The following is a 48,652-nucleotide window of genomic DNA, read 5'->3' on the forward strand; positions in this document are numbered from 1 at the left end:
GCATTGTTGTGGCGCGGGATATAAGCAGGATCCCCGGAAATAAGATAGCCCACCATTTGATTAATGGGGTTGTAATCTTTTTCTTGAAGGGAGTCATACACTTTAAGAAGAATCTCTTGTGCAGAAGCCTCTTCCACATCGCCTTTCACATTAAATTTAACTGTCTTATCCATGGAGTCCATAACGACACCTCGCTTCTGCATAAATCAAAATTATTCATTTTGGTATGCCGAATTGATTTCTTCTTTATAATAACATATTCTGTCCTCTGTAAGTATAGCAGGAAAGTGAGAATATTTTGTTTTTTGTAAACGTTATAAAACCTTATCCCGCAATAATTTGTTCAGCAAGACGAAGTGCTTCATCCAGCTTAGCCGCATCTTTACCGCCAGCTTGAGCCATATCAGGGCGTCCACCGCCACCGCCGCCGCATACTGCAGCGACTTCTTTCACAATTTTACCGGCATGCAGACCTTTTTTCACTTGATCTTGAGGGACAATGACAACGAAGTTAACTTTCTCCTCTGCTGCAGCACCAAGAACAATCACCGTATCAGGCAATTTCACTTTAAGCTCATCTGCAAGTGTACGAAGTGTATCCATTCCCGCTGCTTCAACGCGAGCCGTAAGAACTTTGGTATCTCCATGCTGCACTACTTTATCCGTAAGTTGTCCTGCTTCGATGGAGCTAAGTTTTCCTTGCAAGGATTCATTCTCACGAGTGAGTTCCTTGACCTGGGCATGCAATGCATCAATCCGTTTTGGAACATCATTTAGATTTGATTTGAGCGAAGCTGCTGCTTGTTTTAAAAGATCTAACTGACTTTCCATGTATTCATATGCTCCGCGTCCTGTCAAAGCTTCGATCCGTCTTACGCCAGACCCAATTCCGCTTTCACTCACAAGTTTAAACAAACCGATCTCGGACGTATTATTTACATGACAACCTCCGCACAGTTCTAGGCTGTAATCACCCACCTGTACCACGCGAACAATATCACCATACTTTTCACCGAATAGAGCCATAGCCCCCATTGCTTTTGCTTCATCAATGGATTTATATTCGATCACAACCGGAATTTGTCTCCAGATTTGTTCATTTACTTTGCGTTCAATAACAGCCAGTTCTTCTGGTGAAATGCCGCCAAAGTGAGAGAAGTCAAACCGCAAGCGTCCTGGTTCTACAAGAGAACCTGCTTGATTCACATGGTCTCCTAACACTTCTTTTAGTGCCTTATGCAGCAAATGTGTTGCTGTATGGTTTTTTACAATCGCTTCACGACTGGTTTTATCTACTTCAGCCTTGATCGTATCTCCAACACGAAGTTCCCCGGAATCGATGGTTACCATATGAACATGTTGTCCAAGAGGCGCTTTGAAGAGACCTTTTACTGTAGCAAGAACACTCTCACCGCGCAAAATACCTTCGTCACTCACTTGTCCGCCGCTTTCCGCATAGAAGGAAGTACGGTCTAGAACGATCTGACAAGTATCGCCTTCACTTACGGAATCCACCATCTGCTCGTCACGAATAATCGCTACGACTTTCGCTTCAGTCACGAGGTCATTATATCCAACAAATTCACTTTTAACCGTAAGCTCCGAGATCGCTCCGCCTTGAACTTTCATACTAGCGTTATCTTGGCGTGCTGAACGTGCACGATTCCGTTGTTCTTCCATTGCTTTATCAAAGCCTTCGCGGTCAACCGTCAGCCCATGTTCTGCTGCATAATCTTCGGTAAGATCAAACGGGAAACCATAAGTATCATACAATTTAAAAGCATCGCTGCCGCTGATCACAGTTTGTCCGTTTGCTTTTGCTTGTCCGCTGATATCAGCAAGAATAGCAAGACCGTCGCTTAGCGTTTCATGGAAGCGTTCTTCTTCTGTTTTAATTACCTTCGCAATGAATTCGCGTTTTTCTACGACCTCTGGGTAGTATACGCCCATTACATCAGCAACCTGCTGTGTCAGCTCATACATAAATGGACGATCGAGTCCAAGTACTTTTCCATAACGAACGGCGCGGCGCAGCAATCTGCGGATGACATATCCACGGCCTTCATTAGAAGGAAGTACCCCATCACCTACTGCAAAAGCTACCGTACGAACATGGTCAGCGATTACTTTCAGTGCTACATCAATTTCTACGCTGTCGTTATATTTCACACCAGCCATTTCTGCCGTACGCTGAATGGTAGGCTGAAATAGATCGGTATCAAAGTTAGAGTCTACGTTCTGCAAAATGGATGCAAAACGCTCAAGTCCAGCACCTGTATCAATGTTCTTGTTCGGAAGCGGCGTGTAGCTGCCATCTTTGTTATGGTTGAACTGGGAGAATACGAGGTTCCATACTTCAAGATAACGTTCATTTTCTCCGCCAGGATACAGTTCTGGATCCTCCGGATCATTGCCGTACGCTTCTCCGCGGTCGTAGAAAATTTCTGTACATGGGCCGCAAGGACCTTCACCGATATCCCAGAAATTCTCTTCTAATTTAATGATGCGCTCTGCAGGCAGGCCAATTTTTTCATTCCATAGTTTGAAAGCTTCTTCATCTTCTGGGTACACCGTAACGGACAAGCGCTCCGGATCAAAACCAATCCATTTTTTATCAGTTAAGAATTCCCATGCCCACGTTACTGCTTCTTCTTTAAAATAGTCGCCGATGGAGAAGTTCCCCAGCATCTCAAAGAACGTATGGTGTCTGCGTGTTTTCCCTACATTCTCAATATCGTTGGTACGAATACATTTCTGAGAGTTCGCAATACGCGGGTTCTCCGGTTTTACACGGCCGTCAAAGTAAGGTTTAAGCGGCGCCATACCTGCATTGATCCATAATAGAGAGGGATCGTTATGAGGTACAAGCGATGCACTCGGTTCAATTTTATGATTTTTGGTTTTAAAAAACTCGATCCATTTGGAACGGATTTCACTTGCCTTCATGGTCATAACCTCCGGTTTAAATTGTATATTGGATTAGCTCCGGTATGATTGCTCAAACTTTCGCTGCTCCATAAACGATTTGTCTCTCGGTCGTCGTTGGTTTGAACACTTGGCTGGAGAATAATTCTCCCTCCCCTGTATTTCAAACCAAATACGATCGCTTCGCTCCTATGAGCCAAATTCGTTTATTACGCTAAGTTCATGCCCAAATCTACCGGGCTAAAAAATATAAAGATTGAAAAGGTTACTCCCTATACTAAAAAACAGGAGTAACAGACACAAAAACGAGCGGAACTTCTCTTGTGAAAAACATATCTTCTGAAAAACAAAAAAACGCCCCTGAATAATTCAGGGACGAGAAGTTCGCGGTACCACCCTGGTTATCGCCATTACATTCTAATGCAAGCTATGCAATAAGCATATCTTGAGCAAAAGAGTAAAACGGGCGATCGCCTTGTTAGAACCCGATAACGGAGGTCATCCGGCGGCTTTTAACCGCACTCCGAAATTAGCTTTCCGCCGCTTCATTTCAGGACTCTTCCAGCCTGCTATCCAAGGTAACACTTCGTACCTTAAATAGTAGGAGTCCCTTCTCTGTAGAAACACCCTGACGTACTTGATTTCATCACTGTATTTTACGATATACATATATATCCGATTATATCTTTAGAGCAGAATGGTGTCAATGCAAGCAGGCCGAGCTCATCAGGTTCTTTACTGCGTCTTTACTGAGACTTCACTGGTCCATTAAAGAGCGTTTGCAGAGGCATATCTGAGAATAAACAAGTTTTATTTTTAGTCCCCTGATTTTCTCGTTACTCAATAGTTTTACGCTTGATATAGTACAAGAAGAAATGCTGGCAGACCACCTTTAACACCGCAAAGACCGGAACAGCCAGAATTAACCCCACAATGCCTGCCAGTTCTCCCCCAACGAGGAGGGCAAAAATAATGGTCAATGGATGTAAATGAAGCGTTCTCCCCACAACCTGAGGCGAGATGACATTACTTTCGAGAATTTGGCATAGTGTATTTACGACAATGACAAAGATCAACATTTTCACTGATATGGTGGAAGCCATCACTACGGCAGGTGCTGCCCCAAGAAATGGTCCCAAATAGGGGACGATGTTAAACACACTCACCATACTTGCTAGAATAAGTGCGTAAGGCATTCCGATCACCATATAACCAATATAGGCAAACACACCCACAATAATACACACCAGAAATTGTCCTCTTATATAATTACCAAGGGCAGTATCAATCTCTTTAAGAAGCATGACAATCGATTTTCGCTGCGTACGGGGTAAATAGGAAACAACGGCTTTTTCCATCACATCAAAATCTTTAAGCATATAAAAGATTAAGAAAGGTACGATGAAAATATTGAAAATGGTGCTGATGGTAGCCCCGATATTATCCATAAAAACAGAAATCCCGGAAGCCAGCTTATTCTCCATCTGATACATCCAGCCATTAATCCCTACACGAACGCCTGGTGGAATAAGATTACTGTTCATATTATTCAGCAAGCTTTGAGCATGCATATTCAGCTCAGGCAAATGTTCATTCAGTTGCTCCAATTGTTCAATAAACATCGGTATGACATTCATCAAAATGACAGCCAGAGATGTCAGAAATACAGCGTAGATGAGCAGAACGGCGATGGTACGCGGAACTTTACGTCCTCCAAGCATAGAAACAATCGGATTAAGTACATATGAAATGATTAATGCCACTAGAAAAGGGGCAAATATGGCTTTTAAAAAACCGTAAATTCCTAGCAGCATGGGACGCAGCAGCCACACAAAATACAGAATGACGAGGGCCAGCAGCACGAGCAGTCCGTAACGGAACAGCTTGTTTTTTGATAGTTGTTCCACAGTAAGTTTCCTCCTCGGACAGGCTTATCCTTGTAAGTATATGTAATGAGTGGATAAATTAATCCTGAAGATCGAGGTGAAATCCGCTTGCCTCCTCTGTAAAAATACAAAAACACTTGTACAGCTCGAAAAAATGATCTCAAGCTGCGCAAGTGTTTCTATATAGAAAAGCATTCTATTATATTGAAGTCTTCGTCCCCTATGTACCTTCCCCTGCCTCTAATCAGAAGTACTAAACTACAATCAAGTCCAACTTGCGACAAAAGTGTGCCAGACCGTTTATAGAGGAAGTTATTAACAAAGGTTAAGGAGCAAGGTGAATTCCTGGGTATTCTTGAACGATCTCTTCTCCAAAGAAAAGATCGTCAAGAGAACTCAGTGTACCGTCTTCTTCTACTTGATACACCGACATTTTTTCACCGTTCACATTTAATTCTATAAAACATCCCCAACAATAGAATTGATGAGAACCAATTTTACCTATATCTTTTGAGTTACAATTTGGACATTTCATTACATTTCCACCTATCCGTTAACAGAATGAATAGCATCTACTAAATGCTGCTCGCTTGCCGTAGGAACTACGACTGTATGTTCACCTATCTTCATTTCATCCGTGCGAGGCAACCATTTACGACCTTCCATCAGATCCATTACAAAACCATCACTGATTTCAAGTCCTAATATATTCTTCCCCATTTTTTGGTCAAAATAAACATCGGTGATCCGTCCGAGCTGCAGACCTTCCTGCGTCATCACGGTCATATCCCTGAGTTTATGATGTCCTTTTAAATAACTATATTTTATGTTGTCAGCTTCCGTTTTACGGACAGCCTGTTTGTTTCGAATCATTACAGCATCGTTGCCATAAGCAAGGATGTCTTCCCAAGACACCGTTTTGACTTGTTTAGAAAAAAGAGATCTTCCATCCAATTCAATTCCGGCAAGCTGCCAATCAGTTGTTAAAATAAAATCGCAAATTTTGCCGATCTTCTTGCCTTCTTCAATATCGAATACAGCAAGTCCAATCATTTCTTGAAATTTCATGACAGGATTATCCCTTTCATCACCTAGAGTCAATTATGAAATCGTATACTGATCTTAGTATGCACAAGAAAACATATTAAGATTAGATACCTTTCCATTTAGGCTGGCGACAACAGACGTAATAATCCCTCCTTTGTCCTTATACAAGGAAACCCTTACGCTCTATTACGCAGGCGTTTCAGGATGGTTCCAACTTTTTTTGCTGTATATTCCAAATCTTTTTTACTATTACCCAAACCAAAGCTAAATCGAATCGCTGAATCCATAATTTCTTTTGGCAAATTCATAGCTTCAAGGACATGAGAACGTTCAAGAGAACCCGATGTACAAGCCGAGCCGCTTGCCGCAGCAATCCCTTCTACATCCAAATTCATCAGCATCGTTTCTGTTTTCACTTCTGGGAAACTGACATTCACAATGTGGGGTACCGTTTGATGCGGATGTCCGTTGACAACGATTGCCTTTTCTCCTGCTTCTTTTTGCAGCTCTTCAATAAAAAATTGACGCAGAGCCGTATCCTGTGACATCCGCTGCTCCATCGTCTTCTGCAAGAGTTCCAGTGCTTTAGCAAAACCTACGATTCCCGCCAGATTCTCTGTTCCCGCACGGCGTTTTCTCTCCTGCAGCCCGCCATAGTTCATCGGCTCAAGCTTTATTCCTTTGCGCACATATAGCAGTCCGATTCCTTGAGGTCCATTAATTTTGTGAGCGGAAAAACTCATCAGATCTACAGGCAACTGGTGTAGGTGTATTGGAATAGAACCGAGTGCTTGCACGGCATCCACGTGAAGAGGAATGTCATGAGCTTTTGCAATCCGGCCAATCTCTTCTATATTTTGGACTGTGCCTACTTCATTATTGACATACATAATGCTAATCAAAATCGTGTCTGGTCTAATCGCTGCCTCTACATCAGCTGTGTCGATCATTCCATAGGAATCAACTGGGAGGTACGTAACTTCATACCCTTGCTTCTCCAGTGACTTACAAGCATGAAGCACTGCATGGTGCTCAATTTGACTAGTGATGATATGTTTTCCTTTATGCTGCGCAGCAGCTACTGTGCCAAAGATGGCCAAGTTATCACTCTCAGTTCCGCCCGAAGTAAAAACAAGCTCGTCCGGAGAAGAGCCCAAATAAGCCGCCATCTTATCCCTAGCTTCACTTACGGAACGCTTTGCGGCACGCCCGAAAGCGTGCACGCTTGATGCGTTACCGAACTGGCCAGTCATTACCTCAAACATTGCAGTGGCAACTTCTGGATGTACAGGAGTAGATGCAGCATGATCCAAGTAGATATTCACTTTCTTTTCACCCCGCATTAAATATAGAACATATAGTTATCCGCGTCGGATTTTTCTTTATAAGAGATAAGATCTTGTAATGTCGTCGAATCAAGCACATCCGCAATACTGTTTCGGATACGGATCCATAAATCACGTTTTGCCGGATCATCTTCTTCTGTAAAGTCAACCGGCGAAATCGGTCCTTCAAGTACACGTATTACGTCTCCTGCTGTAATCGTGTGAGGCTCACGAGCTAAAATATATCCGCCGTACGCACCGCGAATACTTTTTACAAGTCCCGCATTACGAAGCGGAGCGATGAGTTGCTCTAGATAATGTTCCGAAAGTTGATTTTTCTCTGCAATACTTTTCAGTGAAGTCGGTCCTTCGCCAAAACGACCAGAGAGTTCCATCATAATTGTTAATCCATAACGGCCTTTGGTTGATATTTTCAAAGTAGGTACACCTCATTAATTTATAGTCATTTGTTTGTTATATCAGTAAAAGTCTCTTTGTCTATTTCTATATTTCACCAATCCACTCTATTCCGATCATAACCCTGTGATAATGGTAACATAAGAACAGTGAATATGGAAAATAAACCTTGACGATAATAGTAAAAATGTCCGTCCTGGAAGGACATAAACACAGCTTTTCCATTCTATCGTAAGTTAACCACGAATGTGTTACAATAAAACGCGTAAAAACATTCTAATTAAAGATGGTGATGACGATGTCTAACGACAACAAAAACACCCGCGTCATCGTCGGCATGTCGGGAGGCGTTGATTCCTCCGTCACAGCACTGCTACTCAAAGAGCAGGGTTACGACGTCATCGGTATTTTCATGAAAAACTGGGACGACACCGATGAATTCGGACACTGCACGGCAGAAGATGATGCGGAAGATGTCCGCCGCGTCTGTGAACAACTGGATATCCCTTATTATACAGTTAACTTCGAGAAAGAATATTTTGATAAAGTATTCTCCTATTTCCTCGATGAATATAAGTCCGGACGGACACCGAATCCTGATGTCATGTGTAACCGCGAGATCAAGTTCGGAGAATTTCTCAACAAAGCGCTTGATCTTGGCGCAGATTATGTCGCAACAGGACATTATGCAAGACTCGTTCAAGAAGATGGAAAATACACACTTCTTCGCGGCGTAGACAATAACAAGGATCAAACTTACTTCCTAAATGCCCTCAGTCAAGAACAACTTTCTAAAGCGATGTTCCCGATCGGGCACCTTCCTAAACCGGAAGTTCGTCGCTTAGCGGAGGAGGCAGGTCTATATACTGCCAAGAAAAAAGACAGTACTGGCGTATGTTTTATAGGTGAACGTAATTTCAAAGAATTCCTCTCTGGTTATTTGCCAGCTAAATCCGGAGACATGGTGGACATCGAGACGGGTGAAGTAAAAGGCCGTCACGATGGACTCATGTACTACACCCTCGGTCAGCGTCAAGGTCTGGGAATCGGTGGTTCAGGTAACGGACAACCTTGGTTTGTAGCTGACAAAGATCTGGAGAAGAACATTCTTTACGTCGTTCAAGGTGATCAGCATCCAAGCCTGTATTCAACAGGACTTATTGCGACAAGTGTGAACTGGATTGCGGGCAGCGATCAAACACCGAAGGAACCATTCCATTGCACTGCCAAGTTCAGATATCGCCAGCCTGATCAAGGTGTTACTTTGACATGGCGTGAAGACGGTACGGTTCATGTTGCTTTTGATCAACAGCAAAAGGCAATCACCCCGGGACAAGCCGTTGTATTCTATGATGGTGATGTATGTCTTGGAGGCGGAACGATTGATCAAGTTGAAAAAGTGCCGTATGAGTCTAACATCCTGGTATAAAATAGAATCCTAAAATATAAGCCATCCCTCATGTATTGAAGTGCACCCTGTCAAGTAGACAGATAAAAAAACAAAATTATAAATGTTCAATCCCCTCGGTTATCAAAGCTGAGGGGATTATTTTTTCTTAGTTATGCTGCTTGCCGATATTCGTTAGGGGATAAGCCGTTAAGTCGTTCGGTGTATCGAAAATTATTGTAATAATGGATATAAGTTCTTACACTACGAAGGAGATTGTCGTATGTATCGTATTTCTCCAGATAAAAGCTTTCTGTTTTAAAGGTACCCCAGAATCGCTCAATAGGTTGGTTGTCCAAACACCGACTTACACGAGACATACTTGTTCTAAACTTGTATTTCTTTTGAAGTCGTTGGTATTCATGTGAGGTGTATTGAAAACCTCTATCACTGTGCAAGAGTGGCTTAGCACCTGGGTTCCTTTTGTAAGCTTTCTTTACTGTATTCATAACGAGTTCATTGTTATTGGAATGGCTGAGTACCCATGACACCACGGAGTTGTCATATCCGTCAATAATGGCACTCAAATAGGCCTTACGGCCATTTCCGTACTTTAATTCTGTTACATCGGTGCACCACTTTTGGTTAGGGGCATCCGCTTGGAATTTTCGGTTCATGACATTCTCTGCAATATGAAGGGCTGGAGCTTTCACGTAATTTGGCCGCTTTTTGCGAATCACTGCCCTTAGTTCAAGGGCGCGCATGATACGGTAATAGCGTTTACGGTTGTAGCCTTTTTTTAGTTTGCGATTTAACTGAATACGCATTTGGCGATAACCGAGTATCCCTTTTCGTTTGTCATAGCGACACTTGACTTCCTTGGCGAGTTTAAGATTTTCGAGTTCCCTGGTGGATGGCGTCCATTTCAGCCACTTATAATAGGCAGATCGGGCGATTCCTGCGAGCTCACAGAGCTTGGTGAGTGCATATCCCTTTTCGCCATGCAGTTCCTTAATCGCTTGATAGATGTCTGCATGCCGAACGTAGGTTAGTGTGTATTTCTTCGCCGGATCTCTGCCAACTTTTTTGCGAGTGCATTCTCCATTTCAAGGTACTCATTACGCGCTTCGAGTTCCTTAATCCGAAGCTTTAATCTTTCCTGTTCATCTAGCTCCTCTAGCGGTTTTTTACGACCTCGGAGGTCTTTTAACCCTTCGTGACCATTCGTTTGATATTTACGAACCCAGGCGTAGACTTGCTGATAAGAGACATCGTACTTGTCGATGGCTTTCTGGTAATCTAAATCATGGGCGATGGTGAATTGTGCAATTTCAATACGTTCTTCGTAAGTCGTTTTCCGTCCTTTATTCATATGAGGGGATCCCATCCTTTTCGGAGTTGGTTTCATTTTCGCCCCTTCAGTATACTTGGAAATCCAGCTCTCTAACACAGATTTACTCGAAATATGGTACTTTTTCACCACTGATCGTACAGAGTGTTCACCAGAAAGTGCATCTTGTATCGCCGCCAGTCGTAACTCTTTGGAGTAAGCTTTCCAACCTTTCGATTTTTTTAAACCTTCCACTCCACCTGCTTGATATTTTCTTATCCATTCGGTAACCGTGCTTTTATGGATCCCCAGTTGTTTTGCCTCGTAGTTGGGATTGGATTCATGCTGCAGGCAACGTCTTACAACCTGAATCTTAATTTCATATGGAATTGGGCTTCTTTTAGACATTACAAAAACTCCCATCATGATAGAGGTAGAAGTTTTGTTTTTTCTACTGTCTACTATGATGGGAGCGTATCATATTACCATGAAGGATGGCTTTTTTCCTGCCTATAAGCAAAATCTTCTCCATCCTATCCCTTAATGAATGAAGAGGCTGACACCCCAGATTCCGATCCAAGCAGCGATAAGCCCTAACGTAACGGAACTGATCACATACATGCAGGCTTTGCGTATTTTATTAGCAGTAATTAGCTGCATCGTCTCATATCCGAATGTGGAAAACGTGGTATACGCTCCGCAAAATCCAGTGCCAAGCAGTGCCCACCCTACAGAAGATAACAACCCTTCTTTCGATAAAGCGAACAATACACCGAGCAAAAGCGATCCGCTGATATTAATAACCCATGTCCCCAAAGGAAATGGGTGCGGTGAATCATCGTTTACTCTTTTCATGATGTAACGTCCTAACGAAAATCTCATCATAGCTCCGGCAATTCCGCCCAATCCTGCTAACCAAATCATCGTTTACTCTCCCCTGGATAGCGGGAGGAAGTCATCCGTTCCCCTGCTTTTATACCGATAAAGCTCATAAGCAGTCCCATAACCACACTGAGCAAAATATAGCTTACTGCTAGTCCCACTTGACGCCCCTGCAACAGATGAATACTATCTACCGAAAAAGTAGAGAAGGTAGTAAATGCACCCGTAAATCCTGTACCGATAAGCAATCTCCATTCAGCAGAGATCCGCCACTTCGCTGGGGTAACGGTGAAAAACCACCCTAGAAAAAAACATCCCACTAAATTGATCAGCAGCACCGCTAGTGGAAAATTAGAAGATGCAGGCTCCAGCCCTGACTGGACTCCATACCTAAGAATCGTGCCCAGAAAACCGCCTGCTCCTACATATATCAGTTCTCTCATAACTCTGAAATTCTCCTTGTACACATTGCTAGACTAGAACCATTACAAATCTCTCTATGCCCATCCTGATTTAATTCCATTCTACAGTTAGCGTCCTTGATTACGTATACGCCTGCGGTCCTGGTTCACCTTAATTTTTGCTTCATTTCCTTGTTCCGAAGCTTCATAGAAAACGTAATTACTAATTTCTTTAGGCAAGTATTGCTGCTCTACATAATGCCCTGGGAAATGATGCGGATATTGGTAGCCGACATGACCAAGCTGTACAGAACCTTTATAATGACCATCTCTAAGATGTAAAGGAACATCAGCCGACTTTAGTTCCTCAATGGCATTCATCGCGTTTGAAATCGCCGTATATACCCGGTTCGATTTTGGACTTTCCACAGCAAATAATATAGCCTGCGCAATATTCAGCTTTGCTTCCGGCCAGCCGTTATTTCGGTAGGCATCCAGCGCAGCAACAGCCTGTACCATTGCACTCGGACTAGCAAGTCCAATATCTTCACTGCATGCCGCAATCAGTCTGCGGATAAATACCATCGGATCCATACCGAGCTTTTCTACAGCGTATAAAAACCAAAATAAGGCGGCATCACTTGATCCGCGTATACTTTTATGAAAGGCGGATAAAACGTCATACTGGGTTGACTCGTCCGCTTTGACAATAGGCCGGCGTATCGACTCTTCCGCTACCGCAAGCGTAATATGCACCGTTCCATCCTGCCGGGGAGGCGTAGTGAGCGCCGCCAGTTCAAGCGCATTCAGCGCTCTGCGAATATCCCCATTCGCCATCGTGGCAATGTGGAGAAGCGCTTCTTCATCGGCAGCAATATCCATGAATCCAAGCCCTTTTTCTGAGTCCTGCAGTGCTCTTCTCATCGCAGCTAACGAATGTTCCTTCGTTAAAGATTCTAACTGAAACAAAGTTGAACGGCTGAGAAGGGCCCCATTTACATAGTGAAAAGGATTTTCCGTTGTTGCCCCGATAAAAATAATCGTCCCTTTCTCAACAGCAGGAAGAAGCGCATCCTGCCTTGAGCTGTTAAAACGATGAACCTCATCCAGAAATAAGATTGTCTTCGTTCCATACATTGCTTTGTTATTCTGGGCTTGATCTATTACTTCACGAACATCTTTAACCGTCGCATCAACCGCATTAAGACGAACGAAATGTCCCTTTGTATGATGAGAAATAATGTGAGCAAGTGTTGTTTTTCCGCATCCAGGCGGTCCATACAAAAGAATGGAAGATACCTGGTCTGCTTCAATCGCTCGTCTAAGCAGCTTTCCCGGACCTACGATATGTTCCTGACCAATATATTCATCTAGGTTCTGTGGCCGCATCCGGTCAGCAAGAAGCCTTGCTTTTGGCTCTGAATCCTGACTAAACGAGAATAAATCCATGATGCATTCACTTCCTTTACTTACTTAAGACCTTTAATACTCTATCTTCTATGATAACATACTGCCTTCTTGAACTTGTTCTTCTGGCAATACATATACATTCTGAATAGGAACCGAGGGGCCATATTGTTTACGAATCACTTTCCTTGCTTCTATGGCAGTTCTTGCTTTTACAATCGTTTCTTTGGTTTGACCGCCTGCTTCTGTAATCACAACGTAACGTTTGGCGCCACATCTCATGAGAACACCTCCATAACATACTTATTTTTTACATTCCAGTTCAGCTGCTTGAAACCCTCTTTTATATGGTAATATTAGTTAATCGAATCAATTTCATAATACCTTAAGTCGCTTTAATCAGGGGTATATATAGATCAAAATGGTTTTGTTTGTCTATATATAGTTACAAATTCATCATTTTAATAAGTTATGAAATTGATTCAATCTAAGCAAAATAAATGAGGGACTCTTTTATGAAAATTTCAAAATATTATCCGATCACTGCAGTCCTATCCGTTAATATCATTTTATTAGGACGTTTTATTCTGTCTTACCACTATGATAAAGAAATCCTTATGTTACATTACGTTGTTTGCCTTGTCATAACTGTCACACTTTTATCGATCTATTTTAGGAGAGAATATCATGAGCTAAAAAACGCTGTTTTGACAGATCAAACGATTGCCTCCAAGATCAGGAGCTTTTGGGCAAATGTAGTCACTTCAATTCTCGGTATGGCAACAAGTGCTGTACAAATTTATTTTACATTCATCTATCATGACTCGATCCCCTTATTGAGAGAACTCGGATCAGACTCACTAGAACACATTATTACAGATGTCATATTCACCATATTAATCCACTCTTATTTACTTGTCATATGGATCATAAATCTGATTCGGCTTTATTTTAACCACCACGAACTTCAACATAAAAAGAAGCAAGTCATCCTGCTCCCACTCCATGAATCGCGGGTGAATGAGTACAATGACTAAGAAAGCCATTTAGCTCTAAACAAAAAAGCTGAGGGCGATGCATAGCTCTCATCAATGAGAATTATGATCCTCCAGCTTTTTTATTAGTGACATTCAGGCACGAGGCAGCTTATTCGCTTGGCCAGCCGTGTATTACCACTTCTTTTGCTTCTTGCTCCATGTAGACGGGACGCTCACTGCCATTCATAAGCCACAACTCGTGGAGGGCGCGCGTACATCCTACATACAGCAGTTTCGCATCCCAAGAGCTGTTTCCATAATGATCCTGATCAGCGTCAGCTACAATCACTGCGTCGAATTCAAGCCCTTTGGATAAATACACAGGCAATACAGAGTAACCGCCCTCGTACTGTTTTTTCCCATCATCAATTAAATTCACTTCTACTCCAGCGGTTTTCAGCTCCTCGTATAATGCCTTTGCTTCATGAAGGGTACGAGTCACGATGGAAACCGTTCTATAATCCTTATCGATTAGATGCTGCATCGCCCTTTGGAGCGCATTTTTTCTTGAATCCTCTCCATAATCAATAAGCCTAACCCCATCACCGCTCCGGAACACAGGGACCGCTGTAATGCCGCTTTGTACCCCTTTTTCGAGAATCGTATTCGCAAACTCTATAATCTCCATGGTGGATCGGTAACTGCGGGTAAGCGCAAAGTAATCGTTATGTTCTTCGGCAAAAAGCTGGCTCATCTCTTCCCACCGGTGAACTCCCCGGTATGCATGAATACCTTGTGATAAATCACCAAGAATCGTAAACGAGTGACCTTTCACAAACAGATCCAATAAGGCAATCTGAAATGGCGAAAAATCTTGTGCTTCATCAATAACCACATGATCAAAACGCTGTTCACCTGAAATTTCATTGACGAGTACGTGTAAGTAAACCAATGCAGGAAGGTCCTCTTCTCGCACCACGTTTTGCTTGAGATCGGCTGCCGTCGATTTCATTACTGATTGCGGAATCTGCTTTCGTATTTCGTCTGGAATGACGCTTCCGCCTTTAGCTGCCTTAAATATATGTTTGTACAAAGTAAGCGGCTCGTATTTTGGCCATTTATTTGCATATGCTTTTTCTCTTGCTGACGCTTTTTTCTTTCTCTCTTTTTGCACTGCTGCAGAAGGGGCCTTCTTCAGCTCCATCTCAATCCAGCGGTGAATCCGGGCCATTACCCGTTCTTTACGCTTAGCCAGAGGGTAAGGTTTATATTCCTCGTCAAACCATTTCATAATCTCTGCCCGCGGCAGCACCTTCCCATCCCATGGAGAGAAATCCATATCAGGAACTGAGGTCATCTCCATCTGCTCTATACAGCTGCGCAAGATGTCCATGAATCTCATTGAACCCTTAAACCTGCCCGGGACTTCATCCGTTATCTCAGGCAGTTCTCCTTCTCTCTCAAACCAATATTCCAGTGTTTCTGCCGTATCGGCAAGCCGTACATCAAGGTTCAGCATTTGAAGAGCCCAGTCCGAAAATGTACTCTGCTGAATATCTCCTACACCCAGTTCAGGAAGTACATTAGAAATATAATCAAGGAACATATTATTCGGTGCGAATATGATCATTTTATCTGCAGATACTTGTTCCTTATACTGATAGAGTAAAAAAGCAAGTCTATGCAAAGCAACGGTCGTCTTACCACTTCCCGCCACCCCTTGTATGATCAGCGCAGTATTTCGTGCTGCCCGAATGATCCGGTCCTGTTCTGCCTGAATCGTAGATACAATGTCACGCAGTTTATTATCTTTATTCTCACCTAGCCGGTAAACGAGAAACTCATCCGATACAGCCGGCTGGTCACTCCCCCGATTATAGGTATCTGCCACACGTTCTAGAATTTGTTGTCTAATGACAATATTTCGTTTTAGATATACAAGTCCTTCTACGACCCCTTCTGGAGATTCATACTCCGCAGGCCCTTCTCCCCCCGTAAAGGAATAAAAAAGACTTGCTATTGGGGCACGCCAATCGATTACGAGCGGCTGGTCTGTATAATCTTCCCGATCTACACCAACCTTGCCAATGTACAGCGGCTTCATCTGGTTCGTGCCCTGTTCTTCAAAATCAAGACGTCCGAAATAAGGCTCATTTACAATTTTGGAAAGACGCTGACGGCGCTCTTCTCGTCCTGCTTCAAGCACTTGCTCTGTAAAGTCATGCCCTGTATACACAGGTATAGACGTAAACTTAGCGAGCTGACGGTCTACTTCCTTCATTGTGTTTTTTAGCCTCTGTTCTTCTTCTTGATAGGCACTTTGAAACGTTTCCTCCATGTTCAGTTACCTCCTAAGAATGGTTTTTGCATTCGGACGTTTAACGTTTATCCGTACCGCAAAAGGAGTATCAATATAACACAATTGATGGAAAAAAGCTATTCTGTTTACCTGTCTCTACATTGCATAAAGAAAGAAGCCTTGCCACTTAAGGCGAAGCTTCCATTTATAAATTTCACTGCTTATTTATTTTACAAATTCAACTTCACAGCACCTTTAAAGGAGTTATGAAACTCAATCACAAGAGTGCATAAATAATAAAGTTGAGTAAAAACAGAGCCGCAATTCCATACATCACTTTAGGTACTTCTTTTACTTTTCCAGCAGCGATTTTGGCTACGGGATATGCAATAAAGCCGAAAGCCATCCCATCTACAATACTGTATGTGAACGGAATCATCACCATAATTAAAAATGCCGGAAAAGCTTCCGTGTATTCAGAAAAATCCATATCTTTCACGCTCTGTACCATAAGTCCACCGATCACAATGAGAATGGGGGCGATGGCACTATCTGGAATCAGGGTGAGCACAGGAATGAAGAAAAAGGTCGCACAGAAAAGTACAGCAGTCGTAAACGAGGTAAGTCCAGACCTTCCCCCAGCAGCGATCCCTGCCGTTGTTTCCGCAGCAGCTACGACAGGACTGGTTCCGAAGATACCGGCAAACACATTTGTAATGGATAGAGCACGCAGACTCCCAGGGAATGTTTCAGGCCGGCCAATGATACTCGTGTGAGATGCAATGAGTCCAATGTTCTCAAAAACGACAATAAGGAGCAGTAAAAACACAGCAATCCAAAAAGATAACTGTACAAGTCCCCCGAACGACAATTCAGCGAAGAGCTGGCCATATTGCTGAAGAGGCTCTGCTGCCGACATCATATGTGCAGGAAGTTCTGCAGCTCCCAGCAGATAAGCAAGAGCAGTTCCTGATATCATACTGATTAGTAGACCTCCAGGCACATTCCGAACAAATAGAACGAATGCGAGCAGTAATGTTATACAGGCCGTCAGCACTCCTGGGTCATCAAAATGTCCGATCGTAACAAAAGTCGTTTGATGTGCAACCACGATCCCGCTCTTCTGCAGCCCGATAAACGTAAGGAAGAGTCCAATCCCTACTGTAATTCCATGTTGCAGATTGTGCGGTATCGCCTCACTGATCACTTTATATAGACTCGTAAAAGCAACCGCAGCAAATAAGATCCCAGTTACGGTTACTACAGCAAGTGCTTCTTGCCAGCTCAAATTCATAGAGTGAACAAGCGTATACGTAAAAAATGCATTAATTCCCATACCCGGAACGACAATAATAGGTGATTTACCGATAAAAGCCATCAGTAAACATCCTGCAATGGAAGTCAGAAGCGTACCTACCATTGCTGCCTGCAGCGGCATTCCCGCATCCGCCAGAATAGAAGCATTCACCATTACGATATACACAATGGCAAAATACGAGATGATTCCCGCACCTATTTCTTTCTTCACTACATCATCCTGCCTCATTCCGAAAGAACGAGCCCAGCCATTTTGCTTCATGTTTATGTTCCTCTTTCCTTTCCTCACATTCACCCTATAGACATAGAAAAGCGTGAACACCAAGCGTTAAGTGTTCACGCGGATAAATCTAGTTTGTACATAGTCCTCTTACATTACACAGAAATGTCAGCGAGTAGATCACGAATCGCTTCACTGACCATGATAAGTCCAACTACAGGAGGGACATAAGCATTGCTAGCCGGAGGCTGCTTTGCTTTACGAATTTCAGGTGCATTTTCAGGAACAATCTTCTCAGTCACATCTTGACGCGGCTTGATCGGTTGTTCGGTAGAGAAAACGACCTTCACTCCTTTTTTAATCCCTTCTTCTTTACGAAGCTTATTGCGAATCACTCTTGCAATGGGGTCCATTGAGGTTTTGGAAATATCTGCAATCTCGAATTTGGTTGGATCCATTTTATTTGCTGCGCCCATACTAGAGATCATCGGAATGCCTCTCTTACGGCATTCTTTAATCAGATGGATTTTGTAGATAATCGTATCAGATGCATCCAGTACATAATCCAGATCATATTTAAAAAGTTCTTCATAGGTTTCGTCCGTGTAGAACATATTTAGTGCGATAGCATCACATTCTGGATTGATGAGTTTTACCCGATCTACCATAAGATCTGCTTTTTTCTGGCCAATTGTTGTGGTCAGTGCGTGAATTTGACGATTAATATTCGTAATATCCACGACATCTTTATCAATTAGAATAATCCGTCCAACTCCAGATCTCGCCAAGGCTTCAACAGCCATAGAACCTACGCCCCCGATTCCAAGAACAGCTACTGTGCTGTTCTTGAGTTTGTCGAGGCCTTCTGCTCCAATGGCAAGTTCTGTTCTAGAAAATTGATGTAGCATGGTGACTTTTTGTCCCCCTTACTTAATTCTTTTCTGCTTTGACCTTACGTGCCACTCGAATATGAAGTTGTTCGAGTTGTTTCGCATCTACCTCGGAAGGCGCGTTCATCAGCAGATCTGTTGCGCTTGCTGTTTTCGGGAAAGCAATCGTTTCACGCAAGTTTGTGCGGCCTGCAAGAAGCATAACCAGACGGTCAAATCCAAACGCAATCCCGCCGTGTGGTGGTGTACCATATTCAAATGCTTCCATCAGATATCCAAACTTATCATTTGCTTCTTCTGGAGATAAGCCAATTGCATTAAACATTTTCTCTTGAACGTCACGTTTGTAGATACGCATGGAACCGCCGCCTACTTCATAACCGTTAAGTACAAGGTCATAAGCTTGAGCACGAATCTGACCTGGATCTGTATCGAACAGGTGAAGGTCTTCGTCTTTTGGACGTGTGAACGGATGGTGTTCCGCTACATAACGTTTTTCATCCTCATCATAGCCGAGGAGTGGGAAGTCTACGACCCAAGCAAACTTGAATTTGTTGTCATCAATCAGACCCAGATCACGGCCGATTTTCAATCGAAGTGCTCCGAGTACATCCGCTACCACTTTTTTGTTATCCGCGGAGAATAACAGCAAGTCTCCATCTTCTGCACCTGTACGTTCTCTAATTGCTTCAATTTCTTCAGGGGACATGAATTTTACAATAGGTCCTTTGAATTCCCCTTCTTTTACTTGAATCCATGCAAGCCCTTTAGCTCCATAACGAGCTGCATAAGGTCCAAGATCGTCGATCTCTTTACGTGTCCAAGTACCGCAGCCTTTTGCGTTTAAGCATTTTACTTCTCCGCCTTTTTCAATGACAGAAGCAAATACTTTCACTCCGCTTGTGGATACAATATCATTCATTTCTACCAGTTCCAGTCCGAAGCGAAGATCTGGTTTATCTGAACCGTATTTGCCCATCGCGTCAGCATACGTAATACGCTGGAAAGGAGTCTCCAGTTCAATTCCTTTGGTTTCACGGAACAATTGAACCATGAGTTCTTCCATCATCGGAAGCAGATCATCCTGCTGCAAGAAGGAAGTTTCGATATCGACTTGTGTAAATTCAGGTTGACGGTCCGCACGAAGATCTTCGTCACGGAAACAACGAGCGATTTGGTAGTAACGCTCAAGTCCGCTCACCATTAACAGCTGTTTGTAGATTTGTGGAGATTGTGGAAGAGCGAAGAACTCCCCATCATGCACACGGCTTGGTACCAAGTAGTCACGTGCACCTTCTGGTGAACTTTTCGTCAGAATCGGTGTTTCTACTTCAACGAAGTCTTGCCCGTCTAAAAAGTCACGGAATACTTTTGCTGCTTTTGAACGCAGTTTAAGCGTTTTTTGCATTTCAGGACGACGAAGGTCCATATAGCGATATTTGAGTCGCAGAGACTCATCTACTTCAATTCCATCTTCAATGAAAAATGGAGGTGTTTTGGCTGCATTCAGTACTTCAATTTCTGTGATTTGCACTTCAATTTGCCCTGTCGGCAAGTTTGCGTTAACGGTTTCTTCATCCCGTTTCACTACGGTTCCTGATACGGCAATAACATACTCGGAACGAACGCGATCTGCAATATTCAGTGCTTCTCCTGAATATGCCGGGTTAAATACAACCTGTACGATACCACTGCGGTCACGCAGGTCAATAAAAAGGACGCCTCCCAAGTCACGGCGAGTTTGTACCCATCCGTTTAGTGTAACCGTTTGTCCAATATGTTCGGTCGTCAGTGTACCGCAATAATGACTTCTTTTCATTGTGATTGCTCCCTTATAGTTATAATGCACCCACCTAAATCCTCCCTGACAGGGAGGACCCCAGAAGGCGCTGCCCTCTGGACACCCGGAACTAGCGAACTGATCTCAGGTAGTGGATGGTTGAAAAAACTTACGTTTGTGGAAGGAGTCGCTGCTTGTCTTGCGTACTTGCTTTGCAAATACACAAGACGCAGCTTCCATGCGCTGAATACGCCTTCGGCTGGTACACTGCTCAGCTTTGCTCGAGCCGCGGTAAAACTATCTAAAAGAGTTTAAAACCCCTGTAGCCTTCGGCGTGTTCTGCCCTGCTTCGCTTGGGGCAGTTAGGGCAAGTGATTCAAACCTTTTTAGCCTGCGGCGTGTCCTGCTCTGCTTCGCTTAGGGCAGTAAGGGCAAGTGTTTTAGACCTTTAGCCTGCGGCGTGCTCTGCCCTGCTTCGCTTGGAGCAGTTAAGGCAAGTGACTTAGACCTTTAGCCTGCGGCGTGCTCTGCCCCTGCTTCGCTTGAGGCAGTAAAGGCAAGTGACTTAGACCTTTAGCCTGCGGCGTGCTCTGCCCCTGCTTCGCTTGAGGCAGTAAGGGCAAGTGACTTAGACCTTTAGCCTGCGGCGTGTGCTGCCCTGCTTCGCTTGGGGCAGTAAGAGCAAGTGACTTAGACCTTTAGCCTGCGGCGTGCTCTGCCCTGCTTCACTTGGAGCAGTAAGGGCAAGTGATTCAGACCTTTAGCCTGCGGCATGCTCTGCCCTGCTTCGCTTGGGGCAGTGAAGATCAAGTGACTTAGACCTTTAGCCTGCGGCGTGTTCTGCCCTGCTTCGCTTGGGGCAGTAAAGGCAAGTGATTCAGATCTTTAGCCTGCGGCGTGCTCTGCCCTGCATCGCATAGGGCTGTATATAAAGTTGTTGTAACTTCTAACGTAATACGGATTCGATATCTGTTAGTTTTACAACTTGTTGCTCACCGGTTTCCATCGACTTGATCGCAATTTCTCCGCGCTCAAGTTCGTCATCACCAAGAATAGCAGTGTAACGTGCTTTTAAGCGATCGGCAGATTTCATTTGAGCTTTCATTTTACGCCCCAAATAATCTCGTTCTGCACTGAAACCTGCTTGACGCAGTTTGAAGATTTGTTTCCCTACTTCAAGCTCAGCAGCCTCGCCTAAAGCTACAAAATAAACATCAAGTGGTTTAACCGCCTGCAAATCTACTCCCTGTTTATCTAGGATAAGTATGATTCTTTCCAGTCCGATACCAAAACCAATACCTGGCTGATCGGGACCTCCTATACCAGCCACCAGACCGTTATATCTTCCGCCTCCGCCAATGGTATCAATCGCCCCAATTCCTTCGGCTTTCAGTTCAAACGCCGTCATGGTGTAGTAATCTAAACCTCTTACTAAACGGTGATTGAGTGTATATGGAATCTCGATTTCATCCAAGTATTGTTGCACTTTTTTGAAATGAGTCATTTCCTCTTCAGTAAGACTATCTAAAATAGAAGGTGCATCTGTAAATTTATCCTGATCCACTTTGCAATCCAGGACACGAAGCGGGTTACGCTCCATCCGAGATTGACAATCCTTACACAAGGTATCTCTCATTGGATTAAGGAAGCCAAGCAAAGTCTCACGATACGCAGCGCGGCTCTCTGCATTTCCTACAGAGTTTAGCTCTACGCTAACGCCCTGAAGTCCAAGTTCACGGCAGAACTGATATCCAAGCGCAATAACCTCTGCATCAATCGCAGGATCTACCGCTCCGAACACCTCAACACCAAACTGGTGAAATTGACGCTGGCGGCCCGCTTGCGGACGCTCATAACGGAACATAGGTCCGGTGTAATACAATTTGGTTACATCCGGTTCTCCATATAACTTGTTCTCTACATAAGAACGAACGACACCCGCTGTTCCTTCGGGACGAAGTGTCATACTGCGATCCCCTTTATCACGGAACGTGTACATTTCTTTTTCAACAATATCCGTTGTTTCTCCCACTCCACGTTCGAACAAGTTCGTTTGTTCAAAAATCGGAGTACGAATTTCGCGGTAGTTAAACCGTCTGCAGAGATCCCTTGCTTTCTCTTCGACATACTGCCACTTTTCTACGACACCTGGTAACAAATCCTGAGTTCCTGTCGGTTTTTGAAAAGCCATTCTCATCCCTCCACTGCATCCTAATCAATCTTTATACAACAAAAAAATCCCTCGCACTGTTTCATTACTGAAACAGGGACGAGAGATTGCTGAATCGCAAGAATCTACCGTGGTACCACCCACATTTCGAAAGATGACCTATTACATACTCTTTATACAGGCATGAACAAAACCAGCCATTGCTTTCGCTTCAACGTGTAACGCTCGTCAGCGCGTAATGGCTACTCAAACAAAAACCCATCTAGGATTCTTTCTTTCGCCACTCGTTCTCGAGGAAGTCATTCGTCCGGTCATCATGAGAATCCTTCCAGCCAAAGGGATTCATCTCTAGGCATGTGGGGCACGGAGTACTTGGTCCTGTCATCGAATCATTTATATTACCTATTATTGTTCGATTGTAATGAACCCATACCTCAAAGTCAAGCATTTCACATCATAAATTTACACCACAGGTGAGAGATATCCATTTTAAAACTCCTTATGATGTTGATCAATTAAAAATATTGTGTTGATCAATTTTAAAAAAGACAGAAAAAAACCTACAAAAACGGTTTGTAGGTTAAAAGAAAAATATATTAAAAAAGGGGGTCATGCTGTTATTATAAACAGCACATATTAACGAACGATGTTGTTTATATTACAAGTATGTTACAATTGTGAAAGCGCTTCATTTGTTTGTCGATTCCTATACCTATCATAAAGATAACCCATAATAAAAATCATAACAAAACAAGAGCCCTTTCCCCTGGGAAAAAGCTCTTGTTGTCTTAATAAAATTATTGTTATTCAAAAGATTCTACATAACCGCCGTTTTGGCGAATTTTGTTGACTACATCATTATATTCTTCATCGTTCACCTTACAAGAAAGCACATACCGGAGGTCGCCAAGATCTGCTGATGATACATCCTCCGCATTTAGAATACCGCCTTCCCGGTTACCGTTGACGTCTGCAGAAACTACTTCCTTAGGGTCCTCATCTGTAATAACAGGTACGATAGGTAAGCCTTGAGCTGATCCTCCTGTGCCTGTTACCCCAACTCCTCCCGTTCCGCTTGCTGCGCCCGAACCTGCGCTATTCGGTACGAAGGGGAGTAGGATATGCCTTTCCCTTCCTATTGCAGATTCTAGCGCACCAACCTCAAGCTGTTCTGTCGCATAGACCTGCAGAGAAGTTCTTGCCCCTTCTGCTTCATCTTCCGTTCTAAAATACGCTTGTATCCTCTTTGACATGACAAACCCTCCTTTAGAATGATGTTCCCAGGTAAACTGATATTCTTTATTAAATAAAATCATTGAATCAACTTTGTTAGGTATTAAAAATTGATTTGATTAAATCGCTTTTAGAATTTCACGAACAAATGCGGGTTCATCTTCTGGTGTACGGGAAGTAATGAAGTTACCATCCACGACTACTTCTTTATCCACGAATGTAGAGCCTGCATTAACCATGTCATCCTTCAGCGGTGGATAGGAAGTAATGGTCCGACCGGACAACAGATCTGCACTCGCTAAAATTTGTGGACCATGGCAGATCGCTGCGATTGGTTTTTTCGATTGATTAATTTCTTTCACAAAATTCAATATGTTCTCATCACCTCTTAGTCCTTCTGGAGAAGAACCGCCTGGAATGACTACGCCATCAAAGTCACTTGCTTTCACATCCGCAATTGCTTTGTCCACTTTATATTCTGCTTTCTCTTGTTTCCCTTTAACGGTTTTACCTGCTTCAAGTCCGACAATAACGACTTCGTGTCCTGCTTTTTTCACCTCATCGTAAGGTACCTTCATCTCGGAATCTTCAAATTGGTCTGCTAATAAAAATGCGATTTTACTCATCGATATCGTCTCCTTTCTGGCTAATGTGCCTCGAAATGTAATTACCCTGCTATGCCGTTTTTATAACATGTAGGGTAAAAATACTTGGTCGTATTCTCTTCATAACATTGCACCAAAAAAAGCGATCCCCTTGGTTGACTGAGATTTAACAGCCAATCAGGAGGATCGCAATAACTTCTAAGGACGAGGCATATTTTCTCTCGCCGGTTTATCCAATTGTCTTGTTTCAAAAAAAGCCGGTAGATTGCTTGATGCCTGCCTGGCAAGGTGCATCGCTTCCGAAACACTGCTCGGCAGAAGTAAAGAGGAGTAACTCATATTCGCTTGTTTAAAAGATTGACGCATAAGAAAAGCACCTTCTTTTTAGCGGATCATTTCAGGTATATCTCCTAGTATGTCCAGGTCCTTTTCATATTAGTCAGGGTCGTTCTTTAAACAAACTTCCAAAGCATTCTCACACTTTACTTTCTAGTATCAAAGTAACAGGGCCGTCGTTTGTGAGTGACACATCCATCATAGCTCCGAACTTTCCAGTCTCCACTCGCAGCCCTTTTTTTCTTAACTGCTCGTTAAAGTATTCATACAATGGTTCAGCTACATCTGGCTTCGCTGCAGCCATGAAGTTTGGTCGTTTTCCTTTGCGTGTATCTGCGTATAGCGTAAACTGGGAAACTGATAAAATAGCCCCTTGTACATCAAGAACACTGTGATTCATTTTCCCGGATTCGTCTTCAAAAATACGCAGGCCTGCAATCTTTTCAGCCAAATAATCTGCATCTTTCTCCTCGTCTTCATGAGTAACACCCACAAGAAGCATAAGACCTTGATCAATCTTGCCAATAATATCGTCGTCCACCGTAACTTTAGCGCTGCTGCAACGCTGGATAATCACTTTCACTATTTACATACCCCTTACCTTACAGCCTATTGCATAATTCGATGTACGCTATATACGTCCTTCACTCGTTTGATCTTCTCCACAACAGACTGCAGATGATCTGTATTCCGAATGAGAATCGTCATATGCACTTGAGCCAGTTTGTTCTTATCTGTTCTGCCTGTAACCGCAGAAATATTCGTCTTGCTTTCAGAAACAGCTTGAAGCACCTCATTAAGCAAACCATTCCGATCATGTCCCGTTATTTCAATATCGACACTGTAGTTTGCTGTTTCACTTTCGACTTCCCACTCCACTTCAATCACGCGGGCTGCTTCTTCCTCTTGTCCATCGACAGACGGCAGGTTAGGGCAGTCCGTTCTGTGCACCGATACACCGCGTCCGCGTGTAACATAGCCGACGATTTCATCTCCAGGTACAGGATTACAGCATCTGGCGAAGCGTACGAGTAAATTGTCTATTCCCTTCACGCGCACACCGTTGGTATGCTGTACTTTGCGCTCAGGTGCTACTTTGATTTCTTTCCGTTCCGTAGTGAGTTCCAGAAGATTTGTTTCTTCTTGCTCCTTACGAAGTTTCTCAGTAAGTCGTGTGACGATTTGAGATGCGGTAATACCGCTAAATCCAATCGCACATAACATATCATCGATATCATTAAAAGCAAACCGCTTAGCTACTTCTTGAAGTTTGTCGTCTGTCAGCCACTGAGAAGGTTCAAGACTGAGACGTTTCATTTCGCGTTCTAAGCTCTCTCGGCCTTTTTCAACATTTTCTTCGCGTTTTTCTTTCTTGTACCATTGCTTAATTTTGCTGCGTGCATGAGAAGATTGCGCAATTTTCAGCCAATCTCGGCTCGGACCATATGAATGCTTGGAAGTCAAAATCTCTACGATATCCCCGGTTTTCAGCTGATAATCCAGCGGAACAATTCGGCCGTTCACTTTTGCTCCAATGGTGCGATTACCGACCTCTGTATGGATCCGGTAAGCAAAGTCCAGCGGTACCGATCCTGCCGGAAGCTCAATGACCTCACCTTTTGGCGTAAAGACAAACACCAAATCAGAGAAGAAATCCATTTTAAGTGACTCAACGAATTCTGAGGCATCTTTTGCTTCATTCTGCAGTTCAAGAATTTCCCGGAAGAAAGTGATGCTGTCTTCCAGATTATTTGCTCCGCCCTCTTTATAAGCCCAGTGAGCAGCAATACCAAATTCAGCAGTACGGTGCATATCCCAAGTACGAATTTGAACCTCTGTAGGCTCACCATTTGGTCCAACAACCGTCGTATGAAGCGACTGGTACATATTTGCTTTTGGCATCGCAATATAATCTTTAAATCTGCCTGGCATCGGCTTCCATAAGGTATGGATAATACCTAAGGTTGCATAACAGTCCTTAATATTATCGACGATAATACGAATAGCAAGCAGGTCATAAATCTCATTAAACTGCTTGTTTTTTGTCGTCATTTTCTTATAAACACTATAGATATGTTTGGGTCTTCCTGAAAGATCCGCCTGGATCCCCATTTCTCCCAATTTCTCATTTATTCGGTCAATAACGTTATCAATATAAAGCTCACGCTCAGCCCGTTTCTTATGCATCAGGTTCGCAATCCGGTAATATTGCTGCGGGTTCAGATATCGTAAAGCGATATCCTCCATCTCCCATTTAATCGCAGAAATACCTAACCGATTAGCAATAGGACAGAAAATTTCCAAGGTCTCATACGAAATACGACGTTGGCTTTCTTCTGACTGATATTTAAGAGTCCGCATATTATGAAGACGATCCGCAAGTTTAATCACAATGACGCGAATATCTTGTGCCATCGCTATAAACATCTTACGGTAGTTCTCGTTTTGCTGCTCTTCCTTTGAACGGAACTTAATTCGCTCAAGCTTCGTTAATCCATCGACCAGCATGGCACACGTCTCGCCAAATTTCTTTCTGATTTCATCCAGAGGAACTGTAGTATCTTCTACAACATCATGAAGCAGGGCAGCAATAATTGATATGCTGTCCATCTGCATATTCACCACGATGTCTGCCACCGCCAGCGGATGCAATATATACGGTTCACCTGATTTGCGCATCTGTCCGTGATGGGCTTCTTCAGCAAAGTCATAAGCCTCACGGATCAGGGTAAGCTCAGGTTCTTTGATATAGGCTCCAGCCTTCTCCAGTAATTGCTCTATGCCCATCTAGATTTGTCCGATTCCTTTCTATAATAAAATGGAACCCGCCGATCTTACGTCTACACAGGTTCCCCGAAAAAGTGATTTTATAATATTATGACGCTTACCTGCTTCTACGTCAACCATCGCCAGTAGATGACATAATCTGATGTTAATCACCATTTCTCCTTATTCCTCACCTCTGTACTTGATTCCCCATGATCCCTTTTCTGCAAAAATTACATTGAAAAATGATGGGAATCTGTATATCCTAGTAAAGATTGTTTTGCGATGACGTCTTTTACAGCGTGATCAGCATGATATGAAAATTGAATAAGGAGTGAAATCATTTTGCAACGCGAAATACAAGTTAACGAGAAACTACCACTAGGACAAGGCTTTTTACTCAGCATGCAACATCTGTTCGCTATGTTTGGAAGTACTGTTCTCGTTCCTAATCTTTTCGGTGTAGATCCCGGAATGATCCTGTTAATGAATGGTTTAGGAACACTTCTATACATATTTATATGTAAAGGAAAAATTCCTGCCTATCTGGGATCAAGTTTTGCATTTATTGCGCCTGTAAGTATGGTAATAAAAAGCAATCCGGGTAATGGATACTCAATGGCACTGGCTGCTTTTATTATTACCGGTATTATCTTTTGTCTCGTAGCACTTATTGTTAAGTTTGTTGGGACAAGATGGCTGGATGTACTCTTCCCACCCGCTGTAATGGGCGCTGTTGTTGCCCTGATTGGACTAGAGATCGTCCCTGTTGCCGCAGGAATGGCAGGACTGATTAATTCTAACCCGGCAGACAATCCAAATTGGGCTCCTGATGCTACCACAATTACACTCTCTATGATAACTCTGGGTGTAACCGTACTAGGTGCACTCTTGTTCCGCGGGTTTGCTAAAATTATTCATATTTTGATTGGTATCGTTACAGGTTATGTTCTTGCCTTTTTTATGGGCGTGGTAGACATCCATACCATTACCAATGCGAACCTTATAACTGCACCTACTGTTACGACGCCCTCATGGGATATTGGTGTGATTGTAACCATTGTACCTGTAGCACTCGTTGTTATTGTCGAACACATTGGCCATCTACTCGTCACAGGCAGTATTGTTGGAAAAGATTTATCGAAAGACCCCGGGCTTCATCGCTCTCTTTTAGGTAACGGGATCTCAACCATCATTTCCGGTTTTGTCGGATCTACACCGAACACAACCTACGGTGAGAATATTGGGGTTATGGCACTTACCAAAGTGTATTCCATTTTTGTTATTGGCGGTGCAGCGATTATTGCTATCGTGTTGTCATTCTCGGGTACGTTTACCGCTGTAGTCGCTAATATTCCTGATGCAGTCATGGGCGGTGTATCACTTTTACTTTTTGGAATCATTGCGGCATCTGGTTTCCGTATCTTTGTAGAACAAAAAGTAGACTTTTCTAAAACAAGTAATATGATACTTACTACTTTAGTATTTGTAACAGGCCTCAGTGGTGTAACTCTTACCATTGGTACGGTTGAATTAAAAGGAATGGCGCTAGCAACGATCGTAGGTATGATTGCAAGCCTTCTGTTCGGTCTGTTCCATAGACTTGGATGGATTGATGAATCCACCGAGAAAAATAATGACTAAAATCAAAAAAGGTATCCTCCAAGCGGAGGATACCTTTTTTTTAAAGAAAGCTATTTTGCAAAACCTAAAAAGCAGATGACAAGTTTGTGGACTGTTTTCCCAGATCCCTGTCACCATAAATCTTAAGTTCCGCCTGAGAATTATTAGTGCTTACAACTTAGTATTTCATCAAAGAATATACGTTGATATCTATCAGTTTATTTCTGCCTTTAAGTTCTTCAAGCTCGATTAAGAAAGCAGCCCCTACCACGTTGCCTCCAAGCTGTTCTACAAGGCTCACCGAAGTTGCAATCGTGCCGCCTGTTGCGAGCAGGTCATCTGCGATCAGCACATTTTGTCCTTTTTCAATCGCATCGGAATGCATTGCAAGCTTGTCTTTTCCGTACTCTAGGTCATATCCAAGTTCAATGGTCTCACCTGGAAGCTTTCCGCTTTTACGAATTGGGGCAAAACCAACACCCAGTGCATAAGCAAGCGGTGCACCTACGACAAATCCACGTGCTTCTGGACCCGCAATAACATCGATCTTCAGATCAGAAACCATTTGTTTCATTTCATCTATAGCTTTGCGATACATCTCGCCGTCTTTCAACAGGGTTGTAATGTCCTTGAAACTGATTCCCGGTTGTGGAAAGTCAGGTATAACCCGAATGTACTCTTTAAAATCCAAAATAATCTCCTCCTAATTTGAATGAGCTAGGATGCACCCTTTGTCTGAGATTTCATCCATTGCATCAGTTGGGGCGCTGCCAAATCAAACATGGCTTTCTCCATTTCAGCCAGCTGCTCTATGTCCTGGTAGTTCCTGGAATCCGTCAAATTCTGCTTCGGCGGATTTGTCACAAAGGTCAATGTACCTGAATGACGTTTAATAAATGACAACTCTTCAAACACGTCCATGACTTTTGACATCATTCTTACAGAATATCCACATTGTCGGCTTAAAGCCTCGATCATCTCTTTTTCAGGCACAGCTTCCTGTCCCCATTTGGAAACAAGGACATATATACGTTTAAAGTCATCACGACTCGGTCGTTGTAATCTTTGTTTAGGATTCGCCGTATGGTAAAGAAGAATGACATTATTCGCTTTCACAATCATGCTTTGCATGGCTGTCCATTGCTCTGCAGTTTCAGGGATGTCCAGCACAAACAGACTTTCCAGATGCTTTTCGCCAATTTTTTTGGCTGAATCGTTCCACGGAACGATCCCAACCTTCCTATCATATACCCAAATGGCCTTTTCATACAAATGGTTTTCAATAGCAAATAAGTTTTTCTCTTGAACAAGAACTGCAATCTTTCCATCATTAGGAATAATTCTATGCGATAGGTCTTTTATCATGGTATTCATTTCCTCAAGGGGTTCTCTGCATCCACGGTAATCGAACACCTGACGTGTTTTTACCCGGATATCTTCCATCATGAATTGGGGTTTTCTAGACCCATTCCATTCATTAATTTGAAGCGTCCCCATCACATCAATTACCGATCCCTCTGGGATATAGTCAGCAAGTTTACCTTTTCCAAAAGAAATAGCATCCAGCATTTTCCCATCCTGTTCAATCGTTAATTTTAAGTGAGTTAGGTCTTTGCCCATTTTCCGGCTTGCCATCAGTGTTGCATCTCGAATAATAAATTTAGGAGTCGGATTGTTCATACCAAAAGGCTGCATTTGTTCCATCTCTTCAATTACATTCAGCGGTACTTCAGATATACGGCACTCTCCGTCTGTCTCTGTAACAGGAATAAAATGCTCAGGCTTCATTACTTCCCCGGCATACTCATTCAGCTTACACTCGAGCAGCTCCAGTCTATCCCGATGAAGCGTCATTCCTGCCGCAGCCGGGTGTCCCCCATAATGATCCATGATGTCTTTACAAGCGGTCAAGGCCTCATACATATCAAGTCCCGGAGTGGATCTGGCCGATCCTTTGCATTTTCCTGTGGCAGGATCAATCCCCAAAATCAGTGTGGGACGATAATATCTCTCGAGCACTTTTGAGGCAACAATACCCACTACGCCTGGATTCCAACCTTCACCAGCTACAACAATAACATCAGGAACTTTACCATCCACTTTTTTTTGCTCCAGTATTTCAAAAGCTTCTTGCGTCATCTGCTCTACTACCTGCTGCCGCTCTCGGTTAAGCAAATCAAGTTCCTCCGCAAGATGTGCAGCTTCAAGAGGGTCTTCAGTGGTTAACAAGGAAACTGCTCTGCCTGCATGGGCAAGTCTGCCACTGGCATTAATACGTGGGGCAAGAGCAAATGCCACATTCGTTGAGTTAACAGTAGGCATGTCGACTCCGCTGATCTCTAACAGGGCTCGAATTCCGGGAAATGAGGAATCTCTCATCTCTTCGATGCCTCTTTGAACAATAACTCGATTTTCATCAATAAGCGGCATGAGATCAGCGACGGTTCCGATCGTAACAATCTCCATCCAGGCACGAGGTACACTTCCTAGAAGCGCTTCTGCCAACTTCATGGCGACACCAACTCCGGCAAGCCCTTTAAAAGGATAAGGACAATCCTTCTGTTTTGGATTAATTAAGGCATACGCTTCAGGAAGAACTTCAGGCGGCTCATGGTGATCTGTAACAATCACATCCATTCCGAGGGTTTTAGCGTAAGCAATTTGTTCAACAGCACTAATTCCAGTATCTACCGTAATAACTAAGGTAACCCCTTGTTGATGCGCCCAATCCAGTGCATGATTGTGAAGCCCGTACCCTTCATTCGCTCGATGAGGAATATAGATATCGTACGAGGCAGACAGCTCTCTCATGAGATAAATCATTAGCGAAGTACTGGATACTCCATCGGCATCGTAATCACCATAAATCAGGATATGTTCGCCTTGATCCAGAGCTTCGCGAATACGGGGAACAGCTTGCTGCATTCCTTTCATCAAGTACGGATCATGAAGCACTTCATCAGAAGGCCGCAAGAACTGCTCTGCTGTTGATTTACTATCAATACCTCGGTTTAACAATAATCTTGACATCAAATGAGAAACGGATAATTCCTCTGATAACCCTTTTACTTGTTCATCTGTAATCTTGGGCTCGTTCCAATGATATTGAGAATAAAGCACTCATTAATCACCTTTCTTTCTAGCAAAAAAACAAAACTCAGATCATCCTGAGTTTTTATTTTCATTCTTATTGTAGTAACGTGTTCGTCTCTCTCTCGGCAAGATCACAATTACTTTTATATGGGTATTCTGATTGGTAGGGAACGACTTTTAGCTGAACGCTATTTACTTGTTCAAAACGTCCCATTAGTAGTACTTTCGATCTTTCCGCTACTTCTTGTGCTTCTGCTACGGTCATACGCGGATTGACGGTTATTGTTAAATCTATATGAATTCCTTCTTCACGTTCATAGGCACAAATATGCTCCACGGTAACAATACCATGAACACGCTGAACTGTCTGCATGTAATCATAGGTATCTACAAAAGACTCTTCTTTTTGCCCTGGTATGTGACCAGTTATAAGCAAATAGCTCCTCCAAATCACGATTCCTGAAGTTACAAGAGCAGCCATAGGCTCAGCATAAAGGAGATAGAAATAATCAAATGATTTACCAATCATCGATAAAATAATTCCAGTAAGCACCAATAAGGAAGTGTAAAATGCGTATCTATGTTGTTCAAAATATTGTTTCATAATCGAACGTTCAGCGTCTTTATATGTATGCCGCCATTCGTATTGAAACCAAAGTTCAGCAAAAGTGAACGCGATAACTGCTGCAATTAATGCACTGATATGCGGTGGCTCCGGATCTGCCTTCATCATCACTTTAACAGAAGATATGGCAAGTTGGAGCCCGCCCAGTAAAACCAGTAGCGGAACAATGAGTGCTATGAATTGGCCAACTTTCTTCCTTTTCTCTGAAGATTCTGCGGGCGACCCATTACCGCTCCATACCTGATATTTTCGTGTAAAAAGAGAACCTGCTTCGCCTGCCGAATATAGAGCATCGCTTAATAATGCTCTATTTCCCGAAGCAATACCAACGCTTCCTTTTACAATAGTTAGAACCGTATTCTTACATACTTCCATCCAGAACATTACATGTATTGCTCGTTGTTGTTTGGTGGTCATCCGTGTTCCCCCTCTACACGTAAGACAGTTATATTAGAAAACCGCGCCTATAGCTATAAGACGCGGTTTTCGGTAATCCTTAAAGTTATGGAGTCGTCTTAGAAGGATTATTGTGATTTGGTTTTTGTTTGCCTTTAAGTACTGCCCATAATGGACTTGCGATAAAGATGGATGAGTAAGCCCCAAATACAAGGCCGATCACCATGGCAAGTGAGAACATCCGGATGGACTCTCCGCCAAGCAGGAACAGGAACAGTGATGCAATAAATACAGTAACTGTTGTGTACAGAGAACGAGTCATCGTTTGTGAAATACTGCGGTTGACGACTTCGTTTAAATCTGTACGTGTTTTAATTTTAGAGAAACGCAAGTTTTCACGTATACGGTCAAATACAACAATGGTGTCATTAATCGAGAACCCGACAATGGTGAGTACTGCTGTTATAAACGTTAAATCTACTTCCAATCGGAATATAGAGAAAATACTAATGACAACAAACGCATCATGCAGTAATGCCACAATGGCAGCAACCGCAAATCTCCATTCAAAACGGATCGTTACATAAATCATGATACCCAAGCTTGCAAGGAGAACAGCATAAATGGCATTTCTACCCAGTTCTTTTGCCATTTCTGGATCAACTGTATTCACTTCAAAGGAAGCTTCAGGATCGATTTTCTCGTTAAAAGATGCTTTTAAGCTGCTTTCTTTCTCTTCATTAAGTACAGAAGGGAAACGAATACTAATCCGGTCGCTTCCTGCAGAGATCTGAGGTTCCTCCGCTGCGAGTCCGATTTCTTCAAGGACCGGGACAATCTCTTCTTTGGTTACGGATTTGCTTGCTGTGATATCCACATTTGAACCTGATCGGAAATCTACACCGTAGTTAAGTCCAAAGATCGCCAGACTTAATATACCAAGCAGTGTAATGATAATAGAAAAGGTATAGAAATACTTACTGATCTTAATAAAATCATAATCCCATTTAAAGCGCACGAATTTCACTCTCCTTCACTCCGAAGTAACTAGGCTTCTTGATGAGATTTGCTTTCACAAGCAGGTTCAATAAGAAGCGGGAGAAGAAGACATTCGTGAGGATACTTGTCACAATATCAATAATTAGAACGATGGCAAAGCCTCTTACCGATCCGGTTCCTAACCAGAACATAACGGATGCGGCAATAATCGTTGTAATATTGGAATCCATGACCGTACGGAACGAAATTCTCTCACCTGATTTGACAGCAGACAGAATACTTTTGCCGCTGCGAAGTTCTTCCTTAATCCGTTCGTAAGTAATAATATTGGCGTCGACTGCCATCCCAATACCTAGAATGAAGGCTGCTATACCCGGAAGAGTCAGAACAAAATCACCGAGATAGAAAATAGCGAGTACCAACCAAGTATGTGTGATGAGTGCAAAGCTTGCGACCACGCCTGGAATACGATACATACTAATCATAAAGACCAGGATAAAGATGGAAGCGATAATTCCCGCTTTTATCGTTTGCTCAAGTGATAGTTGGCCTAGACTTGCCCCAACGCTCTGGGAGTATTTCTCTGTGAGTTTAAGAGGCAATGCCCCTAAGTTAATCGTATCACGAAGCTCGTTTGCTTCTTCTCTTGTAAAACTTCCTGTAATTTGTGCCTTACCGTCTGTCAGTGTTTGTCCAACTTTTGGAGCAGACAACAATTCATCATCAAGGTATATAGCAAGTGGTTGACCTTGAAGACGTTTTGTAATTTCAGCAAATTTTTCTTTGTCTTTCACCTGAATATCGACCATCGGCTCGTTCAGAGAGTTATAAACGACAGATGCACCGTTCTCAACAAATTCATTACCGCGAAGCTCGATTTTGCTGTATGTTCCGGGCTCATCGTCTTCTGCTGCACTCCGAAATGTCAGTTCAGCAGGTTCTTTCATTTTACTCCGTACCTCTACCTCATCCGTAACGCCTGCAAGCCTTAAACGAATGCGGTTCGTACCCTCTGTAGTTACTTCAGGTTCACTTGTGCCTAGTGCATTCGCACGTTGCTCCAAGCTTTTTGCGGTTTGTGTAAGTGATTCTCTGGTGACTGCTTGTCCAGCTTCGAGCGGCTGTGCTTCATATAGAATCTCAAAGCCTCCCTTAAGATCGAGGCCCAAGCGTATATCTTTGAGCAGCCCCGGGCTTGTATAGGCCATAACGCCAACCGTTACAAGCACGACCAGAATGAAACTGACTATTCTTTTCATGCCGTCCATAGTTCCCCCTTCATTCTCAATATTCCCATTATAGCGATGCAGGAAATCTCAGTCAATTTTCATTAAAAAAGTCCTCTTCCTTAGAAAGAGGAGCCTCGGTATGCAGATACTGTCATAAAGTTCATAAAACTGGTAGCTTTCAGCGACAAAATATCATTAACCAGTTGATGGAGTGGGGGAATTCCTTGTTTCTCATATTTGCGGCTGACGCAATTCCAAACATCCTTACTTGTTACATATTGATATCCCACTAATTGAAATTCTTCTGCCTTACTGCAGCATAAGAGTTCAATTGCATTTTCCAGCTCGTGGGCGTCCATTTCTTCAATAAATGATTCCATGGCGTTAAATCACTCCTTTTGTGCTCCTGCTTATCTATTCGACATCTTCCTACAGTATTCCTGCCTAGCTGAACGAGCATCTCCCTCGTGAATGAAAGGAAATCACCTGATTGCTAACTAACAGTCATGAGATGGGACAGGTTCGGCATATTCATGAAGTAGAACGAGTACCACATGCCAGAACTTATTATGTACTAACCCATGGGGAAGAGGGATTAACACTTATGAAAAAACAAACGTTCATCCAGGGGACTATGATTTTGCTGGCAGCCGGCATCATTAATCGGATCCTGGGATTCATACCCCGTATCGTTTTACCACGGGTCATTGGTGCGGAAGGCGTTGGCTTATATCAACAAGGATACCCCTTTTTCATCGTTATCGTAACACTCATTACAGGTGGAATTCCGCTGGCTATTGCTAAGCTTGTAGCTGAGGCTGAATCCTATGGAGACGTAAAAGCGTCAGAGAAAATTTTGAAAACAAGTCTGTTCTTTACTTTGACTGCTGGTGCCATCTTTACAGCGTTATGCCTTCTATTTGCTCCATTTGTAACAAGCCGCATTCTCACAGATGAAAGGGTTTATTACACCTTTGTTAGTATGACGCCCATGATCTTAATCGTCGCCGTTTCATCCGTATACAGGGGCTATTTTCAAGGGAAACAAAATATGATTCCATCTGCGAGTTCCTCCATTGCGGAAACACTTATGCGTATTTTGTGCGTACTTTGGTTTTCCTACCTTCTGTTGCCAAAAGGAATCGAATTTGCAGCGGCAGGAGCCATGCTCGGTGCAGTAGCAGGAGAGCTAATTGGCATGTTTGTATTACTTTGGCAACATGAACGTAATCGAAAAGCAGGTATATTGGTGCCGGCACCTATGCCGCAGAGAAGCAAGACTAAGATGGAAAGTAAATCGATATTCAAACGAATCATGTCTATTTCCATTCCTGTTACTGCAGGACGTTTGGTTGGCTCCATCTCCTATCTTCTCGAAACAATTGTCACAGCACAAAGTCTAGCCCTTGCCGGATTTACGAAAGCTATAGCAACCGCACAGTATGGGGCGATGCAGGGCATGGTTATTCCTTTGCTTCTTTTGCCGGGTGCCCTGACTTCTTCACTTGCTACGTCTTTGGTTCCATCTCTGTCTGAAGCTGCTGCAAGGAAAGATTACAAAACCATTCACAAGAGAATGCATCAATCTCTGCGTTTAGCGCTTGTTACTGGCGGACCCTTTGCAGTCATTATGTATGTCCTCGCAGAACCGCTCTGCCTGCTTCTTTACAATAACAGTTCCATTGCAGATATGCTGAGGACCATGTCTCCCTTTGCTCTCTTTATTTACACGCAAGCTCCCTTACAAGCTGCTCTTCAAGCTTTAGAACGTCCTGGTAAGGCGCTCTTCAATACAATGCTGGGAGCCATCATTAAGATCAGTCTCATCCTTTATCTTGCCTCAAAGCCCGAATACGGCATTTACGGCGCCATTATAGCCATCTGTATTAATGCCTTGGTTGTAACTCTGCTGCATGGAAGAAGTCTAAAACAGCTCCTTGGTTTCCGTTTTCGCTGGCTCGATGCTCTAAAAGTGGGTACCGGGATGATCATAATGGCAGCCGTTGTCGAGTATTTATTTCATCATCTTCCTTGGCCGAGTATATTGTTCCTTCAGTTTCTTGTTTCCAGCTTTATAGGTCTGCTTCTATATTTATCGGTTATGGCAGCTTGTCGTTTAATTGATCTGCATGATTTATCTCGTGTTCCTATTCTAGGTGCTTGGATTCGTCGCAAATAAGTGTTACGGTTTTTTCTTTACGTTGACGTACAGCTCTCCTTTGTGGTCAATAGAACATAAAAATACATCTTTAAAATCTTTAACTCCTTTTTCTTGAATCTGATTTTTAAGCCAGAAACGATTTTTCTCAATTAACTCTAAATTAGAATCCTGTACTTTTCCGTCCATAATCAGCGGCAATGGCAGAGCTCCATAACGTATATTTTGCATTGCCTTTAAATGTTCCTTACTCTCATCATTCTTTTTGGTATCTTCTTTCGTTTCCATATCGCTCTCAATTGCTGTTTCTGTAGATCCTGAGTTCCCTGTGTTGTCAGACTCCGAAGCATTATTTTCCTTTTTAAAGGTGGTGAGTTTCCCCGTCGTCTCCAGGATCGCAAACTGTAAATCATCCACATTATCAATACTTTGCTCTCTGAGCTGCTGCATTAGATCATCTAAGTTATAGCGCTGCTTTCTCATCTCTTCTCTTTGCAGTTCACCGTTAGAGACTAGGATGACGGGTTTACCATCCAAAGCGAGCCGAAACCAGCGGCTTTTAAGCCCGATCAGAGCGATACCTACTTGCAATATAATGAGAACAATAATAGGAACGATTCCTTCATAAATCGGTCTTTTTATATCTTCAATAGCGAATACCGCAATTTCAGCCAGCATGATGGATATAACAAGATCAAAAACAGATAATTTTCCGATTTCTCTCTTACCCATCAGTCGAATAGCGAATGCAGCTATAAAATACATGAGAATGGTTCTTCCAATATGTATCATGATGTGTTCCATTTGTTATCTTATCCCCCTCTGCTTTAGTCACATGTATTTGTGCCATAACAGTTCATAGGTTGACCGAACACGGAAAAGTCATGCCATTTAATTAATGGAAAATCAAGTTCATATCATAGGTAGCTTGACCATACAATGTATTAATGAGAACCGAATGATTAAGGGAGGTCACCTTCATGCAATTTGTTCGCCGTTTGTTTTCTGTACGAATTAATAGTCCTCTGCTTTCTGGTTTAAATGCAGCTTTTATCTGGATGTTTATCGGTGCATTCGTTTTATCGCTTTTTCTTTGGCTTACAGGGATGCGTGAACAGGATTTATCGTTTTATACTTATGTAGTACATGCTGTTTCATTACTCATAGGCGGGTTCATATCAGGCAAAAGATCTAACGAGCGCGGATGGTATCACGGCGGTATTATGGGAGCGGTATATGGACTGCTGATCCTTGTCATTGGTTTCCTTGCTCTTGAGTCCTCCTTGCAACTGCAAGATATACTGCAATGGGGTGCTGCCTTTATTCTAGGAGCAATCGGCGGTATTTTTGGAGTGAATGTAGATAAATCGTAATACATCAAGATTTAAAATAAAAAAGACTGCAGGCACACTAGTTTAAGCTAGTGTGCCTGCAGTCTCCAGAGGACTCCTGAACAGGAGTCTTCTTTTGTTACTTACGCTTTATCTTCAGCGCTCTCTCTAGGAGATACAGCACTAATACTGCTGCGGTTAAATGTCAGTTTAGTGACATCGTTTACACGCAGTACAACCGTATCATCCATTACCTCTGTGATCGTACCGTGAAGGCCGCCAATCGTAACTACTTTGTCTCCCTTTTTCAAGGAATTCAATAAGTTTCGATGTTCTTTTTGTCTTTTTTGCTGTGGTCTAATGAGCAGGAAGTAAAACACTGCAAACATAAGTACCATCATAATGATAAGCTGCAAACCTCCGCCAGCTGCATTCGTTGTTGCTGTGAAATTCAACATTCTATTCCCCCCTTTCAAGAAGTGGTTATAAGTAGTTTACTTAGAACCCTTTGTCATTATCATGCAATCCATATTGATCAAAAAATTCATCCCGGAAATCAAGCAACCGGTCATCCATAATCGCTTGACGTACTTTCTTCATCAAGTCTAACAAGAAATGAAGGTTATGGTACGTAGTAAGCCTTAGACCAAATGTTTCATCAGCCTTGATCAAGTGACGAAGATAAGCCCTTGAATAATTCCGGCAAGTGTAGCAATTGCACTCAGGATCAAGTGGACCAAAATCACGGGCGTATTTCGCGTTACGAACAACGAGTCTGCCTTGACTTGTCATCGTTGTCCCATTTCGGGCAATACGAGTTGGAAGCACACAGTCAAACATATCTATTCCACGGATTGCACCTTCAATCAATGCGTCTGGTGAACCTACCCCCATTAAATAACGAGGTTTGTTACTAGGCAGCAAAGGTACGGTGTAATCCAGTACATCATACATTAAATGTTTGGGTTCTCCCACACTCAGTCCACCAATAGCATACCCCGGGAAATCCATGGAAGTCAAATCTCGAGCGCTCTGTTTACGCAAATCTTCATGCATTCCGCCTTGAACGATTGCGAACAATCCCTGGTCATTTGGCCGCGCATGACTTTCAAGACAGCGTTCAGCCCAGCGGCTTGTTCTCTCAAGTGATTTTTTAACATATTCATAGTCTGCCGGATAAGGCGGACACTCATCAAAGGCCATCATAATATCAGAACCTAGTGAGTTTTGAATATCCATGGCAACCTCAGGAGAAAGGAACAATTTATCTCCATTCAAATGAGAGCGGAAGTGCACGCCTTCCTCTGTTATTTTTCTCATTTCACTGAGGGAAAATACCTGAAAACCACCGCTATCTGTCAAAATAGGGCGATCCCAGTTCATAAATTTGTGAAGTCCACCTGCTTCACGAACAATATCGTGTCCTGGTCTGAGAAACAAATGATAGGTATTGCTCAGAATAATCTGTGCTTCCATTTCTTTGAGTTCTTCCGGACTCATCGTTTTCACCGTTGCTTGTGTGCCTACTGGCATAAAAATAGGAGTCTCGATCACTCCGTGCGGAGTATGAACGCGCCCAAGACGTGCTCCCGATTGTTTACAAGTTTTAATGTGTTCATAGGTTATCGCTGCTGACATTTTTCTCTCATCCTCTATCTGAATAAATAAACATCGAATCTCCAAAACTAAAGAAACGATATTGTTGTTTCACTGCCTCATTATAAGCTTTCATGATTTGCTCTCTGCCTGCAAGAGCACTAACCAGCATCACAAGAGTAGACTTGGGAAGATGGAAATTCGTAATGAGTGCATCCACTACTTTGAACGTATATCCTGGATATATAAAAATATCCGTCCAGCCGCTGCTTGCTGCCAAGTCTTGACCTTCAAATTGATTTCCCACCGTCTCCAGTGTTCGGCAACTCGTGGTCCCAACCGCAATGACTCTTCCGCCGTTCTTCTTCGTCTCGTTAATTAAATCTGCTGTTTCTTGCGAAAGAGAGTAATACTCGGCATGCATCACATGATCTTCTACTACATCTACTGACATCGGTCTAAACGTTCCAAGTCCTACATGGAGAGTAAGAAAACCAATGCGAACTCCTTTTTGTTTAATTGCCTCAAGCAGTTCAGTAGTAAAATGAAGCCCTGCCGTTGGAGCGGCTGCAGACCCTTCATGTTTGGCGTAAACGGTTTGGTACCGCTCTTTATCTTCTAATTTTTCTTTGATATAGGGAGGTAGTGGCATTTGACCAAGCCGGTCCAATATTTCCTGGAAAATACCTTCATAATGGAAACGGATAATCCGTCCCCCCATATCGGTCTCTTCTTCAATCGTTGCTGACAACTCGTCTCCAAAACGGATGACAGCTCCTTTTTTCAGTCTTTTCCCTGGCTTAACAAGGGTCTCCCAGCGATTGTCGCCAAGATTATGGAGGAGAAGTACTTCAGCTTTGGCTCCTGTATCTTCTTTTAGACCAAACAGTCTTGCAGGTATAACTCTTGTATCATTTAGAATCAACGTATCACCGGGATGAAGATAATTAATGATATCTGAAAAAGTATGGTGTTCCATTTCCCCGCTGTCCTTGTTCAGCGTCAGGAGTCTTGATGCAGTTCGATTTTCAAGCGGTGTCTGAGCAATTAGAGATTCAGGTAACTCAAAATCATATAGATCTACATTCATTATGTCGTCATTCCTTAACTATAGTTACGTTCTGATAATAGTGTTTCAAAATAGACTGGTAATCATACCCTTCATCTGCAAGTCCTTTTGCTCCCCACTGAGACAGACCCAGCCCGTGCCCATATCCTTGACCTGTAAACAGAAAAGCTTGGGTCTTACTGACTGCTCTTGCCTCGCTGTCTTTGTTCATGACAACCAGGGAGTCTCCAGAATAAGATGTCGTACCTGAGGATGATACTACAGAAGTTCCAGCTGCCCCAGATTTAGTCACAACCTGTCCATTTGCACCTAGTACAGTATAACTTCCGGTATTCGTAATATCAAACAAAGTACTCGGTAAACTTCCAAAAGCACTGCGATATGCATCACCGTATTTAACACCAAGCACTTGTCCATTCGCTTTCACTTCTACTGCTCTACCAGATGGACCCCGGTTTGTTACTTCCAAGCTAGAAATTGTGGAGGGAACAGTCGTTGATATTTTCCCTTGAAGCATCGCTGAAATCTCCGCAGATGTAAACGGTCCGCGCATCCAGCTGTACGTACCCGATTCTTTTGTTTCCCCCAAAATAACCAATTCAGCACCTGGATTTATCTGGGCTACAGGAGATACGCTCGACTGGATCAGAGGGATTTTACGAACATTTGTATTTTTAGCTGTAACCGTAAGTTTAGGCAGTCCTGCCGCAGTTACCCCTTCCAAGAGCTTTGTATTATCTTCCCGGATATATCCTGTCTTTCCGTCACTTAGAAGTACATGATACCAATTGTGTGTTCCTTCTTGGGCAGACTTATCTCCTGCACTATCTACGCTTGCGAATAGAGTCCCGCCCCCATTCCATACTTCAGACGGATCTGCCGTTATTCCTCCCGCATTGGAAGAAAAGATAGCCTCAACCACTTTCCCACCGCTTTTAATAACTTCTCCGGCTGTAGCATTTACTGCATCAGTTACATTCTGATGTTCCGATCCGATTCCGTTATAAGCTTGGCTTAACGTTGTATCTACCACATTAGCAATCTTAAATTTATTCCCTTGAAAAAGTGCATAGCTCCGCGCAGCAACGGATTGTGCTTTTAACGATTCCGCTGGCCAGGACGGGTATACTTCAGCTCCAACAACGGAATACAGATACTCTTCAAGTGGCACTTGATTGACAAGAGCGAGCTGTCCGTTATATGCACTTATTTCAAAATCTCCTCGATATGTACGTTCGGAACGCTCTGCTACTTTTATGCCAGTGCTACTCGAATCCAGCATTAACTTCATATCAGTACCGCTTACGATATAGTGATTGGTTACTTCTGGAGAGACTAAATTAAGAGTCACATCTTGCCTAATAATTAACGCATTCATTCCCGCATTTACCGAACTTAAAGATAGCTCTGGCAATTTAACTTTCACAAGTTTTTCTAACGCAGCTAAAGAAGCATCTGTTGTTTCTTCACCAATCCAAACTGCATATTCAGGCCTGCCGCCTTCCGACTGGATGACTGTAAAGGCATCATAACCGCTGGCAGCCACCGTATCACGCATTGTATCTGCTTCTTTCTTACTTGCAAATACTCCTGCTTGACTATGCTTGCTTCCTTTCACAACAGGCTTTTGTCCAGCTAAATAAGAAGCAGCTGTCTTCTGGGTTCGTACTGCTGCTGCTTCCGCAAGAGCTGATGTCGAGTAGTTTCCTGTGTAAACTTGATATATGGTTTTTCCGCTTTTAGAAGATTGATAAATGATGGGTTTGTCGGCCGTTCCTTGCAGTACTTTTGCGGCTCCGGAAGCTGTCTTAAATACATCTGTTTCTAGCACTTTCACACGAAAACCATCGACACTAAAACGAGTTTGTGTCGAGGCAGGTAATGAGATCCAAGACTCATAACCGGATGCCCCATTCATCCCCGCAGTCCAATCTCCATCGGTTTGAAGTGTAACTGCAGGTGTAGTGGATCTATAGGTGCTTCCGAGATCTGCGAACAATGCGACACGAATCGTGTCATTTATTGCAGCACTAGCTGATGGAAGCGGCCCCCATAAACTACCTGCCAGCAGTACTGCAGCAAGGGTCATCTTAGCTCCCTTTTTCCATAAAGAGCGGACATTTTGAGTTTTCTTTATTCGGTTCATTTATCGTTCTCCTCCCCATTCGTTGACCCAGAAATTCCTACATGCTTATTTTCACCTTGTTGCTGCGCACAACATAACATTTCTACAGCCTAAGCATCAAATTATCGATCTGTAGGCATTGGAATTCCTAGATGCGCATAAGCAGCTGGAGTCACCATTCTGCCTCGCGGAGTTCTTTGCAGAAAACCAATTTGCAGAAGATACGGCTCATATACATCTTCAATCGTTTGACTTTCTTCTCCAATGGTAGCTGCGATCGTATCAAGACCAACCGGTCCTCCGCGGAAGCTTGTGATCATCGATTTCAGCATCTTATAATCAATATCGTCAAGTCCACGCGGATCGATTTGCAGTCTTTTAAGTGCCTCTTCTGCTAGTGAAGAAGTAATGATACCATCCCCTCGTACCATGGCAAAATCCCGAACACGTTTGAGCAGACGGTTTGCAATACGCGGTGTCCCTCTCGACCGAAGTGCAATCTCTTCTGCTGCATCTCCAACAATTTCAATACCAAGTAAATCGGCTGTACGAGAAACGATAAAAGTTAACTCATCCACTGTGTAAAACTCAAGCCGGCTGATCACTCCAAACCGATCTCGAAGCGGAGCAGATAACAGGCCTGCTCTTGTTGTAGCTCCAATCAAAGTAAAAGGCGGGAGATCTAGACGCACGGAACGCGCACTTGGACCTTTACCAATCATAATATCAAGGGCAAAGTCCTCCATTGCAGGGTAAAGCACTTCCTCTACAGAACGATTAAGCCTGTGAATTTCATCAATAAACAGGACATCCCCTTCTTGAAGATTGGTCAGCAAAGCTGCAAGATCCCCAGGCCGTTCAATCGCCGGTCCAGAAGTCGTCCGCAGGTTCACACCAAGTTCATTCGCAATAATGTTTGACAGCGTGGTTTTACCTAGTCCTGGCGGGCCGTATAAGAGCACATGATCCAGTGCTTCATTTCTCATTTTGGCAGCTTCAATGTATACCTTTAAGTTTTCCTTTACTTGATCTTGTCCAATATATTCATTCAAATAGCGGGGACGCAAACTCAGCTCCACCGCTTGATCTTCCATCATCAGGTTGGCGGATATAATCCGGTCATCCATACTTATCCCTCTATTCTATTCCTGTTTATCCGGTAAAGAGCATTTTCAGAGCTTTCTTCATAAGTACATCTGCTGTATCTTCTGCGGTTGTATCGTTTTTCATGCGAAGCCATACTTTATCAAGCTCACTGTCTGTATATCCCAGGGCTTTCAGACCTTCTCTAGCCTCGGACCAGTATGAGCCGTCGCCTTCAGCTGCTACATTAGGAGCAAAGAGTCCAGTGGCATATATCGCTCCTCCAAACCCATCCAGCTTGTCTTTTAGATCCAGAATCATACGCTGTGCTGTCTTCTTGCCGATCCCTGGAAGTTTGGTCAGGAAAGTAATATTTTCTTGGTGAATCGCAGTAACCAGCTGCTCTGGCGTACCTCCCGTTAAAATCCCAAGAGCGACACGAGGACCAATTCCTGATACTTCAATGAGTTTTCGAAACAGCTGCTGTTCTTCACGACTTCCAAACCCATAAAGCAGCATCGCATCTTCTCTTACATGGTGATGTGTGTATACTGTAACGGTACCTTCCTGTTTAGCGAAAATATAAGGATTAGGACAGAAAATCTGATATCCAATTCCCTGCACATCCACTACGACATAATCATTCTCAATGATTACGACCGGTCCTTTGATATAGTCGATCATTTTTTAAAAACCTCATTTAACTTAGAATTTAGTGTATAAGAATGAGCATGACAGATCGCTACAGCCAGTGCATCAGCTACGTCATCCGGTTTAGGGATGGCTTGTAGCTTGAGGTACATTTTGACCATTTCCTGAACTTGTCTCTTCTCTGCTTTACCATAGCCCACAATAGCCTGTTTAACCTGCATCGGCGTATACTCCGCAATCGGTAATCCTCTTTGAATTGCTGCGAGAATCAACACGCCCCTTGCTTGACTGACTGACATGGCTGTCGTCACATTTCGATTAAAAAATAGCTTCTCTAATGCCACAGCATCAGGCTTATATTTATCAATTAGTTGCAACATCGCCTCATACACATGAAGGAGTCTTTCCTCATCGGGTGTATGGGCCTCTGTCTGTATACATCCATATTGAACAGGAGTGAGTTTACTCCCTGTTTTATCTATAAAACCAAAACCAACGATAGCAATACCTGGGTCAATTCCTAAAAAACGCAAACACATCTCTCCTTAACATACTGCGAACATATGTATCGTTTATTCATTATATCAAATGTTCCAGCCCTATAACGAAAAAGTTTGCGCTTCGACGAAAACTCTAAATATTCCCTGAATTTTTTCTTCATGCAAAACCAAAAAAGACGGATTTTCATCCGCCTTCTCTGGCCTGTCTTTTCTTACCTATTCTATAATATTTCCTACAGGGGCAACCGCGTAATCACCAAAAGTAGAAAGCACACTGTTATATTCCTCTATATCCTGAACACGTATGCCATTTTGCAGTTGCTCAAGAACGCCGGCTGGTAAAGAGGTTTCCATCGAACCAACATCAAGTTGAAAAAAAGTACGAATGGTCTTTTCTTCCTTCGGCTTTCCATCAAAGAGGGTTAGGTTTCCTTCTTTGTCCAAACTCATATATGCGTTCTCTTTGCAATGCGGAGACAGGTCATTAACGGTTTCCTGCACTACTAAATCACTTTCCGCCTCTATATAACCAGACCAACCAGGATGCTGCTTGATTAGAGTAACCATTTCTTCAGGAGTGAAGTTACCTAAGTTCATCGTTTCTGTACCACAAACATACTTCTTCTCTAAAAAAACTCGCCGCAATTTGTCGTTTGAACGAATCTGTTGCAATAGACTGGCTTGGGCCATGGTGCTGTCCTCTTCAAAGGATGCGTCTTCTTCCATCACTTCTATGCTGCCTGTGGTTAAGAGGGATTGCATCATTTGAGAGATCGGTAAGCCGGCCCCGGCTAATACTGCAAGTAAAATACATATCGTGAAAGTTGTTAACGTTCGTTTGATTTTTTTCCAACGTTTATTAAAATTAAGGAACTTCAATTGGATCCCCTTCTAACACACTTTTTAATCTATTGTGACCGAGATCCAATCTATATATACAAAAAAAAGGTTATTGCCTAAGCAATAACCTTTTCATAATCGGGATGACACGATTTGAACATGCGACCCCCTGGTCCCAAACCAGGTGCTCTACCAAGCTGAGCTACATCCCGTAATATATATGCCGGTGAAGGGACTCGAACCCCCACGGTTTCCCTCACGATTTTGAGTCGCGCGCGTCTGCCAATTCCGCCACACCGGCTAATTTCTTGTTTCTTATTAAAAAAAGAATGGCGCGCCCTGAGAGATTCGAACTCCCGGCCTTTTGATTCGTAGTCAAACGCTCTATCCAGCTGAGCTAAGGGCGCAAATGATATAAAAGCGGACGACGGGAATCGAACCCGCGACCCTCGCCTTGGCAAGGCGATGCTCTACCGCTGAGCCACGTCCGCAATTAAAGGATGCGCGTGAAGGGACTCGAACCCCCACGTCAAAGACGCTAGATCCTAAGTCTAGTGCGTCTGCCAATTCCGCCACACGCGCATATAAATGATGGTGAGCCATGAAGGGCTCGAACCTTCGACACCCTGATTAAAAGTCAGGTGCTCTACCAACTGAGCTAATGGCTCCTAACAATAAGGAAGCTAGTCCCTCAATCAGTAATACTTCTAGGATAAAAATGGCGGAACTGACGGGATTCGAACCCGCGATCTCCTGCGTGACAGGCAGGCATGTTAGGCCTCTACACCACAGTTCCAGGTATTACAATTGCGGGGGCAGGATTTGAACCTGCGACCTTCGGGTTATGAGCCCGACGAGCTACCGAGCTGCTCCACCCCGCGATATTTATATGGTGGAGATTGAGGGGATCGAACCCCCGACCCTCTGCTTGTAAGGCAGATGCTCTCCCAGCTGAGCTAAATCTCCATGTAAAGTGACCCGTAGGGGATTCGAACCCCTGTTACCTCCGTGAAAGGGAGGTGTCTTAACCCCTTGACCAACGGGCCGCTGGCTCCCCGAACAGGGCTCGAACCTGTGACAACTCGATTAACAGTCGAGTGCTCTACCAACTGAGCTATCAGGGAATATGTATTATACTTAGGTATCAATAAACTGGGTGTCCCAGATTATCAAAACTTTGCTTGGCGGCGTCCTACTCTCCCAGGACCCTGCGGTCCAAGTACCATCGGCGCTGGAGGGCTTAACGGTCGTGTTCGGGATGGGTACGTGTGGAACCCCTCCGCTATCGCCACCAAACAGGATTTTCATAGCTTACGCTTCTCGAAAATCATCGGAAAATTCATACGCTCTTCGCGTTTACTTGGGTTCAGCACCGAAGTGTGAATCAAGAAACAAGCGTTTAGTTTTCCTTCAAGAATTTGCTCCCTGAAAACTAGATACGAAACAATCTTTACGATTTTATTTTGTAGGATAAGCCCTCGACCGATTAGTACTGGTCAGCTCCATGCATTGCTGCACTTCCACCCCCAGCCTATCTACCTCGTCGTCTTCAAGGGGTCTTACTAGTTGGGAAATCTCATCTTGAGGTGGGCTTCGCGCTTAGATGCTTTCAGCGCTTATCCCTTCCATACATAGCTACCCAGCGATGCTCCTGGCGGAACAACTGGTACACCAGCGGTATGTCCATCCCGGTCCTCTCGTACTAAGGACAGCTCCTCTCAAATTTCCTACGCC

45 protein-coding genes, 11 tRNA genes and 2 rRNA genes (2 of these 58 only partly in view) are annotated in these 48,652 nt (G+C 43.3%); 6 read left to right on the forward strand and 52 right to left on the reverse strand.

Annotation, left to right across the window (positions count from 1 at the left end):
* The 7 genes from QPK24_RS18795 to cymR form a co-directional block, all read right to left on the reverse strand.
* Nucleotides 1-182, reverse strand: the 5' portion of a protein-coding gene (locus tag QPK24_RS18795) for an IreB family regulatory phosphoprotein (RefSeq protein WP_160034448.1). It extends 79 nt beyond the left edge of the window; the window shows 182 of its 261 coding nt (coding positions 1-182); its start codon is at nucleotides 180-182; the stop codon falls past the left edge of the window.
* A gap of 142 nt (nucleotides 183-324) precedes the next feature.
* Complete coding sequence (gene alaS / locus QPK24_RS18800; protein WP_285743775.1) at nucleotides 325-2,946, reverse strand: alanine--tRNA ligase; 2,622 nt, start codon at nucleotides 2,944-2,946, stop codon at nucleotides 325-327.
* 815 nt (nucleotides 2,947-3,761) lie between these two features.
* A complete protein-coding gene (locus tag QPK24_RS18805) occupies nucleotides 3,762-4,832 on the reverse strand; it encodes an AI-2E family transporter (protein ID WP_213534326.1) in 1,071 nt (356 codons plus the stop codon).
* A gap of 304 nt (nucleotides 4,833-5,136) precedes the next feature.
* Nucleotides 5,137-5,346: a hypothetical protein gene (locus QPK24_RS18810; RefSeq protein WP_160034442.1), complete on the reverse strand. Its 210-nt coding sequence runs from the start codon at nucleotides 5,344-5,346 to the stop codon at nucleotides 5,137-5,139.
* An 11-nt stretch (nucleotides 5,347-5,357) separates the two neighbouring features.
* Nucleotides 5,358-5,879, reverse strand: coding sequence for a PRC-barrel domain-containing protein (locus tag QPK24_RS18815; RefSeq protein ID WP_285743779.1), 522 nt, complete (start codon nucleotides 5,877-5,879; stop codon nucleotides 5,358-5,360).
* 155 nt (nucleotides 5,880-6,034) lie between these two features.
* A complete protein-coding gene (locus tag QPK24_RS18820; RefSeq protein WP_285749439.1) occupies nucleotides 6,035-7,123 on the reverse strand; it encodes a cysteine desulfurase family protein in 1,089 nt (362 codons plus the stop codon).
* Nucleotides 7,124-7,200: 77 nt separating this feature from the next.
* Nucleotides 7,201-7,620 (reverse strand): cysteine metabolism transcriptional regulator CymR, encoded by a 420-nt coding sequence (cymR, locus tag QPK24_RS18825; protein ID WP_285743781.1) that lies wholly within the window; start codon nucleotides 7,618-7,620, stop codon nucleotides 7,201-7,203.
* A gap of 278 nt (nucleotides 7,621-7,898) precedes the next feature.
* Between cymR and mnmA the strand changes: the two genes are divergently transcribed.
* Nucleotides 7,899-9,029: a tRNA 2-thiouridine(34) synthase MnmA gene (gene mnmA / locus QPK24_RS18830; protein WP_407082927.1), complete on the forward strand. Its 1,131-nt coding sequence runs from the start codon at nucleotides 7,899-7,901 to the stop codon at nucleotides 9,027-9,029.
* A 131-nt stretch (nucleotides 9,030-9,160) separates the two neighbouring features.
* On the opposite strand, the gene QPK24_RS18835 is transcribed toward mnmA, so the two are convergent.
* The 6 genes from QPK24_RS18835 to QPK24_RS18860 all read right to left on the reverse strand — a co-directional run bounded on the left by QPK24_RS18835 (nucleotide 9,161) and on the right by QPK24_RS18860 (nucleotide 13,289).
* Nucleotides 9,161-10,015: an IS3 family transposase gene (locus tag QPK24_RS18835; protein ID WP_320416928.1), complete on the reverse strand. Its 855-nt coding sequence runs from the start codon at nucleotides 10,013-10,015 to the stop codon at nucleotides 9,161-9,163.
* A 20-nt stretch (nucleotides 10,016-10,035) separates the two neighbouring features.
* The gene (locus tag QPK24_RS18840; protein WP_285742199.1) at nucleotides 10,036-10,725 is read right to left on the reverse strand and encodes a helix-turn-helix domain-containing protein; all 690 of its coding nucleotides are present in this window, start codon (nucleotides 10,723-10,725) and stop codon (nucleotides 10,036-10,038) included.
* Nucleotides 10,726-10,857: 132 nt separating this feature from the next.
* Nucleotides 10,858-11,241, reverse strand: a complete 384-nt coding sequence (gene crcB / locus QPK24_RS18845) for a fluoride efflux transporter CrcB (RefSeq protein ID WP_285743785.1) — start codon at nucleotides 11,239-11,241, stop codon at nucleotides 10,858-10,860.
* Nucleotides 11,238-11,642: a fluoride efflux transporter CrcB gene (crcB, locus tag QPK24_RS18850; RefSeq protein ID WP_285743788.1), complete on the reverse strand. Its 405-nt coding sequence runs from the start codon at nucleotides 11,640-11,642 to the stop codon at nucleotides 11,238-11,240. The genes crcB (QPK24_RS18845) and crcB (QPK24_RS18850) overlap by 4 nt, the downstream gene beginning before the upstream one ends.
* Nucleotides 11,643-11,729: 87 nt before the next feature.
* Nucleotides 11,730-13,049 (reverse strand): replication-associated recombination protein A, encoded by a 1,320-nt coding sequence (locus tag QPK24_RS18855; RefSeq protein WP_285743790.1) that lies wholly within the window; start codon nucleotides 13,047-13,049, stop codon nucleotides 11,730-11,732.
* Nucleotides 13,050-13,097: 48 nt separating this feature from the next.
* Nucleotides 13,098-13,289 (reverse strand): hypothetical protein, encoded by a 192-nt coding sequence (locus QPK24_RS18860; RefSeq protein WP_160034426.1) that lies wholly within the window; start codon nucleotides 13,287-13,289, stop codon nucleotides 13,098-13,100.
* A gap of 233 nt (nucleotides 13,290-13,522) precedes the next feature.
* On the opposite strand from QPK24_RS18860, the gene QPK24_RS18865 reads away from it, so the two are divergent.
* Nucleotides 13,523-14,044, forward strand: coding sequence for a hypothetical protein (locus QPK24_RS18865; RefSeq protein ID WP_285743792.1), 522 nt, complete (start codon nucleotides 13,523-13,525; stop codon nucleotides 14,042-14,044).
* A gap of 109 nt (nucleotides 14,045-14,153) precedes the next feature.
* Here QPK24_RS18865 and QPK24_RS18870 read toward each other — a convergent pair whose 3' ends face one another.
* From QPK24_RS18870 to aspS, 4 genes are all read right to left on the reverse strand, one after another.
* Nucleotides 14,154-16,322 (reverse strand): HelD family protein, encoded by a 2,169-nt coding sequence (locus QPK24_RS18870; RefSeq protein ID WP_285743794.1) that lies wholly within the window; start codon nucleotides 16,320-16,322, stop codon nucleotides 14,154-14,156.
* 238 nt (nucleotides 16,323-16,560) lie between these two features.
* Nucleotides 16,561-17,862 (reverse strand): NCS2 family permease, encoded by a 1,302-nt coding sequence (locus tag QPK24_RS18875; protein ID WP_285743796.1) that lies wholly within the window; start codon nucleotides 17,860-17,862, stop codon nucleotides 16,561-16,563.
* Between the two features lie 113 nt (nucleotides 17,863-17,975).
* Entirely contained in the window at nucleotides 17,976-18,728 is a 753-nt protein-coding gene (locus tag QPK24_RS18880; RefSeq protein ID WP_285743798.1) for a tRNA threonylcarbamoyladenosine dehydratase, read from the reverse strand.
* A gap of 22 nt (nucleotides 18,729-18,750) precedes the next feature.
* Nucleotides 18,751-20,529, reverse strand: a complete 1,779-nt coding sequence (aspS, locus tag QPK24_RS18885) for an aspartate--tRNA ligase (protein ID WP_160034417.1) — start codon at nucleotides 20,527-20,529, stop codon at nucleotides 18,751-18,753.
* 120 nt (nucleotides 20,530-20,649) lie between these two features.
* On the opposite strand from aspS, the gene QPK24_RS18890 reads away from it, so the two are divergent.
* On the forward strand, nucleotides 20,650-20,805 hold the full coding sequence (locus QPK24_RS18890) for a hypothetical protein (protein ID WP_285743801.1): 156 nt from the start codon (nucleotides 20,650-20,652) through the stop codon (nucleotides 20,803-20,805).
* A gap of 173 nt (nucleotides 20,806-20,978) precedes the next feature.
* On the opposite strand, the gene QPK24_RS18895 is transcribed toward QPK24_RS18890, so the two are convergent.
* From QPK24_RS18895 to QPK24_RS18925, 7 genes are all read right to left on the reverse strand, one after another.
* Entirely contained in the window at nucleotides 20,979-21,113 is a 135-nt protein-coding gene (locus tag QPK24_RS18895; RefSeq protein WP_285743803.1) for a hypothetical protein, read from the reverse strand.
* Between the two features lie 323 nt (nucleotides 21,114-21,436).
* Nucleotides 21,437-22,681, reverse strand: a complete 1,245-nt coding sequence (gene hisS, locus QPK24_RS18900; protein WP_285743805.1) for a histidine--tRNA ligase — start codon at nucleotides 22,679-22,681, stop codon at nucleotides 21,437-21,439.
* Between the two features lie 782 nt (nucleotides 22,682-23,463).
* The gene (locus QPK24_RS18905; RefSeq protein WP_285743807.1) at nucleotides 23,464-23,913 is read right to left on the reverse strand and encodes a hypothetical protein; all 450 of its coding nucleotides are present in this window, start codon (nucleotides 23,911-23,913) and stop codon (nucleotides 23,464-23,466) included.
* A gap of 99 nt (nucleotides 23,914-24,012) precedes the next feature.
* Nucleotides 24,013-24,519 carry a type 1 glutamine amidotransferase domain-containing protein gene (locus QPK24_RS18910; protein WP_213534354.1) on the reverse strand — a complete coding sequence of 169 codons (507 nt, stop codon included), beginning with the start codon at nucleotides 24,517-24,519 and terminating at the stop codon, nucleotides 24,013-24,015.
* 177 nt (nucleotides 24,520-24,696) lie between these two features.
* Nucleotides 24,697-24,864: a hypothetical protein gene (locus QPK24_RS18915; RefSeq protein ID WP_213534356.1), complete on the reverse strand. Its 168-nt coding sequence runs from the start codon at nucleotides 24,862-24,864 to the stop codon at nucleotides 24,697-24,699.
* Nucleotides 24,865-24,973: 109 nt separating this feature from the next.
* Nucleotides 24,974-25,417, reverse strand: a complete 444-nt coding sequence (dtd, locus tag QPK24_RS18920) for a D-aminoacyl-tRNA deacylase (RefSeq protein ID WP_213534358.1) — start codon at nucleotides 25,415-25,417, stop codon at nucleotides 24,974-24,976.
* A gap of 26 nt (nucleotides 25,418-25,443) precedes the next feature.
* Entirely contained in the window at nucleotides 25,444-27,621 is a 2,178-nt protein-coding gene (locus tag QPK24_RS18925) for a RelA/SpoT family protein (RefSeq protein WP_285743813.1), read from the reverse strand.
* 324 nt (nucleotides 27,622-27,945) lie between these two features.
* Between QPK24_RS18925 and uraA the strand changes: the two genes are divergently transcribed.
* A complete protein-coding gene (gene uraA, locus QPK24_RS18930) occupies nucleotides 27,946-29,244 on the forward strand; it encodes a uracil permease (RefSeq protein WP_285743815.1) in 1,299 nt (432 codons plus the stop codon).
* A gap of 157 nt (nucleotides 29,245-29,401) precedes the next feature.
* Here the strand turns inward: uraA and QPK24_RS18935 are convergent, their stop codons facing one another.
* From QPK24_RS18935 to QPK24_RS18960, 6 genes are all read right to left on the reverse strand, one after another.
* Nucleotides 29,402-29,914: an adenine phosphoribosyltransferase gene (locus QPK24_RS18935; protein WP_285743817.1), complete on the reverse strand. Its 513-nt coding sequence runs from the start codon at nucleotides 29,912-29,914 to the stop codon at nucleotides 29,402-29,404.
* Nucleotides 29,915-29,940: 26 nt separating this feature from the next.
* Nucleotides 29,941-32,343 (reverse strand): single-stranded-DNA-specific exonuclease RecJ, encoded by a 2,403-nt coding sequence (gene recJ / locus QPK24_RS18940; RefSeq protein WP_285743819.1) that lies wholly within the window; start codon nucleotides 32,341-32,343, stop codon nucleotides 29,941-29,943.
* Between the two features lie 67 nt (nucleotides 32,344-32,410).
* Nucleotides 32,411-33,358, reverse strand: coding sequence for a cation efflux transmembrane domain-containing protein (locus QPK24_RS18945; protein ID WP_285743821.1), 948 nt, complete (start codon nucleotides 33,356-33,358; stop codon nucleotides 32,411-32,413).
* Nucleotides 33,359-33,443: 85 nt separating this feature from the next.
* A complete protein-coding gene (secF, locus tag QPK24_RS18950; protein ID WP_285743824.1) occupies nucleotides 33,444-34,355 on the reverse strand; it encodes a protein translocase subunit SecF in 912 nt (303 codons plus the stop codon).
* Nucleotides 34,345-35,595 (reverse strand): protein translocase subunit SecD, encoded by a 1,251-nt coding sequence (gene secD, locus QPK24_RS18955; RefSeq protein ID WP_285743826.1) that lies wholly within the window; start codon nucleotides 35,593-35,595, stop codon nucleotides 34,345-34,347. Before secD ends, secF begins: the two co-directional genes overlap by 11 nt.
* Before the next feature lie 89 nt (nucleotides 35,596-35,684).
* The gene (locus QPK24_RS18960) at nucleotides 35,685-35,945 is read right to left on the reverse strand and encodes a post-transcriptional regulator (RefSeq protein ID WP_285743828.1); all 261 of its coding nucleotides are present in this window, start codon (nucleotides 35,943-35,945) and stop codon (nucleotides 35,685-35,687) included.
* Between the two features lie 224 nt (nucleotides 35,946-36,169).
* On the opposite strand from QPK24_RS18960, the gene spoVB reads away from it, so the two are divergent.
* Nucleotides 36,170-37,744, forward strand: a complete 1,575-nt coding sequence (spoVB, locus tag QPK24_RS18965; RefSeq protein WP_285749442.1) for a stage V sporulation protein B — start codon at nucleotides 36,170-36,172, stop codon at nucleotides 37,742-37,744.
* A gap of 3 nt (nucleotides 37,745-37,747) precedes the next feature.
* On the opposite strand, the gene QPK24_RS18970 is transcribed toward spoVB, so the two are convergent.
* Nucleotides 37,748-38,527, reverse strand: coding sequence for a YetF domain-containing protein (locus QPK24_RS18970; protein ID WP_285743830.1), 780 nt, complete (start codon nucleotides 38,525-38,527; stop codon nucleotides 37,748-37,750).
* A gap of 176 nt (nucleotides 38,528-38,703) precedes the next feature.
* On the opposite strand from QPK24_RS18970, the gene QPK24_RS18975 reads away from it, so the two are divergent.
* Entirely contained in the window at nucleotides 38,704-39,096 is a 393-nt protein-coding gene (locus QPK24_RS18975) for a TIGR04086 family membrane protein (RefSeq protein ID WP_285743832.1), read from the forward strand.
* A gap of 101 nt (nucleotides 39,097-39,197) precedes the next feature.
* Here the strand turns inward: QPK24_RS18975 and yajC are convergent, their stop codons facing one another.
* The 21 genes from yajC to QPK24_RS19080 form a co-directional block, all read right to left on the reverse strand.
* Nucleotides 39,198-39,512 (reverse strand): preprotein translocase subunit YajC, encoded by a 315-nt coding sequence (yajC, locus tag QPK24_RS18980; RefSeq protein ID WP_160034383.1) that lies wholly within the window; start codon nucleotides 39,510-39,512, stop codon nucleotides 39,198-39,200.
* Nucleotides 39,513-39,552: 40 nt separating this feature from the next.
* Entirely contained in the window at nucleotides 39,553-40,692 is a 1,140-nt protein-coding gene (gene tgt / locus QPK24_RS18985; protein ID WP_285743835.1) for a tRNA guanosine(34) transglycosylase Tgt, read from the reverse strand.
* Between the two features lie 7 nt (nucleotides 40,693-40,699).
* Nucleotides 40,700-41,740 (reverse strand): tRNA preQ1(34) S-adenosylmethionine ribosyltransferase-isomerase QueA, encoded by a 1,041-nt coding sequence (queA, locus tag QPK24_RS18990; RefSeq protein ID WP_285743837.1) that lies wholly within the window; start codon nucleotides 41,738-41,740, stop codon nucleotides 40,700-40,702.
* Nucleotides 41,741-41,747: 7 nt separating this feature from the next.
* Nucleotides 41,748-43,865, reverse strand: a complete 2,118-nt coding sequence (locus tag QPK24_RS18995; protein ID WP_285743839.1) for a SpoIID/LytB domain-containing protein — start codon at nucleotides 43,863-43,865, stop codon at nucleotides 41,748-41,750.
* A gap of 101 nt (nucleotides 43,866-43,966) precedes the next feature.
* Entirely contained in the window at nucleotides 43,967-44,971 is a 1,005-nt protein-coding gene (gene ruvB / locus QPK24_RS19000; RefSeq protein WP_285743840.1) for a Holliday junction branch migration DNA helicase RuvB, read from the reverse strand.
* Nucleotides 44,972-44,996: 25 nt separating this feature from the next.
* Nucleotides 44,997-45,611, reverse strand: coding sequence for a Holliday junction branch migration protein RuvA (gene ruvA / locus QPK24_RS19005; RefSeq protein WP_285743842.1), 615 nt, complete (start codon nucleotides 45,609-45,611; stop codon nucleotides 44,997-44,999).
* Nucleotides 45,608-46,111 (reverse strand): crossover junction endodeoxyribonuclease RuvC, encoded by a 504-nt coding sequence (ruvC, locus tag QPK24_RS19010; RefSeq protein ID WP_285743844.1) that lies wholly within the window; start codon nucleotides 46,109-46,111, stop codon nucleotides 45,608-45,610. The genes ruvA and ruvC overlap by 4 nt, the downstream gene beginning before the upstream one ends.
* A 183-nt stretch (nucleotides 46,112-46,294) precedes the next feature.
* Nucleotides 46,295-46,957, reverse strand: a complete 663-nt coding sequence (locus QPK24_RS19015; RefSeq protein ID WP_285743846.1) for a BofC C-terminal domain-containing protein — start codon at nucleotides 46,955-46,957, stop codon at nucleotides 46,295-46,297.
* Between the two features lie 99 nt (nucleotides 46,958-47,056).
* Nucleotides 47,057-47,130, reverse strand: a tRNA-Pro gene (locus QPK24_RS19020).
* 9 nt (nucleotides 47,131-47,139) lie between these two features.
* Nucleotides 47,140-47,219: transfer RNA gene (locus QPK24_RS19025), tRNA-Leu, on the reverse strand.
* Nucleotides 47,220-47,248: 29 nt separating this feature from the next.
* Nucleotides 47,249-47,325 (reverse strand) — tRNA-Arg (locus QPK24_RS19030).
* 12 nt (nucleotides 47,326-47,337) lie between these two features.
* A tRNA-Gly gene (locus QPK24_RS19035) sits at nucleotides 47,338-47,409 on the reverse strand.
* 10 nt (nucleotides 47,410-47,419) lie between these two features.
* A tRNA-Leu gene (locus QPK24_RS19040) sits at nucleotides 47,420-47,500 on the reverse strand.
* Between the two features lie 10 nt (nucleotides 47,501-47,510).
* A tRNA-Lys gene (locus tag QPK24_RS19045) sits at nucleotides 47,511-47,586 on the reverse strand.
* A gap of 51 nt (nucleotides 47,587-47,637) precedes the next feature.
* Nucleotides 47,638-47,714, reverse strand: a tRNA-Asp gene (locus tag QPK24_RS19050).
* 11 nt (nucleotides 47,715-47,725) lie between these two features.
* Nucleotides 47,726-47,799, reverse strand: a tRNA-Met gene (locus QPK24_RS19055).
* A 9-nt stretch (nucleotides 47,800-47,808) separates the two neighbouring features.
* Nucleotides 47,809-47,884: transfer RNA gene (locus tag QPK24_RS19060), tRNA-Val, on the reverse strand.
* A gap of 8 nt (nucleotides 47,885-47,892) precedes the next feature.
* A tRNA-Glu gene (locus tag QPK24_RS19065) sits at nucleotides 47,893-47,964 on the reverse strand.
* Nucleotides 47,965-47,966: 2 nt separating this feature from the next.
* Nucleotides 47,967-48,042 (reverse strand) — tRNA-Asn (locus QPK24_RS19070).
* A gap of 55 nt (nucleotides 48,043-48,097) precedes the next feature.
* Nucleotides 48,098-48,214, reverse strand: a 5S ribosomal RNA gene (gene rrf, locus QPK24_RS19075).
* Between the two features lie 170 nt (nucleotides 48,215-48,384).
* Nucleotides 48,385-48,652, reverse strand: a 23S ribosomal RNA gene (locus QPK24_RS19080); it runs 2,661 nt beyond the window's last position.

Source organism: Paenibacillus polygoni (genome assembly GCF_030263935.1).
In the GTDB taxonomy this organism is placed as follows: Bacteria; Bacillota; Bacilli; order Paenibacillales; family Paenibacillaceae; genus Paenibacillus; species Paenibacillus polygoni.

What these genes read in the sequence shown, in the direction of transcription:
- QPK24_RS18870 (WP_285743794.1), bottom strand. Translation starts at nt 16,322, where the DNA reads ATGGAGGAAACGTTTCAAAGTGCCTATCAAGAAGAAGAACAGAGGCTA.
- QPK24_RS18880 (WP_285743798.1), bottom strand. Translation starts at nt 18,728, where the DNA reads ATGCTACATCAATTTTCTAGAACAGAACTTGCCATTGGAGCAGAAGGC.
- spoVB (WP_285749442.1), top strand. Translation starts at nt 36,170, where the DNA reads ATGAAAAAACAAACGTTCATCCAGGGGACTATGATTTTGCTGGCAGCC.
- QPK24_RS18960 (WP_285743828.1), bottom strand. Translation starts at nt 35,945, where the DNA reads ATGGAATCATTTATTGAAGAAATGGACGCCCACGAGCTGGAAAATGCA.
- queA (WP_285743837.1), bottom strand. Translation starts at nt 41,740, where the DNA reads ATGAATGTAGATCTATATGATTTTGAGTTACCTGAATCTCTAATTGCT.
- QPK24_RS18855 (WP_285743790.1), bottom strand. Translation starts at nt 13,049, where the DNA reads ATGGATTTATTCTCGTTTAGTCAGGATTCAGAGCCAAAAGCAAGGCTT.
- mnmA (WP_407082927.1), top strand. Translation starts at nt 7,899, where the DNA reads ATGTCTAACGACAACAAAAACACCCGCGTCATCGTCGGCATGTCGGGA.
- aspS (WP_160034417.1), bottom strand. Translation starts at nt 20,529, where the DNA reads ATGAAAAGAAGTCATTATTGCGGTACACTGACGACCGAACATATTGGA.
- ruvA (WP_285743842.1), bottom strand. Translation starts at nt 45,611, where the DNA reads ATGATCGACTATATCAAAGGACCGGTCGTAATCATTGAGAATGATTAT.
- secD (WP_285743826.1), bottom strand. Translation starts at nt 35,595, where the DNA reads ATGAAAAGAATAGTCAGTTTCATTCTGGTCGTGCTTGTAACGGTTGGC.
- ruvB (WP_285743840.1), bottom strand. Translation starts at nt 44,971, where the DNA reads ATGGATGACCGGATTATATCCGCCAACCTGATGATGGAAGATCAAGCG.
- QPK24_RS18865 (WP_285743792.1), top strand. Translation starts at nt 13,523, where the DNA reads ATGAAAATTTCAAAATATTATCCGATCACTGCAGTCCTATCCGTTAAT.
- hisS (WP_285743805.1), bottom strand. Translation starts at nt 22,681, where the DNA reads ATGGCTTTTCAAAAACCGACAGGAACTCAGGATTTGTTACCAGGTGTC.
- QPK24_RS18915 (WP_213534356.1), bottom strand. Translation starts at nt 24,864, where the DNA reads ATGCGTCAATCTTTTAAACAAGCGAATATGAGTTACTCCTCTTTACTT.
- QPK24_RS18860 (WP_160034426.1), bottom strand. Translation starts at nt 13,289, where the DNA reads ATGAGATGTGGCGCCAAACGTTACGTTGTGATTACAGAAGCAGGCGGT.
- QPK24_RS18995 (WP_285743839.1), bottom strand. Translation starts at nt 43,865, where the DNA reads ATGAACCGAATAAAGAAAACTCAAAATGTCCGCTCTTTATGGAAAAAG.
- QPK24_RS18875 (WP_285743796.1), bottom strand. Translation starts at nt 17,862, where the DNA reads ATGAAGCAAAATGGCTGGGCTCGTTCTTTCGGAATGAGGCAGGATGAT.
- crcB (WP_285743788.1), bottom strand. Translation starts at nt 11,642, where the DNA reads ATGAGAGAACTGATATATGTAGGAGCAGGCGGTTTTCTGGGCACGATT.
- yajC (WP_160034383.1), bottom strand. Translation starts at nt 39,512, where the DNA reads ATGTTGAATTTCACAGCAACAACGAATGCAGCTGGCGGAGGTTTGCAG.
- QPK24_RS18970 (WP_285743830.1), bottom strand. Translation starts at nt 38,527, where the DNA reads ATGGAACACATCATGATACATATTGGAAGAACCATTCTCATGTATTTT.
- QPK24_RS18840 (WP_285742199.1), bottom strand. Translation starts at nt 10,725, where the DNA reads ATGTCTAAAAGAAGCCCAATTCCATATGAAATTAAGATTCAGGTTGTA.
- QPK24_RS18945 (WP_285743821.1), bottom strand. Translation starts at nt 33,358, where the DNA reads ATGACCACCAAACAACAACGAGCAATACATGTAATGTTCTGGATGGAA.
- QPK24_RS18910 (WP_213534354.1), bottom strand. Translation starts at nt 24,519, where the DNA reads ATGAGTAAAATCGCATTTTTATTAGCAGACCAATTTGAAGATTCCGAG.
- QPK24_RS18810 (WP_160034442.1), bottom strand. Translation starts at nt 5,346, where the DNA reads ATGAAATGTCCAAATTGTAACTCAAAAGATATAGGTAAAATTGGTTCT.
- QPK24_RS18820 (WP_285749439.1), bottom strand. Translation starts at nt 7,123, where the DNA reads ATGTTTGAGGTAATGACTGGCCAGTTCGGTAACGCATCAAGCGTGCAC.
- QPK24_RS18905 (WP_285743807.1), bottom strand. Translation starts at nt 23,913, where the DNA reads ATGTCAAAGAGGATACAAGCGTATTTTAGAACGGAAGATGAAGCAGAA.
- crcB (WP_285743785.1), bottom strand. Translation starts at nt 11,241, where the DNA reads ATGATTTGGTTAGCAGGATTGGGCGGAATTGCCGGAGCTATGATGAGA.
- tgt (WP_285743835.1), bottom strand. Translation starts at nt 40,692, where the DNA reads ATGTCAGCAGCGATAACCTATGAACACATTAAAACTTGTAAACAATCG.
- QPK24_RS18815 (WP_285743779.1), bottom strand. Translation starts at nt 5,879, where the DNA reads ATGAAATTTCAAGAAATGATTGGACTTGCTGTATTCGATATTGAAGAA.
- QPK24_RS18925 (WP_285743813.1), bottom strand. Translation starts at nt 27,621, where the DNA reads ATGGGCATAGAGCAATTACTGGAGAAGGCTGGAGCCTATATCAAAGAA.
- QPK24_RS18975 (WP_285743832.1), top strand. Translation starts at nt 38,704, where the DNA reads ATGCAATTTGTTCGCCGTTTGTTTTCTGTACGAATTAATAGTCCTCTG.
- alaS (WP_285743775.1), bottom strand. Translation starts at nt 2,946, where the DNA reads ATGAAGGCAAGTGAAATCCGTTCCAAATGGATCGAGTTTTTTAAAACC.